Source organism: Brevibacterium aurantiacum (assembly GCF_003932995.1).
Lineage (GTDB): Bacteria > Actinomycetota > Actinomycetes > Actinomycetales > Brevibacteriaceae > Brevibacterium > Brevibacterium aurantiacum.
In genome coordinates this window covers 2,420,592-2,478,262 of the sequence record NZ_CP025333.1, presented here as the reverse complement: position 1 = coordinate 2,478,262, position 57,671 = coordinate 2,420,592, and the positions used below count along the sequence as shown (strand labels likewise).

Annotated in this window: 47 protein-coding genes and 1 tRNA gene (2 of these 48 cut by a window edge); 30 read left to right on the top strand and 18 right to left on the bottom strand. The window is 62.6% G+C overall.

Annotation, left to right across the window (positions count from 1 at the left end; all coding sequences use genetic code 11):
- Together CXR25_RS11460 and CXR25_RS11455 are read left to right on the top strand one after the other, a co-directional pair.
- Positions 1-735 carry the 3' portion of an AI-2E family transporter gene (locus tag CXR25_RS11460; protein ID WP_114384930.1) on the top strand. 549 nt of this gene lie to the left of the window's left edge, so 735 of the gene's 1,284 nt are visible here — the last part of the coding sequence; its start codon lies off the left edge, out of view; its stop codon occupies positions 733-735.
- A 106-nt stretch (positions 736-841) separates the two neighbouring features.
- The gene (locus CXR25_RS11455) at positions 842-1,462 is read left to right on the top strand and encodes an L-threonylcarbamoyladenylate synthase (RefSeq protein ID WP_009883096.1); all 621 of its coding nucleotides are present in this window, start codon (positions 842-844) and stop codon (positions 1,460-1,462) included.
- 179 nt (positions 1,463-1,641) lie between these two features.
- On the opposite strand, the gene CXR25_RS11450 is transcribed toward CXR25_RS11455, so the two are convergent.
- The 5 genes from CXR25_RS11450 to CXR25_RS11430 form a co-directional block, all read right to left on the bottom strand.
- Positions 1,642-2,346, bottom strand: a complete 705-nt coding sequence (locus CXR25_RS11450; protein WP_009883097.1) for an ABC transporter ATP-binding protein — start codon at positions 2,344-2,346, stop codon at positions 1,642-1,644.
- Positions 2,346-3,119: an ABC transporter ATP-binding protein gene (locus CXR25_RS11445; protein ID WP_009883098.1), complete on the bottom strand. Its 774-nt coding sequence runs from the start codon at positions 3,117-3,119 to the stop codon at positions 2,346-2,348. The genes CXR25_RS11450 and CXR25_RS11445 overlap by 1 nt, the downstream gene beginning before the upstream one ends.
- Positions 3,116-4,192 (bottom strand): branched-chain amino acid ABC transporter permease, encoded by a 1,077-nt coding sequence (locus CXR25_RS11440; protein WP_009883100.1) that lies wholly within the window; start codon positions 4,190-4,192, stop codon positions 3,116-3,118. Before CXR25_RS11440 ends, CXR25_RS11445 begins: the two co-directional genes overlap by 4 nt.
- Complete coding sequence (locus tag CXR25_RS11435) at positions 4,189-5,055, bottom strand: branched-chain amino acid ABC transporter permease (protein WP_009883101.1); 867 nt, start codon at positions 5,053-5,055, stop codon at positions 4,189-4,191. Before CXR25_RS11435 ends, CXR25_RS11440 begins: the two co-directional genes overlap by 4 nt.
- Positions 5,056-5,157: 102 nt before the next feature.
- On the bottom strand, positions 5,158-6,384 hold the full coding sequence (locus tag CXR25_RS11430) for an ABC transporter substrate-binding protein (protein ID WP_114384929.1): 1,227 nt from the start codon (positions 6,382-6,384) through the stop codon (positions 5,158-5,160).
- Positions 6,385-6,806: 422 nt separating this feature from the next.
- Here CXR25_RS11430 and CXR25_RS11425 point away from each other — a divergent pair, with 422 nt between their 5' ends.
- Positions 6,807-7,550, top strand: a complete 744-nt coding sequence (locus CXR25_RS11425; RefSeq protein WP_069600331.1) for an SDR family oxidoreductase — start codon at positions 6,807-6,809, stop codon at positions 7,548-7,550.
- A 143-nt stretch (positions 7,551-7,693) separates the two neighbouring features.
- Complete coding sequence (locus CXR25_RS11420) at positions 7,694-8,893, top strand: acetyl-CoA C-acyltransferase (protein WP_009883104.1); 1,200 nt, start codon at positions 7,694-7,696, stop codon at positions 8,891-8,893.
- A gap of 39 nt (positions 8,894-8,932) precedes the next feature.
- On the opposite strand, the gene CXR25_RS11415 is transcribed toward CXR25_RS11420, so the two are convergent.
- Positions 8,933-11,347 (bottom strand): HNH endonuclease signature motif containing protein, encoded by a 2,415-nt coding sequence (locus CXR25_RS11415; protein WP_241212330.1) that lies wholly within the window; start codon positions 11,345-11,347, stop codon positions 8,933-8,935.
- 5 nt (positions 11,348-11,352) lie between these two features.
- Entirely contained in the window at positions 11,353-11,589 is a 237-nt protein-coding gene (locus CXR25_RS11410) for a hypothetical protein (protein WP_125240555.1), read from the bottom strand.
- Positions 11,590-11,649: 60 nt separating this feature from the next.
- On the opposite strand from CXR25_RS11410, the gene CXR25_RS11405 reads away from it, so the two are divergent.
- A complete protein-coding gene (locus CXR25_RS11405) occupies positions 11,650-12,966 on the top strand; it encodes an MATE family efflux transporter (RefSeq protein WP_096162859.1) in 1,317 nt (438 codons plus the stop codon).
- Positions 12,963-13,694 (top strand): GNAT family N-acetyltransferase, encoded by a 732-nt coding sequence (locus CXR25_RS11400; protein WP_101557485.1) that lies wholly within the window; start codon positions 12,963-12,965, stop codon positions 13,692-13,694. Before CXR25_RS11405 ends, CXR25_RS11400 begins: the two co-directional genes overlap by 4 nt.
- A 9-nt stretch (positions 13,695-13,703) precedes the next feature.
- On the opposite strand, the gene CXR25_RS11395 is transcribed toward CXR25_RS11400, so the two are convergent.
- Together CXR25_RS11395 and CXR25_RS11390 are read right to left on the bottom strand one after the other, a co-directional pair.
- Positions 13,704-15,002 (bottom strand): M1 family metallopeptidase, encoded by a 1,299-nt coding sequence (locus tag CXR25_RS11395; protein WP_114384928.1) that lies wholly within the window; start codon positions 15,000-15,002, stop codon positions 13,704-13,706.
- Complete coding sequence (locus CXR25_RS11390) at positions 14,995-18,990, bottom strand: Pls/PosA family non-ribosomal peptide synthetase (protein ID WP_069600328.1); 3,996 nt, start codon at positions 18,988-18,990, stop codon at positions 14,995-14,997. The genes CXR25_RS11395 and CXR25_RS11390 overlap by 8 nt, the downstream gene beginning before the upstream one ends.
- Positions 18,991-19,291: 301 nt before the next feature.
- On the opposite strand from CXR25_RS11390, the gene CXR25_RS11385 reads away from it, so the two are divergent.
- Positions 19,292-20,506, top strand: a complete 1,215-nt coding sequence (locus tag CXR25_RS11385; RefSeq protein ID WP_101557482.1) for a metal-dependent hydrolase family protein — start codon at positions 19,292-19,294, stop codon at positions 20,504-20,506.
- A 191-nt stretch (positions 20,507-20,697) separates the two neighbouring features.
- A complete protein-coding gene (locus CXR25_RS11380) occupies positions 20,698-21,198 on the top strand; it encodes a DedA family protein (RefSeq protein WP_114384927.1) in 501 nt (166 codons plus the stop codon).
- A gap of 52 nt (positions 21,199-21,250) precedes the next feature.
- Here CXR25_RS11380 and CXR25_RS11375 read toward each other — a convergent pair whose 3' ends face one another.
- Positions 21,251-22,651: a sugar porter family MFS transporter gene (locus tag CXR25_RS11375; protein WP_114384941.1), complete on the bottom strand. Its 1,401-nt coding sequence runs from the start codon at positions 22,649-22,651 to the stop codon at positions 21,251-21,253.
- A gap of 317 nt (positions 22,652-22,968) precedes the next feature.
- On the opposite strand from CXR25_RS11375, the gene CXR25_RS11370 reads away from it, so the two are divergent.
- Entirely contained in the window at positions 22,969-24,399 is a 1,431-nt protein-coding gene (locus tag CXR25_RS11370; RefSeq protein ID WP_096157150.1) for a sodium:proton antiporter, read from the top strand.
- Positions 24,396-25,640: an MFS transporter gene (locus tag CXR25_RS11365; protein ID WP_009883115.1), complete on the top strand. Its 1,245-nt coding sequence runs from the start codon at positions 24,396-24,398 to the stop codon at positions 25,638-25,640. Before CXR25_RS11370 ends, CXR25_RS11365 begins: the two co-directional genes overlap by 4 nt.
- 139 nt (positions 25,641-25,779) lie before the next feature.
- On the opposite strand, the gene CXR25_RS11360 is transcribed toward CXR25_RS11365, so the two are convergent.
- Positions 25,780-25,853: transfer RNA gene (locus CXR25_RS11360), tRNA-Pro, on the bottom strand.
- A gap of 232 nt (positions 25,854-26,085) precedes the next feature.
- Between CXR25_RS11360 and gcvH the strand changes: the two genes are divergently transcribed.
- From gcvH to CXR25_RS11340, 4 genes are read left to right on the top strand one after another with little or no spacing between them, the layout of a single operon-like run.
- A complete protein-coding gene (gcvH, locus tag CXR25_RS11355) occupies positions 26,086-26,490 on the top strand; it encodes a glycine cleavage system protein GcvH (protein ID WP_009883116.1) in 405 nt (134 codons plus the stop codon).
- Positions 26,490-27,488, top strand: coding sequence for an FHA domain-containing protein (locus CXR25_RS19215; protein ID WP_114384926.1), 999 nt, complete (start codon positions 26,490-26,492; stop codon positions 27,486-27,488). Before gcvH ends, CXR25_RS19215 begins: the two co-directional genes overlap by 1 nt.
- Positions 27,489-27,498: 10 nt before the next feature.
- Positions 27,499-27,984, top strand: a complete 486-nt coding sequence (locus tag CXR25_RS11345) for a bifunctional nuclease family protein (protein WP_009883118.1) — start codon at positions 27,499-27,501, stop codon at positions 27,982-27,984.
- Between the two features lie 10 nt (positions 27,985-27,994).
- Positions 27,995-29,389 carry a class II 3-deoxy-7-phosphoheptulonate synthase gene (locus CXR25_RS11340; protein ID WP_069600323.1) on the top strand — a complete coding sequence of 465 codons (1,395 nt, stop codon included), beginning with the start codon at positions 27,995-27,997 and terminating at the stop codon, positions 29,387-29,389.
- 199 nt (positions 29,390-29,588) lie between these two features.
- Here the strand turns inward: CXR25_RS11340 and CXR25_RS11335 are convergent, their stop codons facing one another.
- Both CXR25_RS11335 and CXR25_RS11330 read right to left on the bottom strand, forming a co-directional pair.
- The gene (locus tag CXR25_RS11335; RefSeq protein WP_096158830.1) at positions 29,589-31,730 is read right to left on the bottom strand and encodes a protein kinase domain-containing protein; all 2,142 of its coding nucleotides are present in this window, start codon (positions 31,728-31,730) and stop codon (positions 29,589-29,591) included.
- Complete coding sequence (locus CXR25_RS11330; protein WP_096158829.1) at positions 31,727-32,857, bottom strand: lytic transglycosylase; 1,131 nt, start codon at positions 32,855-32,857, stop codon at positions 31,727-31,729. Before CXR25_RS11330 ends, CXR25_RS11335 begins: the two co-directional genes overlap by 4 nt.
- Positions 32,858-32,995: 138 nt before the next feature.
- On the opposite strand from CXR25_RS11330, the gene CXR25_RS11325 reads away from it, so the two are divergent.
- Positions 32,996-33,346, top strand: a complete 351-nt coding sequence (locus tag CXR25_RS11325; protein WP_009883123.1) for an Rv2175c family DNA-binding protein — start codon at positions 32,996-32,998, stop codon at positions 33,344-33,346.
- A gap of 24 nt (positions 33,347-33,370) precedes the next feature.
- Here CXR25_RS11325 and CXR25_RS11320 read toward each other — a convergent pair whose 3' ends face one another.
- Both CXR25_RS11320 and CXR25_RS11315 read right to left on the bottom strand, forming a co-directional pair.
- Positions 33,371-34,576, bottom strand: coding sequence for a polyprenyl synthetase family protein (locus CXR25_RS11320; protein ID WP_114384925.1), 1,206 nt, complete (start codon positions 34,574-34,576; stop codon positions 33,371-33,373).
- Positions 34,573-35,115, bottom strand: a complete 543-nt coding sequence (locus CXR25_RS11315) for a hypothetical protein (protein ID WP_226823543.1) — start codon at positions 35,113-35,115, stop codon at positions 34,573-34,575. Before CXR25_RS11315 ends, CXR25_RS11320 begins: the two co-directional genes overlap by 4 nt.
- A 67-nt stretch (positions 35,116-35,182) precedes the next feature.
- Between CXR25_RS11315 and dinB the strand changes: the two genes are divergently transcribed.
- Together dinB and CXR25_RS11305 are read left to right on the top strand one after the other, a co-directional pair.
- Positions 35,183-36,442, top strand: coding sequence for a DNA polymerase IV (dinB, locus tag CXR25_RS11310; protein WP_096158827.1), 1,260 nt, complete (start codon positions 35,183-35,185; stop codon positions 36,440-36,442).
- 130 nt (positions 36,443-36,572) lie between these two features.
- On the top strand, positions 36,573-36,983 hold the full coding sequence (locus tag CXR25_RS11305) for a DUF3040 domain-containing protein (protein ID WP_096158826.1): 411 nt from the start codon (positions 36,573-36,575) through the stop codon (positions 36,981-36,983).
- A gap of 368 nt (positions 36,984-37,351) precedes the next feature.
- Here the strand turns inward: CXR25_RS11305 and CXR25_RS11300 are convergent, their stop codons facing one another.
- From CXR25_RS11300 to CXR25_RS11290, 3 genes are read right to left on the bottom strand one after another with little or no spacing between them, the layout of a single operon-like run.
- The gene (locus tag CXR25_RS11300; protein WP_226823542.1) at positions 37,352-39,703 is read right to left on the bottom strand and encodes a transglutaminase TgpA family protein; all 2,352 of its coding nucleotides are present in this window, start codon (positions 39,701-39,703) and stop codon (positions 37,352-37,354) included.
- Entirely contained in the window at positions 39,700-40,848 is a 1,149-nt protein-coding gene (locus CXR25_RS11295) for a DUF58 domain-containing protein (protein WP_009883131.1), read from the bottom strand. Before CXR25_RS11295 ends, CXR25_RS11300 begins: the two co-directional genes overlap by 4 nt.
- A 4-nt stretch (positions 40,849-40,852) precedes the next feature.
- Positions 40,853-41,842, bottom strand: a complete 990-nt coding sequence (locus tag CXR25_RS11290) for an AAA family ATPase (protein ID WP_164513961.1) — start codon at positions 41,840-41,842, stop codon at positions 40,853-40,855.
- Between the two features lie 471 nt (positions 41,843-42,313).
- On the opposite strand from CXR25_RS11290, the gene mraZ reads away from it, so the two are divergent.
- The 13 genes from mraZ to ftsZ form a co-directional block, all read left to right on the top strand.
- Entirely contained in the window at positions 42,314-42,745 is a 432-nt protein-coding gene (gene mraZ, locus CXR25_RS11285) for a division/cell wall cluster transcriptional repressor MraZ (protein ID WP_009883133.1), read from the top strand.
- A gap of 168 nt (positions 42,746-42,913) precedes the next feature.
- Entirely contained in the window at positions 42,914-43,876 is a 963-nt protein-coding gene (rsmH, locus tag CXR25_RS11280) for a 16S rRNA (cytosine(1402)-N(4))-methyltransferase RsmH (protein ID WP_009883134.1), read from the top strand.
- Complete coding sequence (gene ftsL, locus CXR25_RS11275) at positions 43,873-44,439, top strand: cell division protein FtsL (protein ID WP_009883135.1); 567 nt, start codon at positions 43,873-43,875, stop codon at positions 44,437-44,439. Before rsmH ends, ftsL begins: the two co-directional genes overlap by 4 nt.
- A 49-nt stretch (positions 44,440-44,488) precedes the next feature.
- On the top strand, positions 44,489-46,270 hold the full coding sequence (locus tag CXR25_RS11270; RefSeq protein WP_009883137.1) for a peptidoglycan D,D-transpeptidase FtsI family protein: 1,782 nt from the start codon (positions 44,489-44,491) through the stop codon (positions 46,268-46,270).
- Positions 46,270-47,832: a UDP-N-acetylmuramoyl-L-alanyl-D-glutamate--2,6-diaminopimelate ligase gene (locus CXR25_RS11265; protein ID WP_009883141.1), complete on the top strand. Its 1,563-nt coding sequence runs from the start codon at positions 46,270-46,272 to the stop codon at positions 47,830-47,832. Before CXR25_RS11270 ends, CXR25_RS11265 begins: the two co-directional genes overlap by 1 nt.
- 1 nt (position 47,833) lies before the next feature.
- Positions 47,834-49,300: a UDP-N-acetylmuramoyl-tripeptide--D-alanyl-D-alanine ligase gene (locus tag CXR25_RS11260; RefSeq protein WP_096147017.1), complete on the top strand. Its 1,467-nt coding sequence runs from the start codon at positions 47,834-47,836 to the stop codon at positions 49,298-49,300.
- Positions 49,297-50,385 (top strand): phospho-N-acetylmuramoyl-pentapeptide-transferase, encoded by a 1,089-nt coding sequence (gene mraY, locus CXR25_RS11255; protein ID WP_096147018.1) that lies wholly within the window; start codon positions 49,297-49,299, stop codon positions 50,383-50,385. The genes CXR25_RS11260 and mraY overlap by 4 nt, the downstream gene beginning before the upstream one ends.
- Positions 50,378-51,913 carry a UDP-N-acetylmuramoyl-L-alanine--D-glutamate ligase gene (gene murD, locus CXR25_RS11250; RefSeq protein ID WP_009883144.1) on the top strand — a complete coding sequence of 512 codons (1,536 nt, stop codon included), beginning with the start codon at positions 50,378-50,380 and terminating at the stop codon, positions 51,911-51,913. The genes mraY and murD overlap by 8 nt, the downstream gene beginning before the upstream one ends.
- A 1-nt stretch (position 51,914) precedes the next feature.
- A complete protein-coding gene (ftsW, locus tag CXR25_RS11245; RefSeq protein ID WP_096158823.1) occupies positions 51,915-53,531 on the top strand; it encodes a putative lipid II flippase FtsW in 1,617 nt (538 codons plus the stop codon).
- 1 nt (position 53,532) lies between these two features.
- Positions 53,533-54,633 (top strand): UDP-N-acetylglucosamine--N-acetylmuramyl-(pentapeptide) pyrophosphoryl-undecaprenol N-acetylglucosamine transferase, encoded by a 1,101-nt coding sequence (locus CXR25_RS11240; protein WP_096158822.1) that lies wholly within the window; start codon positions 53,533-53,535, stop codon positions 54,631-54,633.
- Between the two features lie 2 nt (positions 54,634-54,635).
- A complete protein-coding gene (gene murC, locus CXR25_RS11235) occupies positions 54,636-56,036 on the top strand; it encodes a UDP-N-acetylmuramate--L-alanine ligase (protein WP_125240553.1) in 1,401 nt (466 codons plus the stop codon).
- 5 nt (positions 56,037-56,041) lie between these two features.
- On the top strand, positions 56,042-56,797 hold the full coding sequence (locus tag CXR25_RS11230; RefSeq protein ID WP_069600307.1) for a cell division protein FtsQ/DivIB: 756 nt from the start codon (positions 56,042-56,044) through the stop codon (positions 56,795-56,797).
- A gap of 190 nt (positions 56,798-56,987) precedes the next feature.
- Positions 56,988-57,671: the 5' portion of a cell division protein FtsZ gene (ftsZ, locus tag CXR25_RS11225; protein ID WP_009883149.1), read on the top strand. Its footprint extends 498 nt past the window's final position; only the first 684 of its 1,182 coding nucleotides appear in the window; its start codon is at positions 56,988-56,990; its stop codon lies off the right edge, out of view.

The following is a 57,671-nucleotide window of genomic DNA, read 5'->3' as shown; positions in this document are numbered from 1 at the left end:
GACTCCATGGGCATCGACCGGCGCATGCTGATGCTCCTCGACGTCAAGCCCTCGCTGGCGGCCTCACTCGGCGGTTTCGCCAGTGGGGTCCGACGCTACTGGGTCGTGGCCACGGTCTTCGGCCTCATCGTGGCTGTCCTCGACGTCATCGCTCTGGCGATCATCGACGTCCCGCTGATCTGGGTGTGGGGCGTGCTGGCGTTCCTGACGAACTACATTCCCAACATCGGGTTCGTCATCGGCCTCATCCCTCCGGCACTGCTCGCTCTCGTCGACAGCGGTTGGCAGTCGGCGTTGTGGGTCGTCATCGCCTACAGTGTGCTCAACTTCGTCATCCAGTCGATCATCCAACCGAAGTTCACGGGCGAGTCGGTCGGGGTCACACCATTGGTGTCCTTCCTGTCGCTGCTGTTCTGGGTGTGGGTGCTCGGATGGCTCGGTGCGCTCCTCGCACTGCCTGCGACACTTCTGCTCAAGGCGCTGCTCGTCGACGCAGACCCGAAGGCCAAATGGGTGAACATTCTCCTCGCCTCGGACCCGACGACTGCGAACAGTTCTACGGAGGAACCACCGGTGTCACCAGTGACCGAGTCATTGGGCGACACTCTCGGATCGCCGTTGGGGATGTCTGATTCGGAAGAGTCGGAGGAGTCTGCCGCGTCAGCTGCCGACGAAGATAGCCTGACTACGCCGCACAGTGAAGCCGAGCAGGACACGTCCGGACCGAAGAACTGACCCGATAGCTCGGCAGACGAAGTCTCTGGCGGTCGGGACCGCAGAATTGTGCGATCGATTACGTCATGCCTCTCGCCTCGTATGCTGTGAGTGGTTAGCATGAAGTATGGCGACTGTACTGAATATTCATCCTGAGAACCCACAGAACCGAATGATCGAGAAGGCCGTGCAGACTCTGCGGGACGGCGGACTGATCGCCTACCCCACAGACTCGGGCTATGCCCTGGGCTGTGCCTTGGACAATAAGGCCGGAATCGAGCGGATCACCCGCATCAGGCAACTGGACTCGAAGCATCACTTCACTCTGATGTGCCGCGACTTCGCCCAACTGGGACAGTTCGTCATCGTCGACAACTCTGACTTCAGGGTCATCAAGTCGATGACTCCGGGGCCCTACACATTCATCATGAAGGCGACGAAGGAAGTTCCACGTCGCATGATGCACGCCAAAAAGCACTCAGTCGGTGCACGCATTCCTCAGAATGTGACAGCACTGGCGCTCGTTGAAGCAATGGGCGAGCCCATTCTGTCATCGACCCTGCTGCTGCCCGGCGCCGAGGACCCGCTGACCCAGGCCGACGAGGTCGTCGAACAGATCGGCCACGAACTGGACGCCGTCATCGAATCCGGAGTACCGGGCAACGTCCCGACCTCCGTCATCGACTTCACCGGTCGGGAACCAGTGGTTGCACGCGTCGGAGCCGGAGACGTCTCCCGCTTCGAATGAGCTTCAGCGGTTCATCGACTGCGGCGGTTCACTTCGACTCATGGCAGTGCTCCTTCGACCGGTAGCAGTGCTCCATCGACCTCTGGTGCCTCGCAGCGAATGCGAAGCACCAGAGGTCGAAGTTGTCTGAGAGCTGCGCCTGTGCCGAACCGTGGGCGTGATGCGTGTGCCCGACCGGTTCACAGTCCCAGGTAGGCCGCCTGCACTTGAGGGTTGTCGAGCAGCTTCTCGGCATCGTCGGCAAGCACGACTCGTCCCTCAGCCAACACATATCCACGGTGGGCGATCGCCAAGGAAGCCTTGGCATTCTGCTCACTGAGCAGCACGCCGATTCCGTTCCTGTTGATCTGTGCAATCGATTCCAGCACCTGTTCGACAACCAGGGGAGCCAGGCCCATAGACGGCTCGTCTAAGATCAGCAGGCTGGGGTCTGACATCAACGCGCGACCGATCGCCACCATCTGCTGCTGTCCGCCCGAGAGCGAACCTGCAGGCTGGGCCGACTTCTCCTTCAAAATGGGAAACAGCTCGAGGACTTCATTGAGGATCTCCTCGGTGCGGGTGCGATCCCGGTGCGGGTACGTGCCCAAGCGGAGATTCTTCTCAACCGACATCTTCCCGAACAGGTGCCGCCCCTCGGGGCAATGAGCGATGCCGCGTTTGACGATGGTGTTCGGCCGAGTTCGTTGGATGGGGTGCCCGTTGTATTCGATCGTTCCCGAACGCGTGCGCAGAAGTCCGCTGATGGTCTTGAACAAGGTGGTCTTTCCCGAGCCGTTGGCTCCCAGGATCACCGTCAGCTCACCGGGCTGGGCAGTGATGCTCACCCCGTGCAGCACGTCAGTCGCGTCATAGCCGACGCTTATGTTCTCCAGCGAGAGCATCAGTTCTCCTCATCCTTGGTCGATCCCAAGTAGGCACGAATCACGTCCGGATTGCTCTGGATCTCCGCGGGGGAGCCGATCGCCAGTTTCTGACCGTGATCGAGAACGAGGATCGTGTCTGCTAGGCCCATGATCATCGACATCTTGTGTTCGACCAGCAGCACCGACACCCCGCGACCGGGCAGAGAGCGAATGAGATTGCCGAAGTCCGTGGTCTCCTCCTCGGGGATGCCTCCAGCAGGTTCATCGAGGAGTATCAGCTCAGGTTCGGTCGCCAATGCCATCGCGACGGCCGTGCGCTTCTGCACTTCCTGCGGAACATTGGACGCAAGGTCGTGCCGGAATTCGGCGACACCGCAGAAGTCGAGCGCTTCGAGCGCCTTGTCCTGATTGAGTGCCGATTCCCGGCGATGCCGCGGAGTGTGGAAGATCGCGTCGAAGACATTGGACTTGGACCGGACGATGCGACCGGCCAACACGTTCTCCAACAGTGTGGAGTCGTCGAAGAGGTGCGTCGTCTGGAAGGTTCGCGCAATTCCCCCGTTGACCGAGTTGTGCGGAGACGAGTGGGTGATATCCCGCCCGTTGAAGGACACGGTCCCAGCGGTGGGGCGATAGAACCCATGGATGAGGTTGAACAGAGTTGACTTGCCGGCACCGTTGGGACCGATCACAGCGGTGATCTGTCCTTCCTGCACATCGAGGTCGACATTCTTCACGGCATCAAGTCCGCCGAAGCGTTTCCCGAGGCCTCTGATTTCGAGCAGCGTCACTTCTTCTCCTCGGTCGTGGTGATGGTGTCGGCGGGAGCTCCTCGGTGACCGGCAGCGTCAGCGCTGCTCGGAGTGCCGGCAGGAGTTGAGCCGTCCTTGCGAGCGGAGCCGATTCGTCGCTTTCGCGCTCGTTTGTCGATGAACCCACCCAGGTACCCCACGACTCCGCGCGGGGCGAAGATCACGAGTGCAATGATGATGGGCCCGAGCACGATGAACCGGTAGGCCTGGAAGTCCTGGAAGAGTTCGAACAGGAACGTCACGATCATGGTGCCCACCAGCGGCCCGGCCACAGTGCCCATGCCTCCGACCAGGATGAACATCAGAAACTCGAATGTCTTGTCCACGGTCGCAGCATCGGGGCCGATGAAACCGACGACGGAGGCATAGAGGCCGCCGCCGATGCCGCCGAAGAAGGCTGACGCAGCGAAGGCGAGCTGCTTGCTCAGCCCCACATTCACGCCGATCGCGTCGGCAAGGTCCTCGCTGGTTCGAATCGTCAGCAGTGTGCGACCAACGCTGGAGCGACGGATCGCATACGTGACGTAGACGCAGGCCAGAAGGATGATGAAGACGAGATAGAACATCGCCGTCGGGTTGCTGAAATCGATCAGATCCCCAGCCTCGGGGAACTTCACATTGTTGACTCCGGAATGGGCGTGAGTCACCGATTCCCATCGGCTGATGGTCAGATAGATGATGAAGCCGATGGCCATCGTGAAGATGGCGAAGTACTCGTCCTTCGTACGCAGTGCGATGAGTCCGAACAGGTAACCGATGGCGGAGGTGCCGACCACGCCGACGAGGAAGGCCTGCCAGAATGACCAATCGAAATCCGTCGTCAGCAATCCGACCGTGTAAGCCCCGATGCCGAAGAAGCCACCCTGGGCCAGCGACAGCTGCCCGGTGAAGCCGAGGATGATGTTCATGCCGTAGACCGCGATCGCCGAACACAGTCCGACGGTGATCACGCGCATGATGTAGTTCTCGTCGCCGAAAGCCACCGGTGTCAGGGCGATGATGAGCAGCACAGCCAGTGTGCCGAGGATGCGGGGATTCTTCAGTGCATTCATCGCTGCACCGCCTTTGCGAACAGGCCTGTGGGTTTGATCGCGAGCACCGCCACCAGAACGATGAAGGCCACCGCTTCTCCGACAGCCGAGGAGATATAGGTTGAGGTCATCGTCTCCGCTATCGCCAGCGCGAAGCTGCCGACGATGGCGCCCGGCAACGATCCGAGGCCGCCGAGGATGATGATCGCAAACACCTTGAGGTTGAGCGAGTCACCCATCGTGGGGGAGAGGAGGTTGATGGGAGAGACGAGGCCGGCCGCGATTGTGACCAGAAGCGCGGACAAGCCAAGAGTCAGCATCGAGACCATGGCGGGGTTGATTCCGACCAGAGCCGATCCTGTCCGGTCCTGTTCGATGGCTTCGATCGTCTGGCCGTGGATGGATCGTTTGATGAACCATGTCAGCAGAGAGAGCACGACGACTGCAGTCACGATGATCACGATGCGCTGTGCGGAGATCTCAGCGCCCAGAATACGCAGGCTTCCCGAGATCGGTGTCTCCATCCGCCGGAAATCGGCGCCCCAGATCGCCTGTGCCACGGCCTGGAAGAAGAACATGGCGCCGATGGCCGCAATCATGTGATGGGTGTGCGGTGAGTTACGCAGAGGGTGGAAGACCAAGCGTTCGAGCAGCACACCGAGGACGAACAGGATGAGTGCTGCAATGCCGATGGCTGCCACATAGGGCACTCCAACCGTGGTCAGGAAGAAGTAGGTGACGTAGGCGCCGAGCATGTACAGCGAACCGTGCGCCAGGTTGGGGATGCGCAGGACGCCGAAGACTAGGGTGAGACCGATTGCTGCAAGGCAGTACACACCGCCGAGTGCAACGCCGTTGAAGAGCTGTTGGATGAAAAGGGTCATGAAGCGAATCCTCACAGGACGTCAGACGGCGCCACAGCGGGGTATGAAGCTCATACCCCGCTGCGGGAAGCGCCGACAATGGTGACTACTAGACGATGGTGACTACTTGGCGTCGGATACCTGCTCTACGGGTACCTTCGTGTACTTCTCGTCCTTGTCGAGGTAGGTGACCTCCAGCTCAGGGTTGACCAGGTGGCCCTCATCTGAGATTTCGGTCGGGAAGCCGTTGACCTTGTACTTGTCATCGACCTTGCTGAGTACGTCGGGGATCGCTGCCCGAATCTTCTCTGGATCGCTGGTTGTACCCGCTTCTTCCATCGCCTTGGCGATGATGGCGATGCTCTGATAGTTCAGCGCAGTCTCGCTGGTCGCGACCTTCTTCTCACCGGCAACTTCCGCGAAGTGCTTGAGGAAGTCCTTTGTGCCCGGATCCTCGTATTCCTTGACTGGCAGCACTCCAACGGAGTTCGTCAGGTTCTCGAGCTTGGTCACGGTTGCCATCTCGTCGAGTTTCGCCTGGTCCATCACAAGGAAGCTGCCCTTGAAGCCCTGCTTCTTCGCCTCTTCCATGATCAGTGCGGTCGGCTGTGAAGGGCCACCGACGAAGATGCTGTCCGGCTTCTCTGACAGCGCCTTCGAGACTGGGCCGGCGAAGTCCGAGACGGTGGCATAGTCAATGCTGTTGTCTGCACCGATTTTGCCGTCGGCCTTCTTCCACTCGTCCGTGATCGCCTTCGTCCACTGCTGACCGTATTCGCTCTGGGTGCCGAGCAGAGCGAGCTTCTTGCCGCCATGCTTCATTCCCTGCTCAGTGAACGGTTTGGCATAGGACTCGAAGTTCGGCGGAATCATCATCGTCAGCGGATTGTCGGCCTGCACGATGGCAGGATCCGAGGTGTACGCGGAGATCAAGAACTTGGAGCGACCGTCGTTGATCTGCTGGATCGCCTTGATGGCCCCGGCATTGGGGGAGACGACAACAGGGGCTTTGTCCTGATCTGCCAGTCGCTGTGCATTGCTGGCTGCGGTGGACGGCGCATACTTGTCGTCGAGGGACTTGAGCTCGATGGTGACCTTTTTCCCGTCGACTTCGAGCCCATCTTTGTTGAGATCGTCGACAGCCATCTGGAGTCCGGTCTGGACGTTCTCTCCATAGGCTGCCCCTCCGCCGCTCAGGGGACCTGTATAGCCGATGACTACAGATTCATCGCCGCCTCCGGAGTCTCCGCTTCCACCGCCCCCACCGCATGCGCCGAGAGCCAGTGCAAATGTGCTGATGACGGCCGCAGCAAGCACAGGACGGCTCGCCCTTCGCGGGATTGAGGTCATCTTTTCTCCTTTGAAAAGTGAGACGGAGCAACAGCGCTCCTTTAAATTGTCGGGATGCCTGAATAGGCCCCGAAGCCAATCTGAACGAATATTCGATTGAGGCTTAGAATGGAACCTATACATCATCAAATGTGATTTCAATCTCATTTTGGAAATCGTTGACTTTTGTTCTCACACCGCGATGCGGTGCAGTCTGGTCGGCTCGTGTTGTGCTCCTGTGGTGGCCGGAGCTGGGGTCGGTCGCCCAGGGTGCGGTGTTGAAGTGAGCATTGGTCGGCAGTCGGCGGGAAGTCGAGATCCCAATTCCTGAGCAAACAATCGTTCAGTGAGAAATGTGGTCTATGGTGGAAGTTGCGAGAGGTGAGATCCACATCACTGTTGTCGCGCCCAATCACGAACCAGCATTTCGGAGGAAAATCGTCATGACTCGGACAGCAATCGTCACAGGTGGCGGCCGCGGCATCGGAGCCGCTATCGCCCAGCGCCTGGCAGCAGACGGAATGAACGTTGCGATCCTCGACATGGGTCCGACTGAAGATACGGTCAAGGCCGTTGAAGCCGCAGGCGTGAAGGGGCTGGGGATCGACACCGATGTCTCCGACGAAGCCTCCGTCGAGTCGGCAGTGAAGACCGTTGCCGAAACTCTTGGTGCGCCGACAGTCCTCGTCAACAACGCCGGCATCCTGCGAGACAACCTGCTGTTCAAGATGACGCACGAGGAATTCCAGAAGGTCCTCTCCGTCCACCTCGGCGGTGCGTTCCTGATGGCCAAGGCAGTTCAGGCCTACATGGTCGAGGCAAAATACGGGCGCATCGTATCGATGTCGTCGACATCAGCGTTGGGCAACCGTGGCCAGACGAACTACTCCGCGGCCAAAGCGGGAATCCAGGGAATGACGAAGACCTGGGCGATCGAGCTCGGCAAGTTCGGAGTCACGGCCAACGCGATTGCTCCCGGCCTCATCGAAACCGACATGACCAAAGCCACCGCTGAGCGGATGGGCGTGAACTACGAAGACTTCATCGCAGCGGGAGTCGGACAGATTCCCGTTGCGCGCACGGGAAAGCCCGAAGACATTGCTCACACGGCATCATTCCTCGCCTCAGAGGGAGCCGGCTTCGTCTCCGGCCAGGTCATCTATGTCGCTGGAGGGCCGAAAAACTGACCAACAGCGGACTCCGGTCCCACTGGCATTCTGGTCTCACAGACACTTTGGTCTCATTGAGACTCTGGTCCTACTGACAATCTAGTCCCACTGACATCGCGACGAACTCCGGTCCGGCGCACCTCACTGAAGAAAGGCACGTCATGCGCGAAGCAGTCATCGTCTCCACCGCTAGAACTCCGATCGGAAAGGCATACAAGGGTGCGTTCAACGACACCCAAGCCCAGGAATTGGCGGGTCACGCCATTTCCCACGCTGTCTCACGGGCAGGTCTGGAAGGGGGCGAAGTCGAAGACGTCGTCTTCGGTGCAGCCCTGCAGCAGGGCAGCCAATCCACCAACGTCGCTCGCCAGGCGGCACTGCGAGCCGGCCTCCCGACAACGGTCCCAGGAATGACGATTGATCGTCAGTGCTCCTCCGGGCTGATGGGGATCGCCACCGCTGCCAAGCAGATCCTCTTCGATGGCCAGGAGATTGCAGTCGGCGGCGGCGTGGAGTCTGTGTCCCTGGTGCAGAACGACAAGATGAATATGTTCCGGGCGAAGGATCCGTGGCTGGTCGAACATGTTCCCGGAATCTACTACCCGATGCTCGCCACCGCCGAGGTTGTGGCCGAACGCTATGGCATCAGCCGGGAAGCACAGGACGAGTACGCGTTTTCTTCGCAGCAGCGGACTGCCGCAGCCCAGGAGGCTGGCCGGTTCGACGACGAGATCGTCGCGTTGCCGACGACGAAGATCGTCGTGGACAAGGAGACCAAGGAAACCTCGGCTCAACAGGTGACTCTCGAGCGCGATGAAGGGAACCGTCCGTCGACGACCTTGGAGAGCTTGGCTGGTCTGAACCCAGTCCTCAAGCCCGGCGACGCTTCGAAGGTCCCAAGCATCACCGCTGGCAATGCTTCACAGCTGTCTGACGGAGCCTCTGCTTCGGTACTGATGTCGAGTGATGAGGCGAGCCGACGTGGACTGGAGCCACTGGGCATCTATCGGGGCATGGCCGTCGCTGGCTGCGATCCCGACGAGATGGGGATCGGTCCCGTCTTTGCGATTCCGAAGCTGCTCAAGGCGCAGGGACTGTCCATCGATGACATCGGTCTGTGGGAGCTCAACGAAGCATTCGCGGTCCAGGCTCTCTACTGCCGTGACCGCCTCGGGATCGATCCAGAGAAGTACAACGTCGACGGTGGAGGAATCTCGGTCGGTCACCCTTACGGAATGACCGGTGCCCGCCTGGTCGGTCACGCTCTCATCGAGGGGCGTCGCCGCGGAGTCAAGTATGTCGTCGTCACGATGTGCATCGGCGGCGGTCAGGGAGCGGCCGGACTCTTCGAAGTCTGCTGACCCAATACGTTGGCTGAAGCTTCATCATCTGGCTGATCATCAGAATGGTGGCTTCTCACCCGAACCCCAGATCTGCTGCTTCGCGTTCTGCTCGGGTTGGCCAGAGAAGGGGTCAACGTATTCGGCCCACACGGGGGACTGACCTTTCCCGGTAGGAGCAGTCGTCGGCTGCGCAGTTTGTGACTGCGCGGTCGGCGGCTTTTCTTCTGCCGTCTCGGACTCCTTCTGTTCGTCCGTCTGCCGTGGGGGAGCCTCTGTGGCACACGGGGCAGCTCTCGGCGAGGCCGCAGTTGGGGGTGGGGCAGCCGTTTGTGGTGGCGGTGCCGCGAAATACTTGAGGAACAGCTTGGCATGCTCGACATTGATCGGGTTGTCAGGCGGCATGACTTCCGTCGTGATCCCGTGTCTGAAAATGTACTCGAGCCGTCCAGGTTCGGTCATTCTGACCGAGAACTTCCGGTCTGTCTTTGCCTGGTGATGAAGTTTGCAGAGATTGTGCAGGTTGCCGAATCGGGTGTGGCCACCGCTTTGTGGGCTGCTGTGGTCGAAGGGGATGATGTGATCGACTTCTGTGAGTTCGGCCCGCCGAGTGCACCCGGGCATGGTGCAGTTCATCCATTGGGCGGAAAGGGGCTGGCGAACGCTGTTGGGGATCGTGTAGTTGATCGCCTTCGCATCCAGTGGTGTGCCGGTCGCTGGATCCGTGAGGATGCGTGTCCATGTTGACGCATATCCGGCGAGCCTGCGTGCCATGTCGGCTGGCAGAGGGGAGCCGTCCGGAAGCATCCCGGCCAGATCGCAAACATCTGCATCTGTTTCTTTACCCTCGGCTGTTTTAACTTCTACGGGTGGGGCCTCTGCATTGGCAGGTGTCTTCGGCGTCCGGGCCGGTTCGGTACTTGTCTCGTCATCTGAAGTGCCGAGGAACTGGCTGAGCAGTGTGAACATGGGGACGGTGATCGTCGTCCGTGCTTGGTGGGAAAGCCAATATTCGTGGGTGGGTAAGTCGAGGAGAACCTCGTAGCTGACCGTACTTGTCGATCCGTCATATGGGGACGAGGAATCATCGTCGAGCGATGTCTGCGGGTCGGTCCCGGGCGGCCAGAATGCCCTACCCGGTGTCGGCCGACTGTTGATCATGGCTTCGAAGAATCGCGGGTCGCGTAACCAGTAGTCGGATGCGGCCCGTCCTTGCCCGGCTGCATGCTCTTGGTCGTTTGCGCCGGCCGGTACTGAAGTCTCGTCGTTCATCTGACCAAAGGTCCGTTCGATGTAATCGAGCAGAGATTCCTCGGGCGACATGGGGACACCGTCAGGTCCAGCGAAAAGGCCATCGATCGGAAAGTCCGTGCTCGATATGTCCCCAGTTGTCGTGTTGTTGCTGGTGATCCGAAGCTTCAGCTGGGGTCGGGTGCGAGTGAGAATGTCGAACATGAGCGCGTCGATGCCGCGATCGTCGTCGAAGGACTCACCATCGTTCAGTTGGTCGCCGAATGCATCGATATTTCCCTTGTAGACGGCTCGAGCGAATGCTTCGACCCGTCTATAGCAGGCGTGAAGTTCTGGAGCTGGCCCAGTCAACGTGAGATATGCGGTCCCATCGTCACCCGTGCTGATATCGACCCGGCGGCGGACTGCGACCTTCTCCAGTGTCTCCTGTGCTGGTTGAAGTGCTGCGATCTTCAGAGCGAGCGAACGCTTGAACGTTTCGATCGTGATGTCTGCACGCCTGTCGGCTAAGTAGTCATCAATGCTGGGCAGGTATCTGAACGCGACATCCCGGCAGCGACGGGTCACAAATGCGACATGTTCGATGGTGAAATCGCCATCGAGGCAACGCTGGTGGAACTGTGGAAGCCCGTGGACCAGCGTCATTGCAGACGTGATGTGCTTATAGGCCCCCGACGTGGTGGCACCGAGGAGCGTCGAGTACTCGCAGATGTCTTCAGCCCAGGCGTATTGATGGGTCCAGCCATTGAACGTCGACGCGGGATTGAATGCAGGAAAGTCGGGAAGCGGCTCAGGGTGCTCCCGGGCTTCCCTCTGCTCACGCCGCATTCTGCGACCAGCTCCGCGGTCCTTCTTTCGGCCAGAAGTGGACGAAGCGCTCGAAGCAGAAGATGCAGGAGACTGCGCGCTGGCAGCGGCGCCTGCTGTGGAGCTCGTGCGGGGGCGTTTGCGACGGCAGTGTCGGCGGACGGTCTCCGCGAGAGGCGCGAAGTCATAGGGGACAGTCAGATCGGGACCAGCAAGACCGAGGTAGTGCGCAACTTCGCGAACGAAGATGCTGCTGGTGGCATCGAGCGCTGCGAACTGTGCCTGGTCGCTGCAGGCGTAGACAGCCGACAGGTCGCTGAATGGAGAATCCTCGTCGATATCGAGGCAACGGCCGTTGGAGGCTGACGAGCTGGTGTCGGCTGAATGCACGCTGTAGTGCGAACTGCTGTCGTTCATGTGCTTCATTGCGTTGCCTCCTCTCCACCGCTCTGTGGAGACCTTTCAATGGCATTGGCGTCTATATCCAGTGTATCGATAAATAGAACAGAAAGATAGATAGATTCGAATAGAGGACGAAATAAAATAGGTGATTTGATAGAACAGGAACAGCGACTGATCCATAAAATTCCACTATCATCTACTTGTAGTCCAATACCGGTGACTGGATCGGTTTGTTTGAATATGATCTCATTCGCCACTGACACGAGAGTCAAAGCCACCCGGTTCGTCGGACTCGATTGATTCGTTAGACTCGATCCGTGGCAGCGATCGACAAAGACATTCTCCGATTGGCACTTCCGGCCCTCGGAGCGCTGATCGCCGAACCCATCTTCCTGCTCTCTGACACGGCCATGGTCGGCCACCTCGGCGCCGGTGCTTTGGGGTCGCTGGCCATTGCGTCCACGATCCTGCAGACCGTTCTCGGGCTGATGATCTTCCTCGCCTACGCCACCACACCTCGGGTTGCCAGGCGAATGGGAGCGGGGGACCGCTCCGGTGCCATCAACGCAGGCTTCGACGGGATTTGGCTCGCACTGTGCACCTCGGTGGTGCTCTTGGCCATGGGACTGCCTCTGCTCAAGCCTGTCATCGCAGCGTTCGAACCCGGCGCCGAGATCGCCGCGGGCGCGCACTCCTACCTCGCCATCTCCTGGTGGGGTCTGCCCTTCATGCTCGTCGTCATCGCCGCGACTGGGCTGCTGCGCGGACTGCAGGACACGCGCACGCCCTTGATCGTGGCCGCGGCCGGCTGCATCGCCAACATCGGGCTGAACGCGATCTTCATCTATGGTCTCGATATGGGAGTCGCCGGCTCCGCGCTGGGCACAGTCATCGCACAAGCCGGCATGTGCTTCGTCTACGTGCTGATCTCTATCAGGGCCGCACAACGATTCCATGCCACATTCCGCCCCGACTGGTCCGGCGTGCTTGCTTCGGCGAAGACCTCCGGCTGGCTGCTGGTGCGCAACGCCTCCCTGCGCGCGGCACTGATCATCCTCGTCTTCCTCGCCACAGCCATGGGAACGACCGAACTCGCCGCGATTCAGGTCGCACAAAGTCTCTTCTTCGCCCTCGCGCTCGCCCTCGACTCACTGGCCATCGCCGGTCAGGCGCTCATCGGACTGCAGCTAGGGGCACGGAACAGCGACGCGGTGGCCGCAATCAACCGCCGACTGTGCCTGTGGGGCATAGTCTTCGGAGCCGTCGTCGGTCTCATCCTGTTGGCCGGCGCGGGACTCATTCCCCGCGGCTTCTCCTCGGACCCCGCGGTCGTGGCTCTGCTGACGAGCCTCCTTCCGATCCTCGCCTTGAGCATGCCCATCGCCGGCTATGTCTTCGTCCTCGACGGTGTCCTCATGGGTGCCGAGGACGCTAGATATCTCGCTCTGGCACAATTGGTGGCAGTAGGCGGATATGCGATCCTGCTGATTCCGGTCGTCCTCTACTGGCCCGGTGCACTGGGGCTGTGGGCGGCGTTCTGCATCGGCTTCGTCGGCCTGCGGGCGCTGACATTGGGCTGGCGCGTGCGCAACCGCAGCTGGATCGCTCGTGCGGTCGAGAAAGGAACGTCATGAACGAAGGTCAGAACCTGGATCCCGCCGAGGCGGAACGCCGGAGCGCACTCAGATCACGCATCCGTCCTCTGGGCGCAGACACCCCGGACGAGCTGTTTCTGCCGTTCCTCGACCTGTGCTTCAACTGGTCGATGGACAAGCCGCGGGTCGAGGTCGACGAGCTTGTCGAACGCGACGATGCCGCCTTCTACTTCAAGGATTGGGGCCGCAACGGAGACATCGCGGTGGCCGCCTATGCGTCAGATCCGAACACCGGAGACGCCGCCGAGAACGATTCCGTTGCCGGTTCGGAGCCGGAGATCGTGGGCCTCGCATGGCTGCGGCTGGCCGAGTTCGATGCAGTGATGGACAGGTCGACTGCCGCCCCCGAGGACACCGCGAGTGATCAGACCACCGCAGATTCCGATAACTCAGACGATACCGAAGCCTCAGACGATGGCAATGCCACCGACACCACCGCCGAGGTGGGGCCGCGGTTCACCGGGTACGGCTGGGTGGCCGCGGACATCCCCGAGTTGTCGTTGGCTGTCCTGCCCGACCATCAGTCGCAGGGCATCGGCGGCATGCTCCTCGACGTGGTGTGCACATTGGCGAAGATGAGCGGCTTCCCGGCCGTCAGCCTCTCGGTCGAAGACGGAAACGGCGCGGCGCGTCTCTACCATGACCGCGATTTCGTTGCGGTCGGTCGCAACGGGGACGCCGATATCCTCGTCCGCCGGCTGAAATAGCCGCCCCAGCTAAGCCAGTTCGGGAAGTTCCTCTTCGTACAGCCACGGATGGACAACCTCGGCGAGGTCACGGCCAGCCACAGCGGATATGCACGTGAGGAACTCCGAAGTCGCGACCGAGGAATGACGATACTTCGTCGTCCACTCGGAGATCGCGGCGAAGAAGTCCTCGTCACCGATCGCGAGCCTCAGCGCATGCAGGCACAGGGCTCCGCGCTTGTACACGCGGTCATCGAACATGTCGGGACCACCAGGATCGCTGAGCAGGAAGTCCTGCGGTTCGTCGGCCAGGGCCTCCCTCCACGTCTGCGCACATTCGTGGGCACTGCTGCGACCCGAGGCCTCCGACCACACCCACTCCGAATAGCAGGCGAAACCTTCATTGAGCCAGATATCGCTCCAGCGCCGAGGTGTCAGTGAGTTCCCGAACCACTGGTGGGCCATCTCATGGGCGACGAGTCGTTCGGCCTCCCATTCCTCGCCGAGGTGGTTGGGCCCGAGCACCGACAAGGGCTGTGACTCCAGCGGGATCTCGAGCTCATCATCGGTCACGACCACGTCGTAGCGGTCGAAGGGGTAGGGCCCGAACCGTTCGATGAACTCGTTCATCATGGAGTGCTGGACCTGCAGCCGCGTCGATGCCTTGGGCCAATGCTCGCCCGCGTAGAGCCACAGGGGGATCGGGGAGGTCTTGGCGCCGTCCTCGGCCTCGAGCTGGGTGTGCCGGTAGCGCCCGATCTGCACCGTTGCCAGGTAGGTGGCCAACGGAGTCCGAGATTCGTAGGTCCACAGTGTGCGTCCTGCCTTGCGGACCTTGTCGACGAGTTCGCCGTTGGACACGACGGTGTATTCGGATTCCGTGAGCACCCGGATACGGTACTTCGACTTGTCCGAAGGGTGATTGTTGCAGGGGAACCAGGTGGATGCACCGACGGGCTGCCCGGCGACGAGGACACCGTCTTCGAGCTCCTCCCAGCCGACGTCGCCCCAGGTCCCGATCGCGGGCTGCGGGTTCCCGACGTAGGAGATGTCGATGCGCACCGGCTGGTTCTTGGGCAGAACATCGGTGGTCAGCCGCAGCTTCTTGCCCCGCGTCGAGTATCGGACCCTCTTGCCGTTGACGAGGGCCTTCGTGACTCGCAGGCCCGTGAGATCGAGGACGATCGTCTTCGTCTCCTGCAGTACCCTCCCCGTCAGGCTCGCGCGTGCCGAAAGCCGGTTGGGCCCGATCCGGTAGTCGAGGTCGAGGTCGTAGTGGTCGATGGTGAGGTCGGAGCTGCCGACGTCGGGAGTGTAGGGATCAAGCATCGTGGTGCCGCCTTGCTGGTGTTTCCGGTTCGCTGGATCCGACTTCAGGAAGTTCTGGTGCATCCACCCAGGGTATGACAGGATTGCCGCTGAAATAGGCATGCGCGGGTACGAACTCTCCGCGCATCACCAGCGACGTCGCACCGACCGTGGCATTCGTGCCCAAGCTGGAGGCGGGCAGAATCACGCTGTTGGGGCCCAGGGTGGACCCGTCCTCGAGCTCGACGGTGTCCAAACTCATCACCCGGTCGTGGAAGAGGTGCGTCTGGACCACGCAGCCGCGGTTGATCGTGGAGTTGTCGCCGAGGCTGACGAGGTCGGCCTCGGGCAGCCAGTAGGTCTCACACCACACGCCGTGGCCGATCTTCGCGCCCATGGCACGCAGATACCACACGATGGCGGGTGTCCCCACGGCGTTTCGAGCGAACCATGGTGCGGCGATGAGCTCGACGAAGCAGTCGGCGACCTCGTTGCGCCAGATGAATGATGACCACAGAGGGTGTTCGCCTGCCTTGATCGGACCCGCGCAGATCCACTTGGCTGCGATTGCGAGCCCTGCCGCCACAGCGCCGGCGGCCATCATCACGATGCCCGAGGTCAGCAGTGCGAGACCGACAGAGGCCAGGAACGAACCGCCACCGCCAGCAGCGCCGCCAGCAGCACCATCAACTCCCGCTGCGGAGCCCGAGTTCGGCAGTCCCAGCAGGAACTCGATCGTGAGGAGAACTGCGGCGATGAGAAGCCCGGCGACCATCACCGAGGTGATGCGCAGGGTCTCAAAGAATCCGCGGGCGGCCTTGACGCCGAAGTTCGGAGCATAGGTGAGTGCCTCGTCGGCATCGACGGCGGCTCTGCGCAGCTGCACCGGGGGAGAGCCCAGCCACGAGGAGCCCTTCTTCGCCTTCGCCGGGGCCGCGGAGAGCACCGCGACCAGTGCGTTCTTCGGCACTCGCCGTCCGGGGGAGGCGATTCCCGAGTTGCCGAGGAAGGCCCGTTTGCCGACCTTCGCCCGACCGGCGCGCATCCATCCGTGTCCGAGTTCGTAGCTGGCGACCATGGTGTCGTCGGCGAGGAACGCCCCGGCGGCGATGGTCGTCATCTTGGGGACGAAGACCACCGTTGAGATCTCCGTGCCCGGTCCGACCTTCGCCCCGAGCAGCCGCAGCCACCAGGGTGTGAGCATCGACGCATAGAGCGGGAAGAGGAGGTCGCGGGCCAGATCGAGCAGGCGCTCGGTGGCCCAGACTCGGTAGCCGCGAGCCGAACGGACCGGGAACTCTCCCTCTTCCATGCCGATGGACAGCAGCCGCACCGACACCAGGATGAATAGTGCGGTGCAGACGAACCACAGGCACGCGATGAGAGGAGACCAGGCGAGGACGAGCCACGGTGACTCGACGACGTCGATGCCTGAGACGCCGAGCATGAGCGCGATGCCGGGCAGAGCCGCCAGATATGGCAGAGCGGCATTGAGCTGGGATCCCAGAGCATAGAGGAGGAACGGCAGCCGGCGCCGAGGTGGGGGAGCGGGCCAGCTCTTCTTGGCCTTGCCGATGCGGACCGCTGGGGAACCCGAGTAGATCTGGTTCCGTCGCACCTTGCCCGTCACAGCAGATCCGGCCTCGACCAGTGCGCCTTCACCGATTCGGGTGCCCGGCATCAGTGTGGAGCGGGCTCCGATCGTGACATTGGAGCCGACTTCGATCGTGCCGATGCGCAGCAGGTCACCGTCGACCCACCAGCCCTTGAGATCGACCTCGGGTTCGATCGCGGCACCATCGCCCAGGGTCAGGAACCCCGTCACAGGGGGAGCGGAGTGCAGATCGGCGTCGGAGCCGATCTTGTTGCCCAGTAGCTTTGCGTACCAGGTCACCCAGGGTGCGCTCGCCACCGAGACGGCCGCAGCGAGATCCGCGATGTGCTCGGCCAGCCACAGACGCTTATGCACCCATCCCGACCGCGGATAGTCTCCCGGCCGGATCCCGGCCATGAGGGCCCGTGCAGCACCGGCAGAGATGAGCATACGGCCCCAGGCGGTGACAAAGACGAGGAACAGGGTGATGATCACGGGCCAGGGAGTGACCGGAAGATCCGCGCCGAGGCTGCTGCCGATGTTTGCCAGCACCATCGCAATGACGACCCAGCGGACACCGCCGAGGATGTGGACGGGTATCGCGAGCAGCGTCTGGAACGCCTGCATTCCCTTCGAGGTGCGTGCGATCGTCCGTCGTGGACGTGCCGAGGCCGCGGCGGCACCGTTGTCGACGAGACACAGGGTTGAGAGTGCACCGAAGCGCGGGTGGGAGTAGATGTCGCCGACCGTGACGCTGGGGTGCTGGGTCCGCAGTCGTGAGACCAACTGCGCGGCGGCCAGCGATCCACCGCCGGCGGTGAAGAAGTCCGTGTCGGAGCCGGGGCGAGCCCCGAGCACAGAGGACCACTGCTCGGCGATCCATTCCACCTCGGGATCGAAGACCTCGGAGCTTCCCTCCGCCTCGGCGGCATCGCCCATCGGCCACGGCAGGGCGTTGCGATCGACCTTGCCCGACGTCTTCGTCGGCAGCTCCTCGATGAGGGTGAGCCGGGGAACCAGGGCGGCAGGCAGTTCGGCGCGCAGCAGCTGTTCCCACTCGGACATGCGGGATTCCGGATCGGGTGTGCTGGAGGCGAGGTAGCCGACGAGGATGTCGGTGCCGGCCGGGGTCTGCTTGACGGCCGCTGCGGCCCCTTCGACACCAGGCAGGGCCTGCAGGGCGGCGTCGATCTCGCCGAGTTCGATACGACGGCCCGCCAGTTTGATCTGCTCATCGGCACGACCGACGAAGACGAGTCCTGCGGGGTCATTGACGACCAGGTCACCCGAACGGTAGGCCCGGTCCCAGCCCAAGGTCGGCATCGGCGCATACTTCTCGGCGTCCTTCTCAGGATCCAGGTAGCGGGCCAGTCCGATCCCACCGATGATGAGTTCGCCGGTCTCGCCCTCGGCCACCGGAATGCCGGCCGCGTCGACGACGGCCAGGGACCAACCGGCCAAGGGCAGCCCGATCCGCACCGGGTCGGAGCCGTCGAGCTGGGCACCGCAGGCCACCACGGTCGCCTCGGTGGGGCCATAGGTGTTCCAGACCTCCCGGCTCTCATCGCTGAGTCGGCGCCCGAGCTCCGGCGGGCAGGCCTCTCCGCCGAAGATCAGGAGGCGGACAGCATCGAGGCTGTCGGCCGGCCAGAGAGCGGCGAGCGTGGGCACGGTCGAGACCACCGTGATATTGCGTGAGGACAGCCACGGGCCCAAGTCCATCCCGGACTTCACCAATGTACGGGGCGCAGGAACCAGGCAGGCACCATGACGCCAGGCCAGCCACATCTCCTCGCAGCTGGCATCGAAGGCCACGGACAACCCGGCCAGCACCCGATCCCCGGGGCCGAGCGGTTCCTCCTGGCAGAACATGGCAGCCTCAGCGTCGACGAATGCCGCTGCGCTGCGGTGGGAGACGGCAACACCCTTGGGCTTGCCGGTCGAACCGGAGGTGAAGATGACCCAGCAGTCGTCGTCGGGAGTGGGACGGCGCAGATCTGAGTTCTGCAGCGGTGGTCGGTCGGTGCGAGCCTCGATCGACCGGTCGGCGGTGATGATGCCGGTGACAGCCGCCTCGGTGAAGACGGTGTGTGCCCGCTCATCGGGGTCGTCGACGTCGACGGGAACGTACGCCGCGCCCAGCATCATGGTGGCGAGAATCGACACGTAGAGGTCGACCGAACCGGAGGGCACACGAACGCCCACCTTGTCCCCGGGGCCGATTCCGACGGCGGCCAGCTGCAGTGCGAGATCACGTATCTCGACGATCAGCTCGGAATAGCTGAGAACCTTTTGTCCGTCATCGATGGCCGGCTGATCGCCATGAGCTCCGGCGACCTCTAGGAGAACGTCGATGAGGGTGCGGTCCTCGCGTGGTCGCGGAGGTGCGGGAAATTGCGCAGAATATACAGTCACAGGTCTTCCGGGTCGAGCGTGAGAAATGGACAGCGGCGTACGTGCCAGCCATCATCGACCAACACTCTATAGCTCGAAGGTGTCGTGAATGTGAACACGCGGCCCGCTTGCACGTCTCGGACCATGGGCATCTTCACTATGGTGCAAGACCCTTCACTATTGTGTGAACCACAGCACGACGGCTGAACCACAGCATGACGGTTGAACCACAGCATGACGAGACGCAGATGTCCGTGATAGAGCTGAAGTGCGGGCGTGAGGCACGTCACCCGAACGATTTTCAATGACGAGGAGAGATTCAATGGTCACAGTCTTCAAGAACGCCAAGGTCTTCGACGGATTCCGATTCCTGGCGGGAGTGCGCGACATCGTCGTCGACGGGGGAGCGATCGTCGCCGTCACCGAGGGTGGCCAGGGCTCGCATGATGCCGGGGACACCTATATCGACTGTGCGGGCAAGACGGTCATTCCCGGCGTCATCGACTGCCACGTGCACCTGATGAGCACGGGTGCCAGCAACTCCTCGTCATTCCATGACCCGTTCTCGCTGCAGTTCTACAACTCCGTGGACAATATGGAGAAGACGCTCAAGGGCGGAGTGACCACTGTCCGCGATGCCGGCGGCACCGATCTCGGGGCGAAGGTGGCAGTCGAGACGGGCATCGTTCGCGGGCCACGGATGTCGATTGCGGTGAACATCATGTCCCAGACGGGTGGGCACGGTGATTTCCACCTGGTCTCGGGCGCCGATTCGCCCTTCCTCGCCCCTCACCCTGGTCGGCCCTCGGGCGTGGCCGATGGTCTCGAAGGAGTGCAGCGCAAGACCCGTGAGCTGCTGCGAGCCGGTGCCGATCACATCAAGATCTGCTCGACCGGCGGCGTGCTCTCGCCCCGTGATGATCCCCGTCACTCCCAGTTCACAGAGGCCGAAATCGCAGTCATCGTCGCCGAGGCGGCTGCCCAGGGTGCTCACGTCATGTCCCATGCGCAGGGTGCCCCAGGAATCAAGAACGCGGTCCGTGCGGGGGTGCGCTCCATCGAGCACGGCATCTACCTCGACGATGAAGCCATCGACCTGATGCTCGAGAACGGCACCTTCCTGGTCCCGACCCTGCAGGCTCCGCAGGCAGTGATCAAGGCCGCCGAGGCGGGTTCAGCTCTGCCGCAGTCCGTGGTCGACAAGGCCCACTCAGTCATCGAATCCCACTATGCGTCGATCACGAAGGCCCATGAGGCTGGGGTCAGGATTGCGATGGGCACCGATGCCGGCGTCGGCCCGCATGGGGAGAACCTCGAAGAGATCAGCCTCCTCGCCGAGGTCGGCCTATCCACCACCGAAGCTCTGGCGGCCGGCACGTCCATTGCGGTCGAGCTGCTCGGCCATGACAACGTCGGGCGGATCGAAGCAGGTGCGCTCGCCGACCTTGTCGTCGTCGATGGTGATCTCAGCACCGCAGACGTCAGGGGAATCGAGTCCCGTGTCAGTTCGGTTCATCTGGGCGGCGCACTCGTCTGAGGAGGCTGGAGTTCGTCTGAGGAGGCTGGCGTCCGTCCGCGGAGACCGGCTCAAGACGCTGACCGTGCACGCCAGGTGAGGGGAGACTAACCTCACCTGGCGTACAATTGCGGCGTGAGCAATCGAAACCATCCGTGCAGCGCCAATGGCAGGGACAGCACCCGGGACGTTGGCAGAGGCGTCGATATGCGATGAACCCTCTGGACTGGACGTTTCCCATCGGCGTCACGTGGCTCATTCTCTTCGGCATCATTTTGGCCCGTGCCGGAGGGACCTTCCTCCTGGGGCGCTTGGCGCGCAAGGGAATCAGGAAGATCGAACGCATCGACACGATCATGTCGGGACCGAAGTACCGCAAGGCCGAGGCCATGATCGAACGCTTCGGCGCCCCGGTGATCGCCTTGAGCTTCCTGATGATCGGGGTGCAGACCGCTCTCAACCTGGCAGCGGGAACCAGCGGCATGAGCTATCGCCGCTACATTCCCGCGCTCGTCGTCGGCGGCTCGCTGTGGGCATTGATCTACTCGACCGTCGGTCTCATCGGTTTCAAGGCCCTGGCCACCGCCTACAACGCGGAGCCGGGCCTGACCGTCGGTCTGGGCGCCTGCTTCGCGCTGGCGATCGTCGGACTCGTCGTCGGTCTGAAGAAGAAGGACGAGAAGCCCGAGCACGCCGCCAACTGCTCGGCCTGAACGGCGAGCCACCTCGGCGCGGTCCCCTGAACGGCGAGCCACCTCGGCGAACTCAGTCGCGCGGGCGAACCGGGAGATCCTCGGTCATGTCCTCCAACTCGATGTCCTTCGTCTCCGGCACCTTCCACCAGACGAAGAAGAACGACAGCACCGCGAAGAACGCGTAGAAGCCATAGGCGAAGGTCAGGCTGATATCGGCGAAGATCGGGAACGTCGTCGAGATGGCGAAGTTCGCGATCCACTGGGCTGCGGCGGCCACGGCAAGCGCACCGGCCCGAATCCGATTGGGGAACATCTCTCCCAGCAGCACCCACACCAGGGGACCCCAGGTGGCACCGAATCCGACGACGAACACGTTCGCTGAGATCAGTGCGATGATCGACCACGGCGCACCCAGCTGTGCGCTGGTGGTGCCGTCGGTAGCCGTGGTGAGCTCGGCGAACGAGAACGACACCGCCATCATCGCCAATGAGATTCCCATCAGGAACGAACCGGCCAAGAGCATCTTCCGACGCCCGACTCTGTCGACGAGGAGAATCGCGACGATCGTCACGACGATATTCGTCACCGAGGTGATGACCGAGGTCAGAAGGGCACTGGATTCGTCGAACCCGACTGACTTCCACAGCGTCGTGGAGTAGTAGAAGATGACGTTGATGCCGACGAACTGCTGGAACACGGACAGCAGGATTCCGATCCAAACGATCGGCTTGAGTCCGAACCGGCGGCCTATGAGGTCCTTGAAGGACTCTTTGTCCTCGCGACGGATCGAATCGCGGATGCGTTCGATGAGCGAATCCGTGTCGGTGACCCCGGTGAAGACGCGCAGAACCCGAGCAGCCTCATCCTCTCTGCCGCGGGCGACCAGGAACCGTGGGGACTCGGGCAGCCCCAGAGCCATGAGCCCGTAGACCAGCGCGGGCACAGCCTCGACCATGAACATCCAGCGCCAGGTCTCGATGCCGAACCACAGGGGATCGGCGGCACCGCCGGACAGGGATGCCAGCAGGGCATTCGACAAGAGAGCGGCGAAGATGCCGGTCACGATCGCCAGCTGCTGCAGAGAACCGAGTCGACCGCGCACTCGGGCGGGAGACACCTCGGCGATGTAGGCAGGGGCGATGACGGACGCGGCACCCACACCGAGACCGCCGACCATGCGCCAGATGATGAGGTCGGTGACGCCGAAGGCCAAGCCCGATCCGATGGCAGAGGCAAGAAACAGGATTGCCGCGACGACCATGACCGGGAGGCGGCCATAGCGATTGGCCAGGCTGCCCGCGAACCAGGCTCCGAGCGCGCACGCCAGCAGGGCTGAGGAGACCGCGAAGCCCTTCACACCGGCGCTGAGCGCGAACTCCTCGGCCAATGCGTCGACGGCGCCGTTGATGACGGCAGTGTCGAATCCGAAGAGGAATCCGCCCAAGGCGGCGGCCAGCGAGATTCCGACGATGCGGGAGTTCACCCGTTCTCGACCGTGCAGTCTGCCGTCGGGGGATGGGTCGTTCTGAGGCAAGTGGGACTCCTCCTGTGAATGACATTCGGCACCTGGTGCGAATGCGATGTCGATGAGCTGCACCCCAGGGTATGCCACTGAGAGGAAGTCCGGCACACGACTGCCTGAGAAGCCCGACTGTCCGAAAGGACCGACTGTCCGAGAAATGGGCGACTGCGGGGAGCGGAGCCGAAATGTCAGTAGAGTAAGTGCCACGTCACAGTCGACGAGCTCGGTGGAACTCGTCCTCACCACTATGAGAAAGGGACCGCCGCATGGCTGTTGCCTGGTGGAGTATCATCCCCTTCGTTCTGCTCTTGGGATGCATTGCGGTCCTGCCGCTCATTCCTGCCACCGAGAAGATCTGGGACCGCAATCTCGTCAAACTCACCGTGGCACTGATCCTCGGTGTTCCCATCGCCGTGTGGTTCGTCATCGGCGGAGCCGGTTCCACTGTCTCCCACGCTCTGGTGGAGTACTTCCAGTTCATCGTCTTGGTCGGGAGCCTGTTCGTCGCCTCGGGAGGAATCTTCCTCGTCGGTGACATCAAGGCGACCCCGAAGAACAACACGATCTTCCTGGCAGTCGGCGGGGTGCTGGCATCGTTCATCGGCACCACCGGAGCGGCCATGCTCCTCATCCGCCCGATCCTCAACACGAACCAAGACCGCAAGCACCGGACCCACACCGTCGTCTACACGATCTTCATCGTGGCCAACTGCGGAGGCCTGCTGACCCCACTGGGCGACCCGCCGCTGTTCCTCGGAATGCTGCGCGGTGTGCCCTTCGAATGGACGTTCGGACTGTGGCCCTATTGGCTCTTCGTCAATTCGCTGCTGCTCATCAGCTTCTATGCCCTGGATCGCAAAATGTATGCGAAGGAACCCGCCGAGGCGCTGGCGAAGGACGCGGAATACGCGCCCAAACTCGGACTGCGCGGGGCGAGCGGACTCGTCTATCTTGCCGTGATCATCATCGCCGTCGCGTTCATCCCCTCGATCGACATGCATGCGGTCGAATCCGGGCACGCAAGCCTCGCCCAATTCGTTCCCTGGCGAGAAATCGTGATGCTCGCCGCGGCACTCGCATCATTCCTGTTCGGAGACCGCGGTGCACGGTTCAATCTCAACAAGTTCACGTGGACGCCGATTCTGGAGGTCGGGGCGCTATTCATCGGCATCTTCCTCACGATGATGCCCGCACTGGCCTACCTCGGTCAGATTGCGCATCGGATTCCGCTCAATGAGATCTCACTCTTCGTATTCACCGGTGGGCTCTCCTCGGTGCTCGACAATGCTCCGACGTATGTGACGTTCTTCGAAATGGCCTCTCAGGTGCCGGGGGAGCCCCGAGTGGCAGGCGTCGCCGAAACTCTGCTGATCGCCGTGTCTCTGGGCGCTGTCATGGGCGGGGCGATCACCTACATCGGCAATGGGCCGAACTTCATGGTGAAATCCGTTGCTGACTCGGCCAACGTGACGATGCCCAGCTTCGGCGGGTACGTCGGATGGTCGATGACCCACCTGGTTCCGATTCTGGCCGCGATGGTGCTGCTGTTCATGACCGACGGCCTGTGGTGGAAGCTCCTCGGCGTGCTGGTGACTCTGCTTGTGCTCGGACGCGCGGGTCTGAATATGCGGCAGGGCAGGCTCGAGGCGATGAAGGGAACAGGCTCGAACGACCGGGCGAGTGAGCCCGGCCAATGAGCCCTCGGCCCAGCGCCGGTGCCCGCGCGATCACCGGCGTCGGGCTCTATTTCAGCTGCAATGGTTTCGTGTTCGCGGCGCTGCTGCCGTGGTATCCGCTGCTGGTCCAGCGGCTGGGGCTGAGCTCCTGGGAGTTCGGGCTCGTCGTCGCCTCGTTCGCGCTCGGCGCGATCGTCTCCTCAGTCGTACCGGCGCACCTCATCTCACGGTTCGGAGCCAACGCCGTCGTCGTCGGCGGCACCGTGCTGCTGGGCCTGTCGGCTGCCACCACGGCGTGGTCGGTCAACGGGTGGATGATGGCCATCTGCCTGTTCCTCGTCGGCTTCTTCGATGCCATTGTGGACGTGGCCCAGAACGTTGTCGGCATCGGGGTGCAGGAGAGTCTGTCGCGCGTCATCCTCTCGTCTATGCACGCGCTGTGGAGCTTGGGCGGACTCGTCAGCGGTGCCCTCGCCACGATCGCCGCTGCCAATGGAATGGACATGAGACTCCACCTGGCACTGATCACGGTGGCATCCATCATCGTGATCCTGCTCGCTCGTCGACTGATCGGCGATGCCGTTCTTCGCAGCAGTTCTGCGACTTCCAGTATCGATGACATCGCCGAGGTTGATGCCGGTCCCAGCGCGGAGGCAGGTTCCAGCGAAGGCGCAGGGGCGAAGCAACCCAGTTCGAGGCGTGCCATTCTGCTCATGGCACTGCCCTTGGCCGTCGTTGCCATCTGCGGCACCGCGGTCGAGGACATAGCGAACAATTGGTCGGCGCTGGCTGCTGTCGAGTTCAGCGGGATGTCTGCTGCGACAGCTGGAATCGCCTTCAGCGTGGTCATCGGCAGCCAATGCCTGGGCCGCTTCAGCGGCGACATCCTAGTTCAGCGATTCGGGTCCGGTCGGATCGCTCGCCTCGGCGGGGGACTCATCGCCCTCGGCGGACTCGGGGCAGTCACCGCGTTCGAGCCGATCCAGCTGTTGGTCGGCCTCGGCATGATGGGATATGGCTCGGCCACTCTCGTCCCGGGTGCTCTCGGTGCCGCAGCCCACCTTCCGGGAGTGGGGCGGGCCGGAGGTGTCACCTTGGTGAACTGGATCATGAGAATCGGCTTCCTGGGGACGAGTCCATTGGTCGGAGTCATCGCCGGTCTCGGCAATCTGCGGTGGGGACTGTCGGTCCTGATCGTCATCGGTGCCGTCACCATGGTCTTCGCTGGTCGACTAGGCGGAAGGCCGTTGCGTTCAGGTTGAGCGGCTGTTCGGAAGGCCGCTGGGTGCAGTCTGAGTGGTTGAGCGGCATTGCGGCCACCAAACTGTGGACCGGGCCCGGGTCAGAAATGAGAAATGTGCCGCGACATCGAGTGAACGATGTCGCGACACATCACAACGGTCGGGCTAGCGGGATTTGAACCCACGACCTCTTCACCCCCAGTGAAGCGCGCTACCAAGCTGCGCTATAGCCCGTTTCCGTGCTGCTTCGGAAAGCAACGAGACCCAGCCTATAACGATCCCCGGCCAAGTGCCAAAATTGCGTTTCGTGACCATGAAAAAACGAGTATCATCCCTGGTAGTCATGTGAGAGACGGGTGTAAGCCTGGACTGGTACCGAGGATCGGTAACATTTCTGTTTCGTGATTGTTATGAAAGCACCCCAGGCGGCTATGCTTGGAGGACCAACAAGCTAAGAGGAGTCGACATGGCAAACCTGGATTATCCAGTGTCCTTGCGATACTCGCGCGACCACGAATGGGTCGAGACCACGGAGAACAGTGCGGTTGTCCGCGTGGGTATCACCGATTTTGCCCAAGAGCAGCTGGGTGACGTCGTGTATGTCGATCTTCCTGAAGTCGGCGATAAGACCACTGCTGGAGAATCCTGCGGCGAGGTCGAGAGCACGAAGAGCGTGTCCGATCTCATTGCACCCGTGTCCGGTTCCATCACCGAGGTCAACGAGGGACTCGACGACGCCCCCGAAACCGTGAATACCTCCCCGTTCCAAGACGGTTGGATGTATCTCGTTGAACTCAGTGATCCGCAGCAAGTCGAAGCGCTGATGGACGTCGAGCAGTACAAAGAGCTCATTCAGAGCGAGGAGGCGTAATGTCGCAGAACAACGATCAAGGTCGTCCCAACCCCTCGCAGACCTGGTATGACAACGGTCAGGTGCCGCAGTCGAAGAGGTTCCCATTCGGCGCCGGAAACGGTGACGACGCTTCGGGACCCGAGACTCGCCATAACCCGCAAGTCGATCCCTACGGTCAGCACAACGGAGGCAGCCAGGGAAACGGCCAGCAGAACTATGCACCGCCTCAGCAGTCTCAGGGCAGGCCGGCTCCGCAGGAGACGCCTCCCTACGGGCAGGCTCCGGTGAACAACGGACCGCAGGCTCCGCAGTACGGCAATGCTCCGCAGCGCAATGATGCTCAGTACGGTCAGTACAACGCTGGACAGCAGAGTCAGTACAACGGGAGCCAGGGCCAGCAGCCGGGCTATCAGCAGCCTTCACAGCAGCCGAATCAGGGCCAGTATCCTCCCCAGGGCAATCAGCCTCAGGGTGGTAACTATGGACCGCAGGATCCCAACGGTCAGGGTAATCAGCCGCAGTATGGCAGCCAGGGACAGCAGTACGGCAGCCAGGGTCAGCAGTACGGCAATCAGCCGCAGTACGGCGGCCAGGAGCAGCAGTATCGCAACGATGAGCCGGTCTCCGGCGACTCCGGTAACCAGCAGTTCCAGGGGATCCTGGATCCGCATACCGGTGAGATCTACCCTGTGCCCGACCTTGAAGGACTGCAGGACACGGATGCGCTTCTCGTCGTCGTTTCGGGCCCGGACTCGGGTTCACAGATTCTGCTCGACACTGATGTGGTGACCGTGGGTCGCAGTCCGAACGCTGATATCTTCCTTGACGATGTCACCGTTTCGCGCAAGCATGCTGAATTCATTCGGACTCCAAGTGGTTTCACACTGCGCGACACAGGCTCACTCAACGGAACCTACGTGGGTCGTCAGCTCATCGATTCGATTGAATTGCAGAACGGAGCCGATGTGCAGATCGGCAAGTTCCGGATGATTTTCCAGCAGCGTCCGCGCTCCTGACCGGGGGATAATGTCAAACATTGAAGTTGAGGTTGTTGGTGTTCGCATCGAGATGCCTGCCAACCAGCCGATCCTTTTGCTCAAAGCCACTGAGCCTGCCTACTACCTGCCCATCTGGGTGGGTGCCATCGAAGCCAATGCACTCTCGATTGCGCAGCGGGGACTGACCCCACCGCGACCGATGGCGCATGCGCTGCTGCTCGATACTCTCGAAGCGTATGAGACGTCGTTGGCCGATGTCACGATCACCGGCCGCGACGGACAGATCTTCCTGGCCGAGCTACACACGAACGATGGCAAGTCGATCTCTGCACGTCCCTCCGACGCAGTGACGCTGGCCCTCACGGCTCAGTGTCCCGTCTACGTCGATTCAGAACTTCTCGAAGACGCCGGAATCGAAGCACCCGAAGCCGACGAAGAGGAAGTCGCCCAATTCAGGGACTTCCTCGACAACGTCTCGGCAGAGGACTTCGAAACCGGTACCGAAACATCATGAAAGAACGATTGTGAGCTTCCATATCGATCCGGTATTCGCCAACAGAGACAGCGCCCCAGCAGGCACGAATGACCTCAGTGGTCTCGATGCCTGGCGTGAGATGGATCCGCAGCAGCAGCCGACCTATCTTGATACTCCAGCACTCGACGAGGCTCTGACCAGCCTGCGCAACTCTCCGCCGCTGATCTTCGCCGGAGAAGCCGACGTGCTCAAACAGCGCATCGCAGCCGCCTCCCGAGGTGAAGCCTTCGTCCTGGCCGGTGGTGACTGTGCCGAGTCCTTCGCCGGTGCTCAGGCCGACAAGATCCGGGCCCGAGTCCAGACGGTGCTGCAGATGGCTGCGGTGCTCACCTACGGCGGTTCGATGCCCGTCGTCAAGATCGGTCGCATGGCCGGTCAGTTCGCCAAGCCCCGCTCTGCGGACATGGAGACACGAGACGGTGCCACGCTTCCCTCATACCGCGGCGACATCGTCAACGGCTACGAGTTCACCGAGGAGTCTCGTCGTCACGATCCGGCTCGGCTGCTCCAGGGTTACCATGTCTCCGCTTCGACTCTCAATCTCATCCGGGCCTTCACCCAGGGCGGTTTCGCCGACCTGCGTCTCGTCCATGAGTGGAATCGCGGGTTCCTGGCATCGAACCCCGGGTACCAACGCTATGAACAGACTGCGCGCGAGATCGATCGCGCCATCCGGTTCATGGACGCATGCGGTGCAGACTTCGACGCACTGAAGACCACCGAATTCTATGCCGCTCATGAGGCTCTGCTGCTCGAGTACGAACGGGCACTGACCCGGATTGATTCGCGCACCGGACAGCCATACGACGTATCGGGACATTTCCTGTGGATCGGCGAACGCACCCGCGATATCAACGGAGCCCACGTGGACTTCCTGTCGAAGGTTCGCAATCCGATCGGCGTCAAGCTCGGCCCCACGGCCACTGCGGACGACGCTCTGGCCCTGGCAGAAAAGCTCGATCCGGATGCAGAACCTGGCAGGCTGACTTTTGTCACCCGTATGGGTGCAGGGAAGATCACCGAAGCGCTGCCGAATCTGCTGTCCGGGATCGGGGACCGTCTTCCGCACGTGACCTGGGTCTGCGATCCGATGCACGGAAACACCATCACCTCGAACACCGGTTACAAGACCCGTCGGTTCGAAGACGTCATGGCTGAAGTCGAAGGCTTCTTCACAGCGCATCAGGAGGCCGGAACCATTCCGGGCGGACTGCACATCGAGCTCACCGGTGACGATGTCACCGAGATCATGGGTGGTGCGACCGAGATCGACGACGAGGGACTGCGCCGTCGCTACGAGACGCTCGTTGATCCTCGCCTCAATCACGACCAGTCGCTGGAGATGGCATTCCAGGTCGCGGAGTACCTCACACGCCGCAACTGATATGACGATGTGCCAGTGGCCGCTGCCTGGTAGTCACAGACTGTAGCTGTCGTCTCAGACCGTAACCGGTCGTCTCAGACAGCAGAGAAGAAACCGGTGGCCGTGCGATCCAATCGCACGGCCACCGGTTTCACTGTATTCAAAGACTGGACATTGCTGTTCAGAGGCTGACACTGGTCACTGAAGGAACCTGTCGGGCTCAGTCGTCCTTCTTGTCAGAGTCTTTCTTCTTGTCTTCGTCCTTCTTCTTCTCATCCTTCTTGTCGTCCTTGGACTCTTCCTTCTTCTCTTTGCCCTTGGAGACGCGGACGATGATGAGGGAGTCATAGGGCTTGGCTTCGGAGCTCTTCGGCCATTGGGAGACCACTTTGCCCTTGGGAATGTCGTCGGAGAACACTTCGTCCTTGCCCACACGGAATCCGCGTTTGGCCAAGGTGGCATAGGCGGCGTCGAAGGTCAGTCCCTCGACATTGGGCACGGGAGTCGGTTTGACGCCTTTGGAGACGACGAGGTCGACCTTCGTGTCCTTGGACAGTTCGTCACCTGACTTCTTCGACGCTGAGATGACAGTGTCCTTGTCGACCGAGTCGCTGTACTCCTCATCAACCTTGCCGAGTTTCAGATCGGCTTTATTCAGAGCGTCCTCGGCCTTATCTTTGCTGAGGCCTTTGAGCTTGGGCACTGCAAACATCTCTTCGCCCTTGGACACGACGACAGTGACGGTCGAATCTGGTGCCAGCTCGGATCCTCCCACCGGGTCGGTGCCGATGACGGTTCCGGCCGGCACAGTGTCGTCGAAGACCTCCTTCGGCTGAGCCTCGAGGCCGCTGTTCTCAATCTGCGAGGACACCTTGTCGATGTCCTTGCCTGCCAGCTGGGCAGGGACGATGGAGGTCGGTGCGGGGAGATTGGCAATGACCAGCCAGGCCACGAGTGCGAGGACGAGCAGGGCAGCGCCGATGGTCGTTGCCAGTCGTCGTCTGCGCCTGCGATGCGGCGCCGCAGAGGCCGCTGCACTCGCACCCGCAGCTTCGGTGCCGCTCTCGCCGGTCGCCCCAGCCCCGCCGGCGCCTCCAGCAGCGGCTGCGCTGGCTGCGGAGGCCGCGCCCGCGTGCTTGTCGACGGAGTCGGGCTTGCCGTCACGAGATTCGTCGTCGGAGTGATCCGTGTCGTCCTGCGATGCGTCGTCGGAAGGCTCTCCGGAGTCGTCTGCCGTCGCAGCAGCAGCAGCTCCTGCCGCTCCGATGGCAGCTGCACCGGCTCCCGCAACACCGGCCGCTGCTGCAGTGCCCGCGCCACCACCTGTGTCCTGGTCCGAGGAGTCATCCGAGTCAGCCGCCGCGGCGGTCTCGCTTTCCTCTTCGTCATTGTCGAGGTAGGGGATCTCGTCCGTGCGCGATCGCTTCTCCTTCGGAGCTTCGGCTCCGAGATCGATGCTCGCCGTCAGCGCGGGGGAGTGCTCGCCGGGGAGCACATTCGGGTCACCGAAATCGAGCTCGGTGTCACTCATCTCAGATCGCGCCTCGGCGAGAGCAAGCCTGAACTCTGCCGCATCGTCGGGGCGGTCGTTGGGATCCTTCGACGTCGCCCACAGCACCAAGGCATCGAGCCGGGGACTCAGGCCCGTGATCTGATCCGATGGGGGAGGCACGGAATCGTGGACGTGACGGTAGGCGACCTGGATCGGGACCTCATCCGTGTAGGGCTGTTTGCCGGTGAGCATCTCGTAGAACATGATGCCGACGGTGTAGAGGTCGGTGCGGATATCGGCACCGGCACGTGTGACGAGCTCGGGTGCGACATATCCGACGGTGCCGATGAGTGTCTTCGTTGTCGTTGCGGTGGTCACGGCGCGTGCGAGCCCGAAGTCTGCGAGCTTGACCTGACCGTCTGTGCCCAGGAGGACATTGTCGGGTTTGAGATCTCGGTGGATGATCCCGGTGGAATGGACTGCTTCGAGCGCAGCCAGGATCGCATCGAGAACCACGATCGCCTGTCGCGGAGTGAACGTGCCGCGGTGCTTGAGCTCACGGCGCAGGGTCACCGAGGGCAGGTGCTCCATCACGAGGTAGACGGTGTCGCCGTCACGCGATTGGTCATGGATGGCGACGAGGTTCGGGTGAGTCAGCCGCCCGGCGTTGATGGCCTCGCGGCGGAACCGCTCGACGAAGGTCTCGTCGCTGATGAGGTGCTCATGCATGACCTTGATCGCGATCTCACGGTCGAGTCGCAGGTCGGTGCCGCGGTAGACCATGGCCATTCCACCGCGCGCGATCTTCGCATCGATGCGATACCGGTCATTGAGTACGGTGCCGATGAGCGGATCCGTGCGGGCACTCATAGCGCCTCCTGCATTCGCTGTCGCTGCATCTGAACGGCGCGGACGAAGGCCTTCGTCTCGGGCAGCAGCCCTTCGCTTCTCACGGAGCGCAGATCCTGGTAGTACCCGGCCAGAGCGTCGTTCTCTGATTCTGCCGTTTCGATCAGCCACCCCAAGATGACTGTTCCGGCAACGATGTTGTCGGCGACATCGAGCAGATCGAGGCTGCGGCCGACGATGTCGCTGGCCCAACGACCCGATCTCGGGGTGACCTGCATGATGCCGATGGCATTGCCTGCCGAGACCGTGGTGTGCTGGAATCCCGACTCCTGCGCCGCGACGGCCTGCATGAGAGCCGGATCGGCACCGAGTTCCTCGGCGATGGATGCCACGATGAGACGAGCCTGGGCCGGAGCCGGGTGGGTCCTGCGCAGCAGGGTGAACTTGTTGAGTCGTGCGGCCGCGAGCACAGCGGGTCGGATGCCTTCGACCTGGGCACTCGTGGCGACGCGGGGGACATCCGTCGGAGGTTCGGGAGGGGTGCGGTGCCGGCGGGCCGTCGAATCCCTGAGCAGGAGCAGTTCGCCAACCTGGAGAAAGGACTCCTCGCCCATGGAGTTGGCCCGACGCAGCGATCCGGGCGACATCTGATGCCTGGCCGCAATCCCGGCCAGTGTCTCACCCGGTGCCACGACGTGGGAGGGATCCGTATCGGGCAGGTCATTCTTCTCCGGCAGGGACAGCACCTGGCCCTGGTGGAGGTTCTGACGCGGCGAGATGGCGTTGAGTTCGGCCAGAGCAGGGACTGAGACGCCGTGTTTGCTGGCCACTCCGTACAGTGTGTCACCGTCGCGGGTCTTATAGGTTCGGCCGCCGTGAGTGACGGGAACGGTCTCTCCGCTGGTTCCCGACGTCCACTGTGGTCCCGGTGCAGCCATCGGTGAGGAGGGGGAGTCTGCATACGTATTCGCGGGGTCTGCAGGTGTTTCGACGCCAGAGGAGGGGGCAACCTCGGCGAAGTCGATCTCAACATCGTGGTCCGTGGAATCACGGTCGGTGAAGCCCGGGATGGGACCCGTGGAGTTCACCTTTGAAGCAGCACGGATGTCAGGAGCGGCGGTAACGGGCACCTGGGGATTCCGTCGCATTCGTGTCATCTGTCACCTGTTGACTTCATATCGGATGGGGAAGTTTCACACTCCAGAGTATCGAGTGCCCGGCCCACACCCGAGCATTCGGCCCCGCATGGCGGGGTGTGTCTTTCAAATATTGCTAGGCTTAATGATGTGAATACGGAAGAACTCGTCCAGGAATGGGCCACATTGCCAGATATCGCCGAGTCGACTGGTCTCGACATCATGCAGGTGCGCAGGCTCCTGGAAGACGGTGCGATCTGCGGTTACAAGCACGGGAGCCCCAAAGTGATGCAGGTGCCGACGGCGTTCTTCGTCGACGGATCAGTGCTCACTCCGCTCAAGGGCACTCTGAGCACCCTGCGGGATGCGGGCTTCGACGATCAGGAATCCATCCACTGGCTCTTCACCCCGGATGATTCCCTGCCAGGTCGCCCCATTGATCTGCTGCGCGCCGGCAATCGCAAAGAGGTCCGGCGCCGTGCACAGGCTCTGGCCTTCTGAGTCTTCTCTCGTCTGACTGATCTCTCAGCTCTTGCGGTAGCTGAGCGCCTCCGCGAATTTCGTGAGCTGTCGCTGCGCCGTGGGGCCGATCCTCGTTCGGGTCGAAGAGACAGGTGAGCTGTCGGTCGCCCATTCTCGGACCACGGACAGTGCCTCGTCATGCTTGGACCGGATGAAGGATTCGACTGCGTCCAGACCCCCTGATTCCGTGAGCATCGACACGCATTCTGCGACCTCGGAATCGGAGAGATCCGGATCACCGAGTCGTTCGGCCATGATCTGAGTCTGCTCTGAGTTGAGGTTCTTCATGCTCTCGGCGATGAGGACCGTGCGCTTGCCCTCACGAATGTCATCGCCTGCTGGTTTGCCCGTGGCGGCGGGGTCGCCGAAGATGCCGAGCACGTCGTCGCGCAGCTGAAACGCCTGGCCCAGCGGCAGCCCGAACCGGGAGATCTCCGCGAGCTGTTCCTCGTCTGCGCCGCCGAGTGCGGCACCGAGGAGGAGCGGCTGCTCGACCGAATACTTCGCCGACTTGAAGCTGAGAACTTCCCACGCGCGCTCACCGATGCGTGCGTCGTCAAGGGGAACCACCTCGGCGAGGACATCGAGGTACTGACCGACCATCACATCTCTCCGGAGCGTGGCGCGCAGGTCACGTGCCGAAGGCGTGATGCCCAGGACGCTCTGGGACTTTTCGAAGAGCTCTTCGCTGAGCGCAAGACAGATGTCTCCGATGACGATGGCGGCCGCCACACCGAAGGGCTCGGCCCCGCCCTGGAAGCGGCGCTCGGAGTGCCGCGACTCGAACTGTCGATGCAGTGCCGGCTTGCCACGGCGAGTATCGGAATGATCGATGACATCGTCATGGATGAGAGCAGCGGCGTGGAGGAGTTCAAGCGACCCGGCCGCCTCGGCGACACCCCCGTTCAGGGCGCTGCGCGAGGAATCATCGCCGGAGGCCAATTGGAAGCCCCACCACAGCAGGACCGGGCGGATCATCTTGCCGCCCCGTGTGAACTCGAGCAGGGCCCGACCGATGTCATCGGCATCCGGTGAGATCGCGAGGAACTCGGCCGCCTTCAGCTCGAGGAATGCCTCTATCCCCGCGGAGACCTCAGCCGCGATGGACTCAGGCGAGCCCAGTTCGCTGACAGTGGTGCCGTGCTGGGAGGGTTCGGTTGACCGTGCAGTCTCCGTGCTACCAGTGCCCGGAGCATCGGCAGGCGTCATGGAACGATGTTCCCGCCGACCGTGACGATCGAATTCTTCTTCTCCGAGGGATCCTCTGCGATGGTGACGACGAGGAGGCCTTCATTGTCCTTATGGCGGAAGTTCACGACTTGGGCACTCTTCGTCTTGACCTGGTCACCGTACTCTTCGAACCCGGCCTTCTTCAGCGCCTTGGAGTAGAACTCGAAGATGTCCTTCGGCTCGGCTTTGGCGCTCATCACCAGGCTGACCTGTTCGAGCTTCCCCGAATCGGCTCCGTTCTCCGCCTTCGCACGAGCACTCGACAGCACGGTCGAGTCCGGGTAGGGCTTGAGATACTTCGGGAGATCTTTGACGTCTGTGGAAGCAGCGTCTGAATCCTCACTCGCCTGCTTGGTGCCGGCAGACTCAGAGGCCGCCGGTGTTGATGCGGCGGCTGAAGACTGGGTCTCCTCCGCAGTGGGTGATCCTTCGGCCGCCTCATTGTCCGGGCCCGAGCATCCTGCGAGGACGAGGGCGGCGGCGAGGGGCAATGTCATGACAGTGGCGCGCGTTACCATGACTACAGACTACCCGGACTGAGTGACGGGAGCCGAAAGGAGCAGGCGCAGACAACATGGATGCTCGATGAGTCGTAAACAGCTGGCACGTTCCGGCGGCGATCTGAGCCGTCTCGGCACGGACGACACCGGAGCCACAATGCTCCATCTCGACATGGACTCCTTCTTCGTCTCGGTGGAGCTTCTGAGCCGCCCTGAACTTGTGGGCAGACCCGTCATCGTCGGTGGTCGCAGCGGGCGGGGAGTCGTGGTCTCAGCCAGCTACGAGGCCCGAGAGTTCGGTGTCCATGCGGCCATGCCGATGGGTCGAGCGATGAATCTGTGTCCCTTCGCCGAGGTGATCCCTCCTTCCCATGGCCTGTACTCCTCGTACTCGCAGAAGGTCTTCGATCTGGTCGCTCAGGTGACGCCCGATTTTCAGCAGGTCAGTGTCGACGAAGCCTATATCGACGTCTCTGCAGCCGTCCGCAGATTGGGTTCCCCGGTGCGGATCACCTCACAGCTGAGAGCCGAGATCGAGGCACAGACGGGGTTGAGCGCATCTGTGGGCATCGCCGGCAGTCGGGTGGTGGCGAAACTTGCGTCCACTCGAGCTAAGCCGCATGGGCAGCTGCTCGTCCCGCTGTCGGCGACTCGGGAGTTCCTCGACCCGATGCCGATCGAAGCACTTCCCGGCGTGGGGGAGAAGACGAAGGAGGGGTTCTTCAGATACGGCATTCGACTGATCGGTGATCTGGCAGCCGTCGACGAAGCATGGGCAGGCCGGGTCTTTGGGGCCCATGGGCATCATCTGTGGCGCAGCGCCCACGGGCTGGACTCGCATGGGATGGACAGGCAGGTGAAGGATCGGTCCATCAGTGCCGAGCACACGTTCAACGAGGACGTCTGGGACCTGAGCCAACTCGAACACGAGCTGCTGAGGTTGGCGGACAAGGTGGCACACAGGGTCCGGGCCGATGGCAAGGTCGCGACCACCTTGGGATTGAAATATCGCTTGGCCGATTTCACGACGCTGTCACGGTCGATCACTCTCGATGCCCCGACAGACCTGGCCCGTGAGATCTATGAGGCCCTGCGGCCGGCGATGAGGAATCTGCGGGAGCAGAAGTCGAAAGGGGTGCGCCTGCTGGGAGTCCGAGCGGCCGGCTTGATGGACTTCTCGGCCAGCGGGCGCCAGGTGAGATTGGATGAGGCCGAGGATTCGGGCAGAGAAGCCGAGGTTGCTCTGGACGATGTGCGCAAGAAGTTCGGGACTGCCGCGATCTCGCAGGCCTCTCTGCTCAGGAAGCGTCCTGGGCATGACAATACGGGTCCTGACCATGTTTAGGCGGTGAGGTGCGCCATAGTCTGAGGACGTGGTGAGAATCCGGGGGATGCAAAGGTCCTCAAGATGTTTTTTCAGGGTTCAGAGACTATGATTGTGTCATCAGGCCAGAGTAAGGAAACGGGGGTTCGAGATGCCACTCTCCGATCACGAACAGCAGCTGCTCGATCAGTTGGAGAAGCAGCTGCGCAGTGAAGACCCACGTTTCGCACGCAATATTTCCGAAACACAGGCAGCCGCCAATGGTCCAGGCTTCTCCGCGAAGCGATTCGTGGTGGGCATTCTGGTCACGCTGGTCGGGCTTGCCGCGACGATCTTCGCCATCTCGATGGTCGCGAACACCGCATGGTGGATCATCCTCGGCGTCGTCGGATTCGGTCTCATGGTTGCCGGTATGTACTGGGCCTTCAGTCGGCCGCGTCAGATCGGCGACAAAGCGAAGCGTGAACAGCCGTCGAATGGTCCCAAGCCTGAGGCGAAGGGCCCGTCAGGTTTCATGAACCGCATCGAAGACCGGTGGGAGAAGCGCCAGCGCGGAGAATGATTGCACGGTCGTCACCGGCCGAGCAGATTCCCTCCGACAACTGCTGATCACACCAACTCGCACCAATGAAGCGTCCTCGTCTCGAGGGCGCTTTTTCGTGCGCGTATGCGTCCCTGGCGACTGCGTGTGAACTGGTATCGACGCTGTATGGACCCGTAGCCTCGCTCTGGCTCCATGAGTCGGCCCCTGCAGGACTTGTCCGACACACGACGTGGTAATCGCGTGTGTCTCTGCACGCAGGGGCAGGAACCACACTTGTCAGCAGAAGTGCACACTCATCGGCAGAACTGCGCTCTTGCCCGCTGCCTCAGACGACGCTGCCCCGGATGCGTGGGGCATCCGGGGCAGCGTCGGGGCAGTCAGGTGGCTCAGCGAGGCGGATTGAAGATGCTGGCCGGCCAGATGCGGGCGGTGATCCGACTGCCGGGTGTGGCATTGGCCGACAGATCGGACCTGACCTCGTCGATGAGGGCACTGACCTCAGTTGACGAGATGCTCTGTTCACTGCCGCCGTAGCGGTGCGCCTCAAGGGCATCAACGAAGGCTGACAGGGCGGTGTCATCGCCGGCAGTGCGTGTACCCGCTGGGGGAGCTGGGCTGCGCAGCGCGGTGAATTGATCCCCGGAGTCTCCTCGGGTTCCCGAGGAGACTGAGTCAGCGCCGGAATCAGACTCTGCAGAGGAGCTGTCAGGCTCTTCGGTCCCGCCTTGGGCCCTGCTGGCCAGCACGAGTTCGTTGAACCTCAGCGTCTTGCTCGGGTCAAGGCTCTGACCGTAGTCGGTCGACAGCGCTCGCACCTCGGTCCAGACCTTTTCGAGCTGCTTGGGATCGCTTGTGCGACGACGACGAAGGATCAGCCTCCACAGCGCGGGGATCGCCGCGAGCAGCAGGATCACCAAAACGATGAGACCTGCCCAGAGGTACTTGCCGATACTCGCACCGGCAGGCTCTCCCGCAGCTGAGGTCTCTTCGCTGGAGCTCTCCGACTCCGTTGCCTCGGACTCTTCGGCGCCGTCTGTGGGCTCCTCTGAGGGTGAGGAGGACTCTTCGGAATCCTCTTCGGAGTCACCATCGGTGCTGCCGCTGGCGACCGACCACTTAGGCGGGTCACCGGCGGGTCCACCTGGAGTGGGTTCGAACCGAACCCACCCGGCGCCTTCGAAGTACAGTTCCGGCCATGCATGCGAATCCTGCATGCTGACCTCGTAGCCCTCACCTGACTTGCTTCCCTCACCGAAGCCGACTCCGATGCGTGCGGGAATTCCCATGGTTCGGGCCATGATCGTCATCGCCGACGAGAACTGGACACAGTAGCCCTTCTTGTCGACGAGGAAATCAGAGATCGCATCTCCGCTGGCCCTTTCCGGGGCATCCAGCGAGTACTCGAAGTCACCGCTGCGGAAATAGGCTTGGAGCAGCACAGCGGCTTCCCACTGGTTGTCCGCATCCGCAGTGACCTTCTCTGCGGTCTCCTTGACGCTGGTGGGCAGACTGTCCGGGACTTCGAGTTCGGTTTCGAAGTCACTGGTGTTCACCGGTGTTGCACTCTGCAGGTCCTTGACGTCGGGGTTGATGGACACGTACTCCATCGAGTAGTCCTGCCCACCGGACTTCTCACCATTGCCGACGACCGTCAGCGACTTCTCGTCATAGATCCAACGCCGATCCAAACCTGTCGGCTGCTGTGGAGCGTATGGGGAAGGAAGATACTGCTGATCGTATTCGTCAGTGATAGAGACGTCGATGCGCTCTTGGCTGTAGTTCTTGCTCCGTGGGAGCCCCTGCGGCCAGGGCAGACCTTCATTTGCGATCGCAAACGAATCGAGCGGGAACGGGGTCGGTGCCCAGGTCTGACCGTCGAAGGAGTTGATCGATGTCAGCCTGATCGGCTGCCCCTGCGATTCAGTGCTCGTGTAGTCGAAGAGAGTCGAGTCGTCACGGTCGCCCAGATCAGCACGCAGATCGAGGAACGGGTTCGTCACGGTGAGGTCGCCCTTGTCGCTTGCCGCGCGGTTGGGCAGCGAGGGCACCTCCGGAAGCAGCACGGGGAGCCCGATGCCGATGGCAACGGCCACAGCTCCGGCCACGGTCGCGGTCAGACCGCCGCGCCACTTCGCTGCTGGGAGATACGGGCTGAGCATGAGGATGAGGAAGGCCGCCAAGATCGCGACCACATGCCACCACTGCACCTGGGTGGGAGCGAAGAACACGGGGATCATCCACAGCACCAAGAGCAGAACACCGCTGACCTTGGGAGCTTTGAGGTCGCAGACGAGGCCGTCGATGAGGATGGTGATCAGAGTGAACGCGATGGTCAGCATCGTGGTGAAACCGGGAGTGCTCGGAGCCGGCGGAACCGTGGCGTACAGATCGCTGACCCCGGAGGACAGCAGATCGATCACACTGGTGAAAGAGCTGCCGGTGGGGATGACGCCGAGGATCAGCGTGCTGGGTGCACAGAGTACGAGAACTGCGATGAGCCCCACGAGGCATTGCGCGATGACGGCCGCACCAGTGGCTCGGAGGACCGGGATGCTGCGGAAGATCGCCCCGACGATGACGATGAGGAAGATCGAGATGAGGACGGGGGGAAGCCAGGCGAAGTCGGAGAAGACGGCCGAGAGTCCGACGGCGGCCAAGACCATGGCCACAAATACGGTGCAGGCCTCGAGCAAGGCGGGAGACTGCTTCTCGGTGCTCTCACGTGTGTCGGTGCTCATCGCTTCACCCGCTTCGAATCGAACGCGGTCCATGATTCGGGCAGGTCCTCGCTCAGACCCACCATCGTCAGGTCATTGATGTCATCGAGGCTGCGGACGGTCACCGGCACGCGGCGGGAGAACTGTGCGGCCAGCTCCTGCCCACGAGCGTCGTCGACGGCACAGATGAGGATGTGGTTGGGATTGTCATGGGCAGGAAGTTGCACTCTGCCGGCCTCGACGAGGGCGGTGAGCAATCGCAGTCGGTCGATATCGCGTTGTCCTTTGAACCTGATCTGATGGCCGGGTGCAACGACGAAGACCTCGTAGCCTGCACGCAGGAACGCCGTTCCGGCTGCTGCGGCTGCGGCAAGGAGGAATTCGATCTCGAGGGAGTCCGGACGTTCGCCCTCACCCTTGAGATCGACGACGATGAGCGCATAGAGCGTCTCCTCGTCGGCTTCGTGTCGGACCATGAGCTCACCGGACTTCGCGGTGCTCGGCCAATGGACGTGTCTGAGGTCGTCTCCCGGGACGTATTCCCGGGTGTGGAAGTCTCGAGCTGTGTGGCCCGGACGAGACTTGCCATCGTCGAGTCGGGCTGGTCTGATCGCCGAGTCGGAGGGGATCCGTGCCGGAAGAATGGGCACCGATACTGCAACAGGGTGACCGGCGATCACCTTCTTCTTCCTTGTGACGAGCCCGAAGGGACCCGAGACAGTGATGAGAACGGTCTGAACTCCGCTCAGACCCCGACGATACGGGGTGAAGGACGTCAAGACCGTCTGAGAGGCGCCGTGAGCCAGCGGAGGGACCTGCCCGACCGTGGAATCGCCGAATCCTTCGGCCGCCACGAAGTCGATCGTCGAGGCCGGGATCGCCAGACGCCCGGTGTTCGTCACCAGAGCCTCGACCTCGACCTCTTTTCCCTCGTGGGCAAGCGGGTAGCGGTCTCTGGACTGAGGCAGCGCCACGGTGGGCAGCCCTGTGCGCAGAGTGATCGAAACACGCCTGGTTCCCCAAGTGATCAGCAGTGCCGAGAGGAGGACCAGCGCAAGAAGCAGAATCCCCGCAGGCAGCAGCCCGGGCAGCGAGAACCGATAGGCGGTCACGATCAGTGCCGCTCCGGCGAGGACGAAGATGATTCCTGAGGTGCTCAGACGCATGTGGTCACTGAACCGTCGAAATGGGCACTCGCGCCAGGAGCCGGCCGACCAGCTCGGCTGCCAGCTCGGAGTCGTCGCCATCGCGCGGGATGATTCGGTGAGCCAGGATGTAGGGAGCCAACGCCTGGATGTCGTCCGGGGTCACGAAGGTGCGTCCCGAAAGCGCGGCTCGAGCCTTGGCCGCACGGAGAAGGTGGACACCGCCGCGGGGGGAGGAGCCGAGGAGGATAGCCTCGTCGTTTCGGCTGGCATGGAGGATGGAGACGATGTATTCGCGCAGCTCTCGGGTTGCACTGACATGTCGGACGATTCCTCGGGCCTGGTTGATCTGCTCAAGGCTGGTGACCGGAGTCGCACTGGAGAGCGGATCATGCTCGATCTGGTTGTCGAGCAGGTCGATTTCGTCAGCAGTATTGGGGTAGCCAAGGGAGATGCGAGTCATGAAGCGGTCGCGCTGCGCCTCGGGAAGGGCGTACGTGCCTTCCATGTCGATCGGGTTCTGAGTAGCGACGACGATGAATGGCGAGGGCATCTGGTAGGTCTCACCGTCAATGGTGGTCTGCCCCTCGGCCATGCACTCCAGCATCGCAGACTGGGTCTTGGGGGAGGCGCGGTTGATCTCATCGGCGATGACGATATTGGCGAACACCGGACCCTGGCGGAATTCGAAGTGACGGGTCTCCTGGTTGAACAGGTTCACACCGACGACGTCAGTCGGGAGCAGGTCGGGAGTGAACTGGATGCGCCTCACAGAACCATCGACGACTTTGCCCATAGCTCGAGCCAGCAGAGTCTTCCCGACTCCGGGCACGTCCTCAAGGAGGACATGGCCCCCTGCCAGGAGCGCTATCAGCGACAGTCCGACGGCTTCGTCCTTGCCTTCGAGGACGGTGTTCATTGCTGTGCGTGCCCGTGAGGTGAGTTGCTGCACCCATTCGATGTGCTCGGCACCGATCACGGAATTGGTCTGTGTACCTTCTTGGCTGATCGACATGATCCCATTGTCCCCTATCCCGACCCCAGCATCCACATAGGTGTCTTCGGGCCGCATTTTCCGCACCTGCGCAGCTGTTCCCACACTCATCCGCCGGCCCCCTCCACTTCGCTCCCCACTTCCCTCCCCACTTCGCTCCACCGGGACCCCCACTTTCCTCCCCATTTCCCTCCCCACTTTCCTCCCCGTATGGCTCGACACCGCGAACTTCCCCGAAAAGTCAGGGATCTGAGGGCCTGGCACGATCCGAGCATGCGGGGACCTGGAGGCCGAAGAGACCCGAAATAGCCCCTCCGAGACCCCCTTCCGACGCGCCGATCGAAAATTTTCCCCACTTTCCTCCACCTATCTGACCTGGGGTTTTATAGGTCAATGGGACCACTAGGGGGTCAAGCACTAGATTGGGTGGAGGGAAGTGGAGTACTGTGGTTGCTATCGGAGCCAATTGGGTTTCGAAAGGGGTGAGACGACATGTTCTTGGGCACTCATTTGCAGAAGCTCGACGACAAAGGTCGGCTCATCCTGCCCGCAAAGTTCCGGGAGGAGCTTTCGCCCGGTCTCGTACTGACCCGTGGACAGGAGAACTGCCTCACCCTGTTCCCCACCACGGAGTTCGAAGCCGAGCATGAGCGAATCCAGAACGCGCCGAAGACGAATAAGGAAGCTCGCGATTACCAGCGTGTGTTCCTGTCGGCGGCCTTTGCGGATCAGCCGGACAAACAGGGACGCATCACGGTCCCGAACATATTGCGGCAGTACGCATCACTTGATCGGGAAGTGGCAGTGATCGGCATGGGCAACCGCGTCGAGATCTGGGACTCACCGACATGGGACAACTACCTGGTCGGCGCTCAGCAGGCATTCGCTGAACGTGAGAACGAGGTGATCCCCGGAGTGATCTGATTCTGCTCGGGTTTGATCCTTGCCCGCCGTGTTCGAGTTTCGGGGAACTTCCCCGTTTCCGAAGCTCGGCAGTCCTGACACACTTCCCCGGTGCCAGGGCAGCGGCGGACAAGGTTCTGGCTCCAGCGTTTCACCCCCACGACCACCACCCCCACGAAGGACTCACCTATGAACGACCAGCACGTACCGGTCCTCCTGGAGCGCGTGGTCGAGCTCATCGGAGTCGGGGTCCAGGCCGCCAGAGACAATGGCCACCCGCCGATCGTCGTGGACGGGACTCTGGGAATGGGCGGGCATTCGGAAGCCGTCCTCACCGCATTCCCCGATGTGCACCTCATCGGAGTCGATCGCGACACCCAGGCCATCGACATCGCCACGAAGCGACTTGCTCCCTTCGTCGACCGGACCGACATCGTCCATGCCGTCGACGACGAGATCCCTGAGATCCTTGACGACCTCGGCGTCGACCGCATCAGCGCGGTCCTCCTCGACCTCGGCGTCTCCTCCCTGCAGTTGGACGAAGACGAGCGTGGGTTCTCATACTCCCGCCCGGCGCCTTTGGACATGAGGATGGACCGCACCCAGTCCCTCACCGCCGCCGAGGTGCTGGCCACCTATCCCGAAGCCGAACTTCGCCGCATCCTCCGTGAATACGGTGAGGAGAAGATGGCGGGCCGGATTGCGAACATCATCGTCACCGACCGTGAGACCACGCCGTGGGAGACCTCGCAGCAGCTGGCAGCGATGCTCAGTCGAGTACTTCCCCAGACGAAGAAGAAGTCCCACCCGGCCAAGCGCACATTCCAGGCCCTTCGCATCGAGGTCAACGACGAACTCGGAGTGCTGAGGACCGCGCTCCCGGAGGCGCTGCGGGCACTCCACCTCGGGGGAGTGGCCGTGATCGAGTCCTATCAGTCCCTTGAGGACACGATCGTGAAGAAGATCTTCCGCGCCGGGACCAGCACCTCGGCGCCGCCGGACATGCCGGTCGTGCCCGAAGAACTCCAGCCGTGGCTGTCGGAGATCATACGCGGTGCGGAACTTGCCGACAGCGACGAAGCAGACAGAAACCCTCGCGCCAAGAGCGTGCGATTGCGTGCAGTACAGAAGATCAGGGAGGCACAATCGTGAACAACGCCCAAGCCGCTGTCCGCCGACCGCACCTCACCGAGCGCAGCCGCGTCGCAGGGGAGTCGAGCTCTCGGCTGACACCACCGAGCCTGAAGCTGCTGAAGTTCGAGCTGCCGAAGGCCCGAGTGCCGTTCTCGATGCTGTGCGTGGCGATCCTCGTCGCGACCCTCGTCGCGGTGCTGCTGCTCAACATCTTCATCTCCCACACTTCCTATCAGATCGACCAGCTCAACTCCGAGAAGGAGCAGCTGGCCGAGCAGAAGGACCGACTGGTCGAAGACAACTCCTACCGAGAGTCACCGCAGAACATCTCCATTGCGGCCGAAGAGCTCGGGCTGGTTCGTGACTCGTCGCCCGAATTCCTCGATGCGAAGACAGGGAAGATCATCGACGCCCCTCCGATCGACGTCAGCGGAGAAAAGAAGCCGACAGTTGTCCCCGGCCCGCGTGCCAATACCCGCGAAGACCTCCGTCCCAATCTACGATCGGATGAGAAGCTGCCAGTAGTCGGCGGCAGTCCCAGCAAGGACATCGCCCCACCGGCTCAGGACACTCCGAAATAAGGCGAGTCCGACAGCCATTCGCCGATCAGCAAGGACCAAGGACAGAGCAATGGGCCCACGAGCAACTCGGGTGAAGAAAAAAGGCGGACGAGGCAAACCGAATCTGCGCCTGCGGATGGCGCTGATCGCGAGCCTGTCCATCCTGGTTCTCCTCGTCACCTCGGGGCGCCTGATCTCGATCCAGGGCATGGATTCGATGAAACTGGCGGAGAAGGCTCTCTCCAACCGGCTCGTCACCAAAACCCTGCCGGCTTCGCGCGGACAGATCCTGGCCGCCGATGGCACAGTTCTCGCCGACAGCGTCTCCCGCTATCAGCTCGTCGTGGACCAGCAGAACGTGGCGCAGTACAAGGTGGACGGAAAGCTGGTCGGCGCCTGGGGTGCTGCTGAGGCTCTGGCCGCTCCACTCGACACCGACCCCGGTCTGCTGTACCCCAAGCTGGTCGGCGACAAACGCTGGAACCCTGTTGCGAAGGGACTGACCTCCGAGACCTGGCGCGAGGTGAAGGATCTCAACATCCTCGGCCTCTCCGCGGAGGAGTACGCAGTGCGCTCCTATCCGTCCGGCGCGGTGGCCGGGAACCTCGTGGGCTTCCTCAGCTCCGACGGCCAGCCTCAGGCTGGGCTTGAGATGGCCTACAACGAACAGCTGAGCGGGCGCGACGGTCAGCAGCAGTACGAGCGTGGTGCACGCGGTGAGATCATCCCGCTCGGGGACAACAACACCCGTGCCGCCGTCGACGGAAAAGGTCTGCAGACGACGATCGACCCGGCCCTGCAGTACTACGCCCAGCAGGCGATCGAGGAACAGCGCAAGAAGCACGAGGCAGAATCCGCGTCGATCGTGATCAAGGACATCAAAACCGGCAAGATCCTGACTGCCGCGGATGCCCCCAGCGTCGATCCGAACTCACCGGGCAAGGTCGACGGCGAGGACCGTGGGTCTCGCATCTTCACCGATGTCTTCGAGCCCGGTTCGACGGCCAAAATGGTCACGGCCGCCGCACTGCTCGACCAGGGACTGGTGACTCCGGAGCAGGAATTCACCGTGCCCGATAAGTGGAAGGCACCCAACGACGAAGAGTTCCGTGACTCCCACCCGCACCCAGACGAGAAGCTCACGTTCGCGGGGATCCTCTCCGAATCGTCGAACACCGGCACCATTCTGGCAGGAAACGCGCTCTCAGAAGAGCAGCGTTACGGCTACCTGAAGAAGTTCGGCTTCGGTACGCCGACAGGCGTCAAGTTCCCTGCACAGACCTCAGGCATCCTCCACCCCTATAAGGAGTGGGACGGTCGCACCAAATACACGGTGATGTTCGGCCAGGGTGTGGCCGCGAACGCTGTCCAGACCACCGATGTCATCGCGACCATCGCCAACGGCGGGGTGCACGTGCCCTCGACGCTCGTCGATGGAACGGTCTCTCCCTCAGGGAAGACGATCCCGAACCCGGCAGGTGAACCCGAGCGGGTCATCAGCAAGAAGGCCGCTGACCAGACACTGTCCATGCTCGAAGGCGTCGTCGCCAAGGGCACCGGCAAGTCGGCGCAGGTCTCCGGCTACCGGGTGGCGGGAAAGACAGGAACCGCGCAGGCTCCGGCAGCCGAAGGCGGCGGCTACGACGGCTACACAGCCTCGTTCGTCGGTGTCCTCCCCGCCGAGGACCCGCAGATCGCGATCTCGGTGACGTTGCAGCGGCCCCGAAACGGCTATTACGGTGGAAGCGCCGCGGCCCCGGTGTTCTCTGATGTCGCCGGCTTCACCATGCGTCACCTCAAGATCCCTCCATCGACCGAGGATCCCCAGCTACCCGCTCGAGAATGGAAATAATGCGTATCTCACAGCTGCTGCCGGCAGCCCCTGGAACAGTCCACGGAGATCCTGAACGCGAGGTCGGGGGAGTCTCCCACGATTCGCGCACCGTTTCCCCGGGTCAGCTGTACGCAGCGCTGCCGGGTGCGAACGTCCACGGAGCGAAGTTCGCACCGGATCTCATGGAGCGCGGGATCACCGCGATCCTCACCGATGCCGCCGGTTGGGACATGATCTCCGCTGCCGTTGACCCGCAGACCCTCGCCGAGGTGACCGGGCTGATCGTGGAACACCCCCGGTCGGTCCTGGGGTTCGTCTCGGCAGCCGTGTACGGCACCTCGGTGTCTCCACAGCTGATCGGTGTGACCGGAACCAATGGGAAGACGACGACGACCTACCTCGTCGACGGGATGCTTGAAGCCCTCGGACACCGCACCGGAGTCATCGGCACTGTGGCGACGCTCATCGCCGGCGTGAGAGAACCGAGCGTGCGTACGACCCCTGAAGCTCCCGAGCTGCATGCCCTGTTCGCGAAGATGCGCGCCGCTGACGTAGACACCTGTGCCATGGAGGTGTCCTCACATGCGCTGAGCCAGCACCGGGTCGACGGGGCTCACTTCGCGGTCTCGGGTTTCACGAACCTCTCCCAGGATCATCTCGACTTCCACAACTCCATGGACGAGTACTTCGACGTCAAGGCCCAGCTGTTCACTCGAACCTTCTCCGATGCCGCTGTCATCGTTGTCGAGGACAGGTGGGGCGAGAAGATGGTCGAAGCCGCTCAGGTGCCGGTGCGCACGCTGGGGCGAGACGACCGCAGCGAACTGCGGATCGAACACACTCCAGGCGTATCCGACTTCATCCTCCACCTCGGCGGATCCGCCGACGAGACCATCGCCCTGCGCTCTCCGCTGCCGGGGGACTTCAACGTCACGAACACCGCGCTGGCCGCGGCGATGCTGCTGGAAGCCGGAATCGCCGTCTCGGATCTCAACGCGATCGGACGCACCTTCAGTGCCTCAGTCCCAGGCCGGATGGAGATCATCGATGTCAGCGGCCCGCGTGCAGAAGGGCAGACGCATCCGGAACGCCTGCCCCGTGCGATCGTCGACTACTCCCACACGCCCGATGCGATCGAGAAGGCCCTGGCCTCGCTTCATGCCGACAGTGAGGAACTCGTCATCGTCTTCGGCGCAGGTGGTGACCGTGACAGGGGGAAGCGATATGGGATGGGTCAGGCCGCCGCTCGCGGGGCAGACGTGATCGTCCTCACCGATGACAACCCGCGCACCGAGGATCCGAACTTGATTCGAGCCGCCATCAGAGAAGGCATCGATGCAGAGATCTCAAACGGACGCGCGCGTGTGAAGAAAGTCATTGAAGTTGCCGAGAGGGGGTCCGCCATCGACGAGGCGATTGCCGCCGCTGAGGCCTCCACAACCGTGCTCATTGCAGGGAAGGGCCACGAAACCGGACAGTCCGCTGGCGGCGTTGTGACCGACTTCGACGACAGATCGAGGACACGCTCAGCGCTGTGCACGCGACTTGGCGGCGCACAAACAGGTAAAGTTCACAGTTGATATGAAGCGACTGAGTGCAGCCGAAATAGCAACCGCCGTCTCCGGCGAGTTGTACGGCGTTGACCCCGAGACCAAATTGTCCGCCGGAGTGGTAACCGATTCGAGAGAAGTCGGACCCGGCGATATCTACGTTGCCCGCCGAGGTGAATCCTTCGACGGCATCGAATTCGCAGCGGCAGCCGTCGAGGCCGGCGCAGCGCTGATCATCGGCGAATCCGTCCCCACCCTTGACGATGCGACGCTGCCCACCGTCCTCGTCTCCGATGCCACGGAGGCGCTGGGCCAGTTGGCCAAGTGCAATATCGAATCGCTGCGTGAGGCCGGTGAGATCACGGTCATCGCGATCACCGGCTCGGTCGGCAAGACGACGGTGAAGGATCTCGCCGCCGACCTGCTCGCCGGCGAGGACGAGACGGTATGGCCGCCCAACTCATACAACAACGAGGTCGGCGTGCCATTGACCGCGCTGCGGGCAGGGGAGACCACCCGCTTCCTCGTCCTCGAGATGGGTGCCCGATCCATCGGCAACCTGGCCTACCTCACCAGCCTGGTCCGCCCCGATATTGCGGTCGAACTCGCAGTCGGCACAGCCCACTCCGGCGTGTTCGGCTCGATCGAGAACACCGCGCGGGCCAAGGCCGAGCTCGTCGAGTCCCTGACAGCAGGATCCGTCGCGATCCTCAACGCCGATGACTCACGAGTGGCCGGGATGCGTGAGGTCCTCTCACCCGATGTCAGCACCCTGTGGTTCTCACAGCGTGAGTCACTGCCCGAATGGGTTGCGGACGAGGACTCGGTCGTGCGCGGAACTGGTGTCACCACCGACGCCTCGGGACACGCCACCTTCTCACTGAACCTGCCCGGTGAAGAGCCGCAGGACGTGCGCCTGGCCCTGATCGGCGAACACCATGTCGGCAACGCACTTGCCTCGGCCGCCATCGCCCACGCCTGTGGAGTGGGCGTGAAGTCCATCGTGACCACACTCTCCACCTCCTCGGCCGCGAGCCGGTGGAGGATGGAGCTCATCGACTCCCCGTCCGGCGTGACCGTGCTCAACGACGCCTACAACGCCAACCCCGAATCAATGCGAGCCTCGTTGAAGACGCTGGCATCGATGGGCCGCGGCGACGAGGAGAGCCGACCACGGCGGACCTTCGCAGTCCTCGGCGAAATGCTCGAGCTCGGCGACGAATCGATCTCGGCCCACTCCGACATCGGAGAACTCGTCGTACGACTCAACATCACTCGCACCATCGTCGTCGGCGACGGAGCGAAACCCATCTTCAATGCCGCGAACCTGGAAGGTTCATGGGGCAACGAAGCTGCCTGGGTCCCCACCGCTGCTGAGGCGAAAGACCTCCTCAGCGCGGAACTGGCACCAGGAGACATCGTCTTGTTCAAATCCTCCAGAGATGCCGGTCTGCGCTATCTTGGAGATGAAATCGCCGGTGTATCGGGGGGCCAATGATCGCCGTACTGCTTGCTGCCTGTCTGGCACTGATCTTCGCGCTGGTCGGCACACCGCTGTTCATCCGTGTTCTCGTCAAACGAGGCTACGGCCAGTTCGTCCGTGATGACGGCCCGACGTCGCATGCCACGAAGCGCGGCACACCGACCATGGGCGGCGTCGTCATCATCGGTGCCGCCATCCTCGCCTACCTTCTCGGGCACCTGTTCACAGGGTCGGTCCCGACGGCCTCCGGACTCCTCGTCCTCTGGCTTGCCGCCGGACTCGGCGTCGTCGGCTTCCTCGACGACTTCATCAAGATCAAGAGGCAGCGCTCACTGGGCCTGCGCCCGGTGCCGAAGCTGCTCGGCCAGGCCTTCGTCGGAATCTCCTTCGCAGTTCTGGCACTGCAGTTCCCGAACTCGTTCGGAGAGACGCCGGCATCGACGAAGGTGTCGTTCATCCGCGATACCAACCTCGATCTGGCTTTCGGGTCCGCGGTCCTCGGTCTCATCCTCTTCGTCATCTGGGCCAACCTCATCGTCACCGCGGTATCCAACGCAGTGAACCTCACCGACGGCCTCGACGGTCTGGCAGCCGGCGCCTCGGTGGTCGTCTTCGCCGCCTACGTCGTCATCGGCACCTGGCAGTCGACACAGAACTGCAACCTGATGACGGACGCCACCAACGCCTGCTACTACATGCGCGACCCACGTGATCTCGCGATGGTCGCCGGCGCTATGGCAGCCGCCTGCTTCGGCTTCCTGTGGTTCAACACCTCCCCGGCGAAGATCTTCATGGGCGACACCGGTTCTCTGGCCATCGGCGGCGCAATCGCCGGTCTCGCGATCATGTCGCGGACCGAACTTCTGCTCGTTGTCCTCGGCGGTCTCTTCGTCATCATCACCCTCTCCGTGATCATCCAGGTCGTGTCGTTCAAGACCACCGGGAAACGCGTGTTCCGAATGGCACCGCTCCAACATCACTTCGAACTCAAGGGATGGGCCGAAGTCACCATCGTGGTCCGGTTCTGGATCATCGCAGCGCTCTTCGTCATCGCCGGAATCTGCCTCTTCTACGCCGAATGGGTGTCTCGCGTTGGCTGAGAATCCCCGCACGGACTATCCGAACGCCGACGCGATCCCGGCCGCACTCGAGGGGCCGAGCTCGTCATTGGACGGCCTGCGGATCCTCGTCACCGGTCTCGGTGTGACGGGATTCCCTGCGGCGGTCCACCTCGGCGAACGTGGCGCAGACGTCATCGTCGTCGACGGTGATGAGCATGCCGATGTCAGCGAGAAGATCCAGATCCTCGAGGTCTTCGACGTCGACATCCGACGCGGAGAGCAGCACGTCACCTCGCTGCCCGAGGAAGCCCTCGATCTGGTTGTGACCTCCCCGGGCTGGCGGCCCGACCACCCGCTGCTTCTGGCCGCCGCCGAGGCGGGGGTGCCCGTGATCGGCGAAGTCGAGTTGGCATGGCGCATCCGCGGCACCAACGACGCCACCTGGTTGGCCATCACCGGCACCAACGGCAAGACCACGACCACGACGATGCTCGAATCGATGCTCGTGGCCAATGGCATGAAGGCCAAGGCGTGCGGAAACATCGGAGCACCGCTGCTCGAGGCCGTCCTCGAACCTGGCCTTGAGGTCCTGGCCATCGAACTCTCGAGCTTCCAGCTCCACTGGCAGTATTCGCTGAGCGCCGATGCCGCCGCCGTGCTCAATATCGCCCCCGATCATCTGGACTGGCACGGCAGCGCCGACGCCTACGAGGCCGCGAAGGCCAAGATCTACCATCAGGCGAAGACCGCGTGCATCTACAACGTCGCCGACGAGGTGACCCTGCACATGGTCGAAGAGGCCGACGTCGTCGACGGGGCTAAGGCCATCGGCTTCACCACAGGAATTCCGCGTCCGGGAGAGCTGGGCGTCGTCGAGGACATCCTCGTCGATCGTGCCTTCATCCCACAGCGCTACTCCTCGGCCGCCGAACTCGCATCCTTGGACGATGTGGCCGCGGCGACCGGAGTTCCCGGCCGTGCTCCAGCAGACCACCAGGTTGCGAACGCACTCGCTGCCGCTGCCCTGGCACGGAGCATCGGGGTACCTGGTCAGGCCATCTCTGAGGGACTGAAGAACCACTCACTTGGAGCCCACCGCATGGTCACCGTCGCGGAGAACAACGGGATCACCTGGGTCGATGATTCGAAGGCGACGAACACACACGCCGCCAATGCCTCGCTCGGCAGCTTCGACTCGATCGTCTGGATCGCCGGAGGACTGCCCAAAGGGGCGGACTTCACCTCTCTCTTCGCCGACCACGGACACCGGCTGCGCGCGCTTGTGCTCATCGGATCCGATGACTCAGCCTTCCGCGATGCCATCGCGGCGACCGCTCCCGATCTCGACGTGATCCGGATCGAGCCCGCACTCGCGGTGGACTCGGGCGTGCCTCGACGTCGCGGTGAAGCCGTGGTCGCTGCCGCAGTGGAAGCCGCTGCGGGCATCGCCACCTCCGGTGACACCGTGCTGTTGGCTCCTGCAGCAGCAAGCATGGACCAATTCCTCAACTACAACACTCGAGGTGAACTCTTCACTCAGGCTGTCCACGCACACCTGGGGAGCTGAGATGGGACGGCAGACAACCGCGAAGCCGCAGGCCAAGCGCAAGCCCCAGGCCGTGAAACCGCAGTCACAGCAGAAGTCGCAGTCACAGCAGAAGTCGCAGTCACAGCCTCAGCGGAAGCCTCGGTCCCAGCAGAAGTCGCTGTCGCAGTCGAAGCCCAAGCCGCTGTCACAGCAGGCGACTCAGTCGCAGCAGAAGTCGACAGCGAAGAAGTCTGTGGCCACGAAGTCGGCCGCGACGAAGCAGTCAGCGAAGAAACAGGCACCGAAGAAACACTCGCCGAAGAAGCCCGCCGGGGCCAGCGCCTCACGCACCCGGAAACAGGCGACGAGCGCTCACAGCCCTCAGGCGACCGATACAGAGAATCGACCCGGGACCGGTGCCGTACGGACCATGCTGTCGACTGTGCGCCGTGAGTTCGGGCGAGTCTCTGCCTACCCGCTCACGACCTACTATCTGATTCTCGTCTCGGTCCTCGCGCTGACGTCGCTCGGACTCGTCATGGTCCTCTCGGCGTCCTCCATCACCTCCTACGACGGGGGAGAGGGATCGTCCTTCGCCTACTTCAACAAGCAGGCGGGGTTCGTCGCGTTGGGCATCATCCTCATGGTCGCGGCCTCGTTTTTCCCGGTCCACGTGTGGCGGAAAGTGTCATGGTGGGCGCTGCTGCTCGGCGTGGGCATGCAGGCGTCCGTCTTCATCCCCGGACTCGGCAAGTCAACGAAGGGCAACGCCAACTGGATCCAGTTCGGCGGCTTCCAGCTGCAGCCCTCCGAATTCCTCAAGATTGCCCTGGCCGTGTGGCTGGGAGCCGTGCTGGCCAGCAAATATGGAAAGATGACGACCTTCGGCCACGCCATGATCCCCGTCGTCCCGGGCATCATCCTCGCTGTCGGCCTCGTCGTCGGCGGCAACGACCTCGGCACGGCCTTGGTGCTCATGGCCATGGCACTCGTGTGTCTGTTCATCGGCTTCTTCCCATGGAAGTACTTCCTTCTGCTCTTCGGCGGCTTGGCCGCTGTCGCCGCGTTCTTCGTCTTCAGTTCGGAGAACCGGCTCAATCGCATCACCGCGGCACTCACCGGCCACGCAGACCAGAGCGCCTCCGACATCACCGGCCAGGCCTGGCAGTCCAACCACGGACTGTTCTCATTGGCCTCCGGTGGTTGGCTGGGAGTGGGGCTCGGTGCCAGCCGAGAGAAATGGTCCTGGCTGCCCGAGGCTCACAACGACTTCATCTTCGCCATCATCGGCGAAGAACTCGGACTCCTCGGCTCACTGGCCGTGATCCTGATGTTCGTGGCCCTGGCCTGCGGAATGATTCGGGTCATCCTGCGCTCGAAGTCCAGATTCATCCAGATCACCACGGCCGGACTCTTCGCCTGGCTGATCGGCCAGGCCGCAATCAACATCGCTGTCGTGACCGGACTTCTGCCGGTCATCGGCCTGCCCCTGCCCTTCGTGTCCTATGGCGGATCCTCCATCGTCGCGTCTCTGCTCGCCGTCGGGGTGATACTGTCCTTCGCCAGAACAGAGGACGGTGCACCCGCCGCGATCAAGGTGCACAAAGATCGAGTGAGATCGTCGTTCGCCGTACTTGCCAGAAAGAGAAAGAAGTGAGATGACGAGCATTCTCCTTGCCGGTGGAGGCACCACCGGACACATATCGCCCATGCTGGCGATCGGCCGTGAGCTGCGTGCCAACCATCCCGAGTGGGACGTCTTCGCGCTGGGAACCGCAGACGGGCTCGAAGCCGACATCGTTCCGAAGGCCGGCTTCGAACTCCTCACGATCGACAAGGTTCCCATGCCGCGTTCGATCTCGCCCGCCGCGCTGAAGTTCCCCAAACGATTCGCCGCCAATATCTCCCACGTCAAGAAGATCATCGCCGAACGTGACGTCAAGGCAGTGGTCGGAGTCGGCGGGTATGTCTGCCCACCGGCGTTCATCGCAGCCAAACAGGCGAAGATCCCACTGCTCGTCCACGAAGCCAATGCGAAGCCCGGAATGGCGAACCGCCTCGGCGCGGCCCTGACGACGCAAGGTCTGGTCGGGGTCACCTTCCCCGACACGAAGCTGCGCAATTCGACGCTGGTCGGCATGCCGATGCCGACCGAGATCTCCTCGTTGGACCGCAGCGACTCCGCCCAACGACAGGCATGGCGGGCCGACCTCGGCCTGAGCGATGACAAACCCGTACTGGTCGTGACCGGTGGCTCCTCAGGCGCACAGCGCATCAACGACGCATTCCTCGCAGCAGCACCTCTGTGCCAGGAGGCCGGGGTCCAGGTCCTCCACATCACCGGAGCCGGTAAGGACGACGCCCTGCGGGAAGCCGCGGCCCAGCTGCCTGACTATCACGTCGTCGACTACGTCGACGGAATGCACAGAGCATACGCGGTCGCGGACCTGCTCGTGGCACGTTCGGGAGCCGCCACCGTCTCCGAAGCCACCGTGGTCGGGGTTCCCGCCCTCTACGTTCCCTTGGCCATCGGCAACGGTGAACAGCGCCTCAACGCAGCCGGAAGCGTCAAGGCCGGAGCCTCGCTGCTCGTCGACAATGCGGAATTCTCCCCGTCGACCGTGACCGATCAGATTCTGCCGCTGGTGAGCGACCAGGCCCGCCTGGATGCCATGAGCGCAGCGGCCCTCGATCTGCACTATCCGACCAACGCCGCCACCACCATGGCCACAATCGCAACCCGCGTTCTGAGAGGTTGAACATGTCAACACCTGAAATCGTCCCGGCCACAGAACTCGGTGCCGTCCACTTCATCGGAATCGGCGGTTCGGGCATGTCCGGGATCGCGCGGATCATGGTGATGAACGGCGTCGCAGTCTCCGGTTCCGATGCGAAGGGATCAGCAGGCGTCGACGTTCTGCGCACGCTGGGTGCCAGAGTCGAGATCGGACACTCGGCGGACAACCTCGGCGAGGCCGACACACTGGTCATCTCCTCAGCCATCCGCAAGGACAACCCCGAACTCGTCGAAGCCGAACGCAGGGGTCTGCGGATCCTGCACCGCTCGGGAGCCCTGGCCTCACTGATGGCGGGCAAACGGGCCGTGGCGGTGGCCGGAACCCATGGCAAGACCACGACAACCTCCATGACGACCGTCGCGCTGCAGGCATGCGGGCTCGACCCCTCGTTCGTCATCGGGGGAGTGCTGTCGACCACAGGCACCAACGCCCACCTGGGGACCGGAGACGTCTTCGTCGCAGAAGCCGACGAATCGGACGGCTCGTTCCTGCTCTACGAACCCACCATCGGCATCCTCACCAACGTCGAAGCGGACCACCTGGACTACTACGGGACTCCAGAGAAGGTGCGGGAGGCGTTCGTCGAATTCTGTGCAGGGATCGGTGCCGACGGCGGCACCGTCATCGCCTGCGCCGATGACCCGGGTTCGCTCGACGTGGCCCAACAGGCCCGGTCACAGGGAACGTCGGTCATCCTCTACGGCACCTCGGAGTCAGCCGATGTGCGCCTGCGTGAACTTCAATCGGGCCTGGTCTCGGAATTCGTTCTCGACGTCCCGGGACAGGCAGAGCCATTGCCGGTGGCGCTGCGGCAGCCGGGCACCCACAACGCCCTCAATGCGACGGCGGCGATCGCAGTCGCCCACAGCCTCGGTGCCGATGTGGCCAAGGCGGCCAGCGGTCTCGGAGGCTACGGAGGAACTCGACGCCGCTTCGAAGAGCGCGGAATCGCCGCGGGAGTCCGTGTCATCGACGACTATGCCCACCACCCGACAGAGCTGCGCGCCGTTCTCAGTGCGGCCCGCGGGGTCGTCACCGACGAAGGCCGGGTGTGGGCGATCTTCCAGCCGCACCTGTACTCACGCACGATGGAGTTCCGGACCGAATTCGGTGAGGCGCTCGGACTTGCCGACGAGGTGGTCGTCCTCGACGTGTTCCCCGCCCGGGAGGATCCGGTGCCAGGTGTCACCGGTGCGCTCATCGCCGATCGTGTCCCACACGAGAATGTGACCTTCGTCGAGTCATTCAGCGAAGCGGTGCCCTACGTGGCCGCACGGGTGCGTCCCGGCGATCTCGTGCTCACCCTCGGTGCCGGGGATGTGACGATCCTCGGTCCTGAGCTGCTCACCGCGCTGGAGGCCTGAACCCCGTGGTGCCTCTTCCCGAACCGCGCACCGACGACAACTCGACCGCGGACCTCACCGGGGTCATCCGTGCCCGCCGGAGACAGGTGTGGCGCTCCCGCCTGATTCTCATCGGCGCAGTCGCTGCGGTCCTCATCATCGTCGCTGTGCTCTGGTTCTCGCCCCTGCTGGCCTTGGACAAGGTCAGCGTCAAGGACAGTAACCTGGTCGACGGTGAGAAGGTCACTGAGGAGGTTCTCCGCACCGAGGGAGGGACACCGCTTCCCCAGGTCCGACCGGGAACCGTGGAGAAGAACGTGCTCAAGGAGTTCCCCCGCGCGAAGGAGGCCTCGGTGCACTACTCAGGTCCGCGCAGCCTGAGCATCGAAATCACCGACAGGGACCCGGTTCTGGCGATCACAACGAGTGACGGATACGAGCTCTTCGACGATGAGGCCGTGAACCTTGGCACCGTCAAGAAGGCGCCGAAGGGTGTGACCGTGCTCAAAGAGTCCGGGGGCGCACCCGATGAGAAGACGGTGGCCGCCGTGATCCGCTTCATGGCCGAGCTACCACCCAAGCTGCGCTCCGACCTGCACTCGATCCAGGCGAAGGATGAGAAGAACCTGTCAGGGGTCATCGACACCGGAAAGACGAAGGCGAAGGTGGTCTTCGGTGACGACTCGAGCGCCGGCCTGAAGATGCGCACCGCGCTGCAGCTGGCGGCCGACGGACGCACCGAGATCGACGTCTCCGTCCCCTCGGTGCCCGTGACGAACTGAAAACCGTCGATTCCGGAGCAGTTGCCTCTCATTGCCGCCGACACACCGGGGCTGAAGTTTGGCCGATGTCCGACACTCCGGCGAGAATAGTTGCAGTGGTGTTGCCCCGGACAATAGCCTCAGGGCAAAGAAGACTTTTCGAATTTGCACGCAGATGATGCGTGGACGATGCGCCGAAAGAGGAACCGACTTGGCTGAATTCCCAAATTCCGGAGCGGATATCAAGGTTGCCGGTACCGGCGGCGGCGGTGTCAACGCTGTTCAGAGGATGATCGACGTCGGTTTGCGCGGCGTGGAGTTCATCGCGATCAACACGGACGCCCAGGCACTCGTGCTCTCGGACGCAGATGTGAAGCTGGAGATCGGCCGCGACCAGACTCGCGGACTCGGTGCCGGTGCTGATCCGGAGATCGGCCGGAAGGCCGCAGACTCCAGCGAAGAAGCCATCCGCGACGCACTCGATGGTGCCGACATGGTCTTCGTCACCGCAGGCGAAGGCGGCGGAACCGGCACGGGCGCAGCCCCTGTCGTGGCTCGTGTCGCACGATCCCTGGGAGCACTGACGATCGGTGTCGTCACCCGCCCATTCACCTTCGAGGGACGTCGTCGTTCCGCGCAGGCCGAGGCAGGCATCGCGGCACTGCGCGAAGAGGTCGACACCCTCATCGTCATCCCCAACGACCGTCTGCTCTCCATCTCAGACCGCAGCGTCTCCGTCGTCGACGCGTTCCGTTCGGCCGATGAGGTCCTGCGCTCGGGTGTCCAGGGCATCACGGACCTGATCTCCGTCCCGGGACTTATCAACCTCGACTTCGCCGACGTGAAGTCGGTCATGCAGGACGCCGGAACCGCGCTCATGGGCATCGGAGCTGCG

What these genes read in the sequence shown, in the direction of transcription:
- CXR25_RS11450 (WP_009883097.1), bottom strand. Translation starts at nt 2,346, where the DNA reads ATGCTCTCGCTGGAGAACATAAGCGTCGGCTATGACGCGACTGACGTG.
- CXR25_RS11430 (WP_114384929.1), bottom strand. Translation starts at nt 6,384, where the DNA reads ATGACCTCAATCCCGCGAAGGGCGAGCCGTCCTGTGCTTGCTGCGGCC.
- CXR25_RS11345 (WP_009883118.1), top strand. Translation starts at nt 27,499, where the DNA reads ATGTCAAACATTGAAGTTGAGGTTGTTGGTGTTCGCATCGAGATGCCT.
- murC (WP_125240553.1), top strand. Translation starts at nt 54,636, where the DNA reads ATGTCAACACCTGAAATCGTCCCGGCCACAGAACTCGGTGCCGTCCAC.
- gcvH (WP_009883116.1), top strand. Translation starts at nt 26,086, where the DNA reads ATGGCAAACCTGGATTATCCAGTGTCCTTGCGATACTCGCGCGACCAC.
- CXR25_RS11240 (WP_096158822.1), top strand. Translation starts at nt 53,533, where the DNA reads ATGACGAGCATTCTCCTTGCCGGTGGAGGCACCACCGGACACATATCG.
- CXR25_RS11335 (WP_096158830.1), bottom strand. Translation starts at nt 31,730, where the DNA reads ATGAGTGCCCGCACGGATCCGCTCATCGGCACCGTACTCAATGACCGG.
- CXR25_RS11295 (WP_009883131.1), bottom strand. Translation starts at nt 40,848, where the DNA reads ATGCGTCTGAGCACCTCAGGAATCATCTTCGTCCTCGCCGGAGCGGCA.
- CXR25_RS11290 (WP_164513961.1), bottom strand. Translation starts at nt 41,842, where the DNA reads ATGTCGATCAGCCAAGAAGGTACACAGACCAATTCCGTGATCGGTGCC.
- mraY (WP_096147018.1), top strand. Translation starts at nt 49,297, where the DNA reads ATGATCGCCGTACTGCTTGCTGCCTGTCTGGCACTGATCTTCGCGCTG.
- CXR25_RS11395 (WP_114384928.1), bottom strand. Translation starts at nt 15,002, where the DNA reads ATGCTTGATCCCTACACTCCCGACGTCGGCAGCTCCGACCTCACCATC.
- CXR25_RS11440 (WP_009883100.1), bottom strand. Translation starts at nt 4,192, where the DNA reads ATGAATGCACTGAAGAATCCCCGCATCCTCGGCACACTGGCTGTGCTG.
- CXR25_RS11455 (WP_009883096.1), top strand. Translation starts at nt 842, where the DNA reads ATGGCGACTGTACTGAATATTCATCCTGAGAACCCACAGAACCGAATG.
- CXR25_RS11320 (WP_114384925.1), bottom strand. Translation starts at nt 34,576, where the DNA reads ATGACGCCTGCCGATGCTCCGGGCACTGGTAGCACGGAGACTGCACGG.
- CXR25_RS11330 (WP_096158829.1), bottom strand. Translation starts at nt 32,857, where the DNA reads ATGCGACGGAATCCCCAGGTGCCCGTTACCGCCGCTCCTGACATCCGT.
- CXR25_RS11400 (WP_101557485.1), top strand. Translation starts at nt 12,963, where the DNA reads ATGAACGAAGGTCAGAACCTGGATCCCGCCGAGGCGGAACGCCGGAGC.
- CXR25_RS11260 (WP_096147017.1), top strand. Translation starts at nt 47,834, where the DNA reads ATGAAGCGACTGAGTGCAGCCGAAATAGCAACCGCCGTCTCCGGCGAG.
- mraZ (WP_009883133.1), top strand. Translation starts at nt 42,314, where the DNA reads ATGTTCTTGGGCACTCATTTGCAGAAGCTCGACGACAAAGGTCGGCTC.
- CXR25_RS11380 (WP_114384927.1), top strand. Translation starts at nt 20,698, where the DNA reads ATGAACCCTCTGGACTGGACGTTTCCCATCGGCGTCACGTGGCTCATT.
- rsmH (WP_009883134.1), top strand. Translation starts at nt 42,914, where the DNA reads ATGAACGACCAGCACGTACCGGTCCTCCTGGAGCGCGTGGTCGAGCTC.
- CXR25_RS11435 (WP_009883101.1), bottom strand. Translation starts at nt 5,055, where the DNA reads ATGACCCTTTTCATCCAACAGCTCTTCAACGGCGTTGCACTCGGCGGT.
- CXR25_RS11315 (WP_226823543.1), bottom strand. Translation starts at nt 35,115, where the DNA reads ATGGTAACGCGCGCCACTGTCATGACATTGCCCCTCGCCGCCGCCCTC.
- CXR25_RS11270 (WP_009883137.1), top strand. Translation starts at nt 44,489, where the DNA reads ATGGGCCCACGAGCAACTCGGGTGAAGAAAAAAGGCGGACGAGGCAAA.
- CXR25_RS11300 (WP_226823542.1), bottom strand. Translation starts at nt 39,703, where the DNA reads ATGAGCACCGACACACGTGAGAGCACCGAGAAGCAGTCTCCCGCCTTG.
- CXR25_RS11420 (WP_009883104.1), top strand. Translation starts at nt 7,694, where the DNA reads ATGCGCGAAGCAGTCATCGTCTCCACCGCTAGAACTCCGATCGGAAAG.
- CXR25_RS11265 (WP_009883141.1), top strand. Translation starts at nt 46,270, where the DNA reads ATGCGTATCTCACAGCTGCTGCCGGCAGCCCCTGGAACAGTCCACGGA.
- CXR25_RS11425 (WP_069600331.1), top strand. Translation starts at nt 6,807, where the DNA reads ATGACTCGGACAGCAATCGTCACAGGTGGCGGCCGCGGCATCGGAGCC.
- ftsW (WP_096158823.1), top strand. Translation starts at nt 51,915, where the DNA reads ATGGGACGGCAGACAACCGCGAAGCCGCAGGCCAAGCGCAAGCCCCAG.
- CXR25_RS11305 (WP_096158826.1), top strand. Translation starts at nt 36,573, where the DNA reads ATGCCACTCTCCGATCACGAACAGCAGCTGCTCGATCAGTTGGAGAAG.
- CXR25_RS11370 (WP_096157150.1), top strand. Translation starts at nt 22,969, where the DNA reads ATGGCTGTTGCCTGGTGGAGTATCATCCCCTTCGTTCTGCTCTTGGGA.
- CXR25_RS11365 (WP_009883115.1), top strand. Translation starts at nt 24,396, where the DNA reads ATGAGCCCTCGGCCCAGCGCCGGTGCCCGCGCGATCACCGGCGTCGGG.
- CXR25_RS19215 (WP_114384926.1), top strand. Translation starts at nt 26,490, where the DNA reads ATGTCGCAGAACAACGATCAAGGTCGTCCCAACCCCTCGCAGACCTGG.
- CXR25_RS11415 (WP_241212330.1), bottom strand. Translation starts at nt 11,347, where the DNA reads ATGAACGACAGCAGTTCGCACTACAGCGTGCATTCAGCCGACACCAGC.
- dinB (WP_096158827.1), top strand. Translation starts at nt 35,183, where the DNA reads ATGAGTCGTAAACAGCTGGCACGTTCCGGCGGCGATCTGAGCCGTCTC.
- CXR25_RS11385 (WP_101557482.1), top strand. Translation starts at nt 19,292, where the DNA reads ATGGTCACAGTCTTCAAGAACGCCAAGGTCTTCGACGGATTCCGATTC.